The organism is Pseudovibrio exalbescens (assembly GCF_028737195.1).
Taxonomy (GTDB): Bacteria; Pseudomonadota; Alphaproteobacteria; order Rhizobiales; family Stappiaceae; genus Pseudovibrio; species Pseudovibrio zosterae.
In genome coordinates this window covers 1-57,671 of record NZ_JAQZAJ010000009.1, presented here as the reverse complement: position 1 = coordinate 57,671, position 57,671 = coordinate 1, and the positions used below count along the sequence as shown (strand labels likewise).

Sequence of the window (57,671 nt, the reverse complement as noted above, 5' to 3'; positions counted from 1 at the left end):
CGTTTTCGAAGATTGCCTGCGCCTGATGGGTCTGCGACGCGGCATTTTCCAGGATAAGCTCTTCGCCAGACTGATCGGCATTTTGCGCGATCAAAACCGTGACAACCGTAATAAGAGCGACGAAACCTACAATGAACACAGCGTTCGCTGCAGAGAAAATTCTGAGGCTGAGAGACATACACATCACCTGAATGGGTTGCTTGGCGCAATCTGCGCTTCAGGCGCTATATCCGCTTCAAATGTTAAGTGAAGATGAACTCTATTAAAGAAGGAAGTAGAGAAGAAAATATATCATCTCTGTTTGGCAATGAAGAATAGAAATAATCGATTTTTCCGCTGAAGCTTGCGCGAGGCTTGCCAAATATTCAAGTATACTGGTCTTTTATATTTCACGCTGGTGTGATTTGCGACTCGATTTGCTTTATTAGCTGGCTTCTTAGGTCTGTTGTTTTTAAATGCAGTGTAGCGGTGCGCGTGAAAAGGGCTGGCTTCCAGCGGAAAACCAGCCCTCAGGTGTGTTTGATCTGTGCAACTGCCCTCAGGCGCTGCGGACGTTGTGCAGGAAGCTGGCGATGTTGTCCTGAAGGTTGTCTGCCTGTGCCATGAGGGCTTCCGAGGCTGACAGAACCTGCGCGGCTGTTGCGCTCGTTTCACTGGCAGATGCCGTGACGCCGGACATATTTTCCGCTACGTCGCGGGTGCCGGTGGCTGCCTGCTGCACGTTTTCGCTGATCTCCGTTGTGGCCGCGCCTTGTTGCTCCACTGCTGCAGCAATGGACTGAGTGATGTTGTTGACATCGCCCATCGTCTTGGCAATGGCACCAATGGCTTCAACGGCCTCCTTGGAGGAGTTTTGGATGCCCACGATCTGGCTGGAGATCTCTTCCGTTGCCTTGGAGGTCTGGTTTGCCAGTTCTTTTACCTCTGCGGCCACGACAGCAAAGCCCTTACCTGCTTCGCCAGCGCGGGCGGCCTCAATGGTGGCATTGAGCGCAAGCAGGTTGGTTTGTTCTGCGATGGCCTGAATGAGCGTGAGCACTTCGCCAATGCGCTGTGCGGCTGCATCGAGGCTTTCGACCTTGCCGTTTGTGGTTTGCGTTGTTGTGGTGGCGCTTGCGACCACGCCTTGGGTGTGGCCAACCTGACGGCTGATCTCTTCGATTGACGCGGCGAGTTCCTCGGCAGCCGAGGCGACCGTTTGCACGTTTGTGGAGGCTTCTTCAGAAGAAGCGGCGGCCGTGGTGGAGCGGGAGGTGGTGCTTTCCGCAATGCCGGTCAGCACCTTTGCGGTTTCCTTGAGCTCCAACGAGTTGGTGGAGACGTTGTTCAAGCTCTCCTTGACGCTGGCGTCAAAGTCAGCAATCAGCTGGTCAATTCGCTTCTGGCGTTCCAGACGCGCGATCTGCTCTTGTTCAGAGTCGCTCTGAAGCTGCTCACGTTCAATTGCGTTCTTGACGAAGACTTCCAGTGCTGAAGCCATCTGGCCGATTTCATCGCTGCGGTCTGTGTATTCAACCGGTGTTGCGGTGTCACCCTCTGTGAGGCCGTGCATGCGCTCTGTTGTGCGAATGATTGGCTTGGCGATGTTGGAGCCGACCAGCCACATGACAACCGTTCCGATGGCGATGGCCAGAAGGGCAACGATGATGGCAGTGTTGCGCGTGGTGTTGGCACGGGCGAGGAGCTCTGTGTTGTCAACGGTGAGCACGGCGTACCAGACTTGCTCTGTGCCGGGCAGCGTGAACGGGCTGACGCCGGTGCGCTGATCACCGGTTTCAAAAACTGTTGTTGCGCTTTGGGCCTGCTTGGTAAGGTCCAGCACTTCGGGGGTGGCCTCCTGGCCGATGAGGGATGTGTTGCTGTTGGCCACCCAGACGCCGTTGTCTGCGATGATGCCCACGTACCCGGTCTGGAACTTTTTGGTGGCCGTGATCTGGTCGGTGATTTCGTTCAAGGTGATGTCGACGATGGCGGCGCCGATCACATTTCTGGCGCTGTCAAACATGGGGTTGATCGCGGAAATCATCAGGACCGTTTCGCCGTTGAGTTCATACTCATATGGGGCGGTCATGACGGTCTTCTTGGCGCGGACCGCTGGATAATACCAAACCTCTGGCGCGTCGGTGAGCATGCCCACAAGGCTGCTGTCCACGCCGCCATTGGCACGGAACATGTAAGCCTCGAACTGTCCGTTGGCGTTGGACAGGCCGGTGTTCTTGTGGTCGGCATCGCGGCCGATCACGTCAGGCTCCAGAATGGTGGAGAAGGCGAGCAGCTTGTCGTTTGTGCTGAGGAAGTGGCGCGCCATCGCGGCGATGTCATCTCGCGACGGGTTGAGGTTGGCAATGGCACCTTCATAGGCATCGGCCATGGTCGCTGCGGCGTGCTCGTAAACGCCGATGCTGGCTTGAGCGATGTTGCCCTGAAGTTTTGCGTTCTCAAGCATGAGATCTTCGCCGTCGTGCTCAGCCATGCTGGACATCAAAACGGTGACTATGCTGATGAGAGCAACAAAACCAATTACGAGAATGAGGTTCGAATACGTGAAAATTTTCAGCTTGAGAGACATTGAACCGCGCCACTGTTTGTTACTGGTCGATGCTTCAGCGTCAGGCAGCAGTGCTTAACTCATCCTTAATCGATGAAGCCAGTTGGGCCTTGAGGTGACGCTTATGGAAGGGCGGAGCGTGGCGTGGACCAGTGGGGCGGCGGGGCCACTTGGTGTGTTGGCGTCAGGAACGGGCGGTGAGGGGTGTGGCTTGATTATTCGCATTTGCTAATAAAAGACCAAGCGGTGATAAGGGGTTGGCTTCGTGCGAGGATCGTTGAAGCGCGCTTGCTGTCGTTTTGAGAAGGGCTCTCTGAATTTTACTTCAGGCGAGTAAATAATTTTCAAGCCGCGTTTTGATGGTTGTATTAAACTTTGGTGACTACTTTAGTTTTTTGGGGATGTGCGGCTGCTGAAGACGCCGGGTAGCGGCTTTTTTTGCTTGCAACCGTTGAGTCGCGCACGTGTAACGCCGTTTATAATCTGGCCGTTACTGTGCAAGGGAGGGGCACCGGCAAGCAAAAAGGCCCGACGAACCGCGTCCGCCGGGCCTGAATTTTCTGCGCTTAAAGAGTTTAGTTCAGCTTGGAGACTTCGCCCATGTCAAAGAACAGGCTTTCACCGGAAGCATCGTCAACGCCGTCATTGTCGGTGGAGATGAGGATGCGGCCATCTGCGGTGATCGCCAGACCTTCGACCTTGTCTGGGGTCCAGCCGTTGGTGGCTGACATCTGAGGCAGGAGGTCCAGAACGACCTTCTTTTCCAGAACCGGAAGCTCTTCGCCGTGGGCCGCAGGGGTCACGCCATCCAGAGACACAACGGTTACCTGCTTGATCGCAGCGTCGGTGCCGCCCTTGTTGTCGCGCTCTACAACAGCCAGCTTGTTGTCGCCGAGGTAGGTGACTTCAGAAAGGCCAACCCAGCCGCCAGCAGGGCTCTTTGGTGCGTCCAGCGGGTAGTGAACGAAACCCCAGCTCTTGTCTGCAGGATTGTAGATGCCGAGCTTGGTCATGCCCTTCGGGTCGTCGTTCCACTCGCGCTGAACAGCAACCACAACAACTGGCGTGCCGTTGATTTCAGCTTCAGTCACGCCTTCGAGGGAGAACCGCTTTGCCTGCTCGATGAGCGTTTCTGGCAGAGTGATTTCCTGCTCAATGGCACCGTCAGCCGTTACCTGAAGCAGGTAGTGCTGCAGTTCTTTGCCCGGGTGACCTTCAGACGCAAGCCAGAAGCCGCCATCCTTGCGGATTGCGATGCCTTCTAGGTCGTACTTCTCAGCGGAGCCGCCGGTCAGGTCGACGTGGGAAACGATCTTTGCAGGCATTTCGGAAACGTCGAGGGTGAAGATGCGCGCTGCGTCGTAGAAGCTGTCGCTTACAGCGTAGATCTTGGAGGCGTCAGTTGGGTCGCCAGCCATGCCGGAGATCGCACCCCAGCCGATTGGTGCGCCGGTCTTTGGATCGGTTTCGGAGATCAGCTGCGGGTACTCAGCAGCGTCTGCGCCGAACTTGTAGATGCCAACGTGAGCGCGAACGCCTTCTTCAGCTTCGTCCTTTTCGTTTGCAACAACAAACAGGCCGTTCTCTGAGAGGGCAAGCAGGCCTTCAGGCGCGATGTGTGTCGGCAGGAACTGGACGAATTCTGGCTCGCCGCCAGTGTCCTTGTAGACTGCAACGAAGTTGCCGCGCTCGGAGTTCACAAAGATGAGGGTGTCGTCACCGAACGTGCCAACTGCAACACCTTCAGGCTCGGTGCCCTTCTTGTGTGCGCGCTTGGATGGGTAGTGGCCATGGGACATGCCCAGGTGTTCCATCTGTGCGCCGCTGTCGAACAGGACTTCGCCGTCCTTGTTCCAGATTGTGAAGCCGCGAGAGCCGCCTTCGTAGTCACCTTCGTTTGCGGTCACGAAGCGGTCGGCATCGATCCATGCAACAGCGTCTGGCTCGCGCGGTACATCGGTGATTGAGCCGGATGCATCGCTCATGCGTGCTTTCTTGACCGGGATCGCATCAGCAGAAGAGGTGCCTGCGGAGAAGTGCGTGACGACTTCACCGGATGCCAGATCAACGATGGCCAGATGGTTGTTTTCCTGCAGCGTGACAACAGCGAGATTGTCATCGTTGATGGAAACGAATTCTGGCTCTGGATCGGTTGGGGCAACGTCGGCAAGGCCGGTCATTTCAACAGTGCGAGCTGTCTCACAGTTGGTTGGCATGCCGTCGGCGTCCAGATCGAAGATGGTGAGGTGGCCAGCTGGAAGCTGTGGGATCACACCGTCGTTAAGGTCTTCGTCGCGCTCGTTCTCAATGGCGATGGCAACGAACTTGCCGTCTTTGGAAAGAGCAACGGAGTCTGGCTGACCAGAAGCATCACACTTGGCAACAACTTCTTTGGTCTCCAGATCTACAACCGCCAGATAACCGGAAGGGGCGGTGTAGCTTTCCGAGGTGTTGACGCCAGCAAGGGCATACTTGGCGGCAACGGAAACGGAAGTAGGCTCACCACCCAAATCGGCACGGCCTGCGGGTACAGGATTGGCCGGGTCGGTGATGTCGAGGAATACGAGTGCGTCACCCGGGCTGTCTGTGAAGACGAGGGTGCGGCCATCTTTGGAGGCGCTGATGATTTCGGCAACGGTTTCAGTTGCTGGGTCAACGCCTTCAGCGAGGGTCTTGAAGACCGGGTAAGTCGCGATGCGCTCGAAGAATTTTCCGTCTGCTGCGTTTGCGGCTGAAGCCGTTGCAGCGATGATTGCCAAGCTGATACCGCCGATCAAACGACGCTTGAACTCTCGCATGGAAGCCCCCTGTTTGTTTGGATAAAGGTTACTGCGTAAGTCTCAGCAACCTATGGTCGTCATACTGCTTTGCAATGACGGATTTTTGAAGTTTCCATGACGCTCGCAATCCGCAGAAATTAGGGAAAAATCGAGAGTTTTAGCAATATTTGAGTTGCATATGTCTACAATTTACGGGCACGTACTGGTTGTTATTACGCAATGGGAAGAGGGGTGTTGTTAGCCCTCTAACAGGTTATCGAGCCTCACTGATCTCGGAGGATCGCGGGACGCGGTCCCCAGCAACTTGAGTGGGTTGTGCCCAAAGCGCGACAAACAGCGCTCTGCCACGCAATGAAATTGCTGATATTTTCTCGCTCAACTATCAGGACTGCTCAATGTCTTCTCGCGGATATTGTGTATAGTGAGCCACATGCACCGCCGTGGTGGTGTGGGAGGAAAACAAAGAGTGCCCGAGGGGACAAGATGAAATTACTGAAGGGATTGGCGTTGGGTGCCGCTGTGCTGGCTCTCACCGTTACAGCGCAGGCGCAGACACGCGTTACCTACAAGTCGGCCAAGACCGGCACGTCCTACTATCAGATGGCGGTTCAGGCGGCGGAGGCCATCAAGGCCGCTTCCGGCGGCGAGATCATCGTGACCGTTGAGGAAAGCCAAGGGTCTGTTCAGAACGTGATGGAGGCTTCGGTGCGCCCGGGCAACTACATGTTCACCACACCGCCCGCCCTTGTGCCTCTGGCTCAAGCGGGCAAGGCCATGTTTGAAGGCCGGGCAAACCCGCGTTTTGACGAAATTCGCGCGCTGTTCCCGATCCCGTCGCTTACCATGCATTTCGTTACGCGCGCAGACGCCAATGTCGCGGGCTTCGAAGACCTGAAGGGCAAGAAAATCCTCATTGGCAAAGGCTCTTTTGGCGCGCGTGAAGGCGCGAAGTATCTTGAGCTGTTCGGCGTGAAAGATGGTGTTGAACTGGCTAATGTTGAACTGTCCAACGCTGTTTCTGCACTCAAGAACGGCCAGATCGACGGCTTTGTGACTGCAGGCTCCTATCCGGCGCCAAACGTCATTGAGGCGGCGGCAAGTGTTGATGTTGAGGTGCTGAGCCTTTCTGAAGACGAGATCGCTCAGACCAAGCGAACCAAGATCGTGATTCCTGCAGGAACGTACACCGGACAGGACGCAGATATTACCACCACCTCTCTTCCTGTGATTGCCTACACCACGACACAGATGGATGATGACACCGCTTATGCGGTTACCAAGGCTTTCTGGGAGGAAAAGGCAAAGCTGGCGGAGAGTGCGGCCTGGTGGGCTGGCGTGGATGCGGCCATGCTGGCGCATAATCAGACCAAGCTGCATCCGGGCGCGCTGCGCTACTATGATGAAGCTGGCATTGCGGTGCCGGATAGCCTGCGTTAAGTGACGCAACACAACGAATGCACAAGGCCCGGACGCTTGGTTCGGGCCTTCAGTTTTTAGGGGCAATTGGTGACTGGACTTTCCCGTGCACTTTGGGTGGCGCTGGGCGGCGCGACCATCGTCTTCCATATCGGGCTGATCTTCTACGGGTTGGTGCCGAACCTTGTCAGTCGTCCGCTGCATATGGCGCTGGCTTTGCCATGGGTTTTGATCTTCGTAGCCAAGAACCGGTTTGAAAAGATAACCGGATGGATGCTGTGTGCGGCCGGGCTTTTCGCCAGTCTCTGGATCGCGCTGAACCAGCAGATGCTTGGCGACCAGTATGGCTATCTGATGGGCGACTTTCAGCTTGGCATTGCCATTGTGCTTCTGGTCGTGGTGCTGGAAATGGCGCGCCGTTCCATTGGTTGGCCGCTGCCCTTGGTGGCGCTGCTCTCCATCCTCTACGGCGTGTTTGGCGAGCATATCCCCGGCGAATTTGGCTATGCAGGCATTCCGCTGCAGAGCTATCTGGGCACACTGACCATTGCCGAGGGCGGGCTGTGGGGCAGCCTGACGGGCATCTCCGTAAGCGTGGTGGCCATTTTTGTGATTTTTGGCGCGGTGCTGAATGCGGGTGAAGCCGGGCAGGGCTTCATGAATGTGGCCGCCGCCGCTGCGGGCCGTTTGCGTGGTGGCGCGGCCAAGGTTTCGGTTGTCTCCTCAGCGCTGTTTGGGTCTGTCTCCGGCTCGGCCTCTGCCAATGTGGCCTCGACCGGCGCAATCACCCTGCCTGCCATGACGCGGCTTGGCTATCCGCGCGCGCTTGCTGGCGCTGTGGAGGCGGTGGCATCTTCCGGCGGGCAGATCACGCCGCCGCTGATGGGGGCGGGGGCCTTTGTGATGGTGGAGCTGACCGGTGTGCCTTACACAGGCATCATGGCGGCGGCGATCCTGCCTGCATTTCTTTACTTTCTTGCTGTGTGGGTTGGCATCAACGCCTTCTCGCGGCGCTACGAGCTCAAGGGCTTGAGCGCTGATGAGCGTCCGGTCATGCGCACGGTGGTGATCACCTCTGCCTTCTTCCTTGTGCCGTTTGCGGTGCTGCTGTTTGCCATGTTCGCGTTGAAGTTCACACCGCAGTATGCCGCTTGCATTTCCATTCTGGTGGCCTTTGCGTTGCTGTTCATCGACAAGGCCTTGAGTTTCGACCGCGAGCGGACGATGGCGCGGTTGGAGCAGGCGTTGATGAACACCGGCCAGCAGGTCTCGACCATTGCGGCAATCATCATCTGCGCTTCGATCATCATCGGAACGCTCGGCATCACCGGATTGGGGGTGAAAATCACCTCGTTGATCCTGTCGGGCTCTGGCGGCATGCTTTGGCCCGCCCTGCTTCTGACCGCACTGGCCTGCCTTGTGCTTGGCATGGAGGTGCCCACAACTGCTGCCTATGTGATCTGCATCTCCGTGGCCGGTCCGGCCCTGACCGAGATCGGGCTGGAGCCGTTACAGGCTCATATGTTCGTGTTCTGGTTTGCGCTGCTTTCCACCATCACGCCGCCGGTTTGCGGGGCGGTGTTCATCTCCGCTGGCATGGTGGGGGAGAACTGGCTGAAGGTTGCAGTGTTTGCCATGGCGCTGGGCATTGGGCTTTATCTGGTCCCGCTGGGGATGATTGCGAACCCAGCGTTGATTGAGCTTGCGAGTGCGCCGGTTACGGCCCTTTTGGCTGCGGCGAAAATCGGTGTCGGTCTCTCCTTGATTTCCTTTGGTTTGATTGCGCCTTCCAAGCCATACTTGCGTTTACTCTACGGGGTCGCGGGGGGCATTCTCATATTTATCTAAGACGAAAGTTCAGTTTCGCATTGGGTTAGCGGGCGAGTCCGAAAGGATTCGCCCGTTTTTTGTGTATATCAGCTAATTTCTTTGGTTTTTCACAGGCATTCGACCGCCGCGGAGGTGGCGTCGCACCTGCGGAAACTTTCGTTTTTATTTCGAAATTACGCGAAATAGTCCCAAGTGATGAAAAATGAAATTTGATTATAAGCATGATCCCTTATAAGTTGGTTTACTAAGCCGGGGGTTGGGAGCTCAGACCCCGGGCCCAGCATCGCAAGATCTGTCCAGTCTTCGGATAGGAGGTCGGGTGGGGATCCGCTGAGGTGCTGAACATCGAAAAAGAACGCCACGACGGCAGAGTCAGCTGTGAATGGCTGGCGGCCTTGGGAGGGCCAACATGCTGGAATTGAAAGGCGTCGGCAAAGTTGTCGGCGGGGTGGACCATATTAAGGACGTGTCCATGACCCTTGAACCTGGGTCATTGAACGTGCTCCTTGGGCCCACACTCTCAGGTAAAACAACCCTGATGCGTCTGATGGCCGGGCTGGACAAGCCGACCTCAGGACAAGTTATCGTAAATGGCAAGGATGTGACCGGGCACTCCGTGCGCAAGCGCGACGTGGCCATGGTCTATCAGCAGTTCATCAACTACCCCGCGCTGACCGTTTATGAAAACATCGCTTCGCCTCTTCGGATTGCGGGCTTGCCGAAAGCAGAGCTGGACCGCAAGGTTCGGGAGGCGGCAGATCTTCTCAAACTCACTCCTTATCTTGAGCGTACGCCGCTGAACCTGTCAGGTGGTCAGCAGCAGCGCACGGCACTGGCACGAGCGCTGGTGAAGGGCGCGCATCTGGTGCTCATGGATGAGCCGCTTGCGAACCTGGACTACAAGCTGCGTGAAGAGCTGCGCGCGGAGTTGCCCAAGATTTTCGCCGAGAGCGGCGCTGTTTTCGTTTATGCAACCACCGAGCCGTCCGAGGCCTTGTTGCTGGGCGGCAAGACCGCAACGCTTCACCATGGTGAAGTCAGCCAGTTCGGCCCGACACTGGAGGTCTACAAGCGGCCTAATACGCTGGTGACAGCGCAGACCTTCTCTGATCCGCCGATGAACACGCTCAGCATCGTCAAGAAGGGCGATGTGCTGGAGTTGCCAAATGGGGACCAGATCCCGGTGGCCGAGAACGAAAAGATTCTCGCCGATGGCCCTTACATTGCGGGCTTCCGCCCACACCACCTGCACCTTTCCAAACGCACCGACCACCATTTTGCGTTGAAGGGCGTTGTGCAGGTCTCCGAGATTACGGGCTCTGAGAGTTTCATCCACGTGGACTGCGTGGGCGAGACCTGGGTCGCCCTTGCCCATGGCATCCGCAACATTGAAGTGGACGATGAGATCGAGGTGTTCCTTGATCCGCGCAACTTCCTTGTTTTCGAAACCAATGGCCGTCTTGCGACGCTCGACATGCCGGTGGAGGCGTAAGGACCCATGGCTAACATAGAACTCAATCATATTCGCCACGCCTACATGCCGAACCCGCAGTCGAAGAAGGACTATGCGCTGAAAGAAGTGCACCACACCTTCGAAGATGGCGGGGCTTATGCGCTGCTCGGGCCGTCTGGTTGTGGCAAGACAACGCTGCTGAACATCATCTCCGGTTTGCTGCGGCCTTCGGAAGGGGATCTGCTGTTTGATGGCGTTTCCGTTCGCGACCTGCCAACCGAAGCGCGCAACATTGCGCAGGTGTTTCAGTTCCCGGTCGTCTACGACACCATGAGCGTTTACGACAATCTGGCGTTCCCGCTGCGCAACCGAGGCGTTGAGGAACGGGTGGTTGACGAGACAGTACGCCATATTCTCAATATCATCGATCTGGAAAGCAAAGCCCACCGCAAGGCCCAGGGTCTGACCGCAGATGAGAAGCAGAAGATCTCTCTGGGTCGTGGTCTGGTGCGGGCGGACGTGAACGCGATCCTGTTCGACGAGCCGCTTACGGTGATTGACCCGCATATGAAGTGGGTGCTGCGCTCGCAGCTCAAGCACCTGCACAAGCAGTTCGGCTACACCATGGTCTATGTGACCCATGACCAGACCGAAGCCCTGACCTTCGCTGACAAGGTGGTGGTCATGTATGAGGGCGAGGTGGTGCAGATCGGGACGCCGAATGAGCTGTTCCAGCGCCCGCAACACACCTTCGTCGGCTACTTCATCGGATCGCCGGGTATGAACGTGGTGCCGTGCACGCTGGAAGGTGACGGCGCGCGCATCGGGGAACATGTACTGCCGCTGAACGGCATCGGCCGGTTCGGCAGCGGTGCGTCGCTTGAGGTGGGCGTGCGCCCCGAGTTCGTGAGCCTGAGGCCGTCAGGTGAAGGCCTGCCCATTCAGGTGCAAGGTGTGGAGGATGTAGGGCGTTACCGCATCGTCCGCGCCAAGCTGGATGATCACGACTTCCACGCCATTGTGATGGAGGGCGAGGAAATTCCTGAGAGCCCGAGTGCCGTGATCAGTGCCGATAACATCAACCTTTATGCCGATAGCTGGCTTGTTGGACGGGAGGGCTGATCTGATGGAAAAGACAGTCAACAACAAAGCCTGGTTCATGGTTCTGCCGGTTCTTGTGCTGGTGGCTTTCTCCGCTGTCATTCCGCTGATGACCGTGGTGAACTACTCCGTGCAGGACACCTTTGGGAATAACCAGTTTTTCTGGGCGGGAACCGAATGGTTCGTGGATCTGCTCGCTTCTGAGCGTTTTACCGACGCCCTTGTTCGCAACCTTATCTTCTCATTCTCCATCCTCGCCATTCAGATCCCGTTGGGTATCTTCATTGCGCTGTGCATGCCGCGCAAAGGCTGGGGCGTGCCGGTCTGTCTGGTTCTGATGGCGTTGCCGCTGCTGGTGCCGTGGAACGTGGTGGGCACCATCTGGCAGGTGTTCGGACGTGCGGACATCGGCCTGCTGGGCTATGTGCTCAACAACATCGGGATCGAGTACAACTATACGCAGGATCCGGTGGCCGCGTGGGCAACCGTGATCATCATGGATGTGTGGCACTGGACAAGTCTTGTGGTGCTGCTGTGCTATGCCGGTCTGGTGTCCATTCCGGAAGCCTACTATCAGGCGGCGCGCATTGATGGCGCGTCCAAGTGGGCGATCTTCCGCTTCATTCAGCTGCCGAAGATGCACCGCGTTCTGCTGATTGCCGTTCTGTTACGGTTCATGGACAGCTTCATGATCTACACCGAGCCGTTCGTTGTGACGGGCGGCGGGCCGGGCAACTCGACCACGTTCCTCTCGATCGATCTGGTGAAAATGGCTCTTGGTCAGTTCGACCTTGGTCCGGCAGCGGCCATGTCCTTGGTCTACTTCCTGATCATTCTGGTCTTCTCGTGGGTGTTCTACACCGTGATGACCAATGTTGGCGCCGAAAAACCAGAGACAAAGGGGGAGTGATCGGACATGACTGTTGTAAGTGAACCAACTCAAACCGCTCGCTCCACAGGCGCTCTGCCAAAGGGCCGTGTGATCGGGCAAAGCAAGCTGCATCTCGACAAGGCCAAGCGGCCGTTGTCCGAGCGTCTCACCTTTCTGGTGCCAACGCTTTACATCGTGTTCCTGATGCTGCCGATCTACTGGCTCTTCAACATGAGCCTGAAGACCAATCAGGAGATCCTCTCCGGGTTCTCCTTGTGGCCGGCAAACCCGACCCTTGCCAACTACATGGTGATCTTCACCGATCCGAGCTGGTATTCGGGCTACATCAACTCCATCACCTATGTGGTGCTGAACACGGTGATCTCGGTTTCAGTAGCGCTGCCTGCCGCCTATGCGTTCTCGCGTTACAAGTTCCTCGGTGACAAGCACCTGTTCTTCTGGCTGCTGACCAACCGCATGGCCCCGCCAGCAGTGTTCGCGCTGCCGTTCTTCCAGCTCTATTCCTCCTTCGGTCTGATCGACACGCACATTGCAGTGGCACTTGCGCACTGTCTGTTCAACGTGCCGCTGGCCGTCTGGATCCTGGAGGGCTTCATGTCCGGTGTGCCGAAGGAGATTGACGAGACCGCCTATATCGACGGCTATTCGTTTCCGAAGTTCTTCGTGAAGATCTTCATGCCGCTGATTGCGAGCGGTATCGGCGTGGCGGCGTTCTTCTGCTTCATGTTCTCGTGGGTAGAGCTGCTGATCGCCAGAACCTTGACCACCACGGATGCCAAGCCCATTGCCGCCACCATGACCCGAACCGTCTCGGCCTCCGGTCTGGATTGGGGCGTGCTGGCCGCGGCTGGTGTCTTGACCATCATACCGGGTGCGCTCGTCATCTGGTTCGTACGTAACTACATCGCCAAGGGCTTTGCCCTGGGCCGCGTGTAAGCTGAAGGAGGACGACCCATGGATCTTTCGTGGATGGCGTGGACGATGCCAACGGCCATTTTCTTCAGTGTCATTGCTCTGCTCATCTTGAGCATGGGCATTTGGGAATATTTCGTTCCGGGGGGGAGCCCACGTGTGGGCATTCTCCGGTTCGAAACCACTCGGGGTGACCGCCTCTTCATCTCCCTGCTGGGCAGTGCATTCATCTGCCTGTTCTGGCTGGGGTTTGTCGGGCCGAACCTTTGGTGGGCCCTGGCTGTATGCGTAGCGTATGCGCTTTGTGTGTTTCGCTGGGTGTGATGCCAGTTTTCGGCAAGGCCGGGAGAGCCGCGCCGAGTTTGAGTAGTGTTAAACGGGAGGACTAATATGCGACGTCATTTGATGGCCACTGCGGCTCTCAGCGTATTGCTGGCAACATCCGGCAGTGCATGGGCTGACATGGAAGCAGCCAAGCGCTGGATCGACAGCGAATTCCAGCCTTCGACGCTCTCCAAGGAAGAGCAGATGAAGGAAATGGAATGGTTCATTCAGGCTGCTGAGCCGTTCAAGGGTATGGAAATCAAGGTGGTTTCTGAAACCATCACCACCCACGAATACGAAGCCAAGACGCTCGCCAAGGCATTCACCGAAATCACTGGCATCAAGGTTACGCACGACTTGATCGGTGAAGGTGATGTGGTTGAGAAACTCCAGACGCAGATGCAGTCTGGTGAAAACATCTATGATGCATACGTTAACGACTCCGATCTGATCGGTACCCACGCACGCTATCAGCAGGTGCGCAACCTGACCGACTGGATGGCGAACGAAGGTGCAGACGTGACCCTGCCGACCCTCGATATCGAGGACTTCATTGGTCGCTCCTTCACCACCGGTCCTGATGGCAAGCTCTACCAGCTGCCAACTCAGCAGTTCGCGAACCTTTACTGGTTCCGCTATGACTGGTTCACAAACCCTGAGATCAAAGCGCAGTTCAAGGAAAAGTACGGCTACGATCTGGGTGTGCCGGTCAACTGGTCTGCTTATGAAGACATCGCTGAGTTCTTCACCAACGACGTGAAGGAAATCAACGGCGAAAAAGTCTACGGCCACATGGACTACGGTAAGAAAGACCCATCCTTGGGTTGGCGCTTTACCGATGCATGGCTGTCCATGGCTGGTGCAGGTGACAAGGGCATTCCAAACGGTCTGCCAGTTGATGAATGGGGCATTCGTGTAGACGGATGTGCGCCGGTTGGTTCTACCGTTGAGCGCGGTGGTGCGACCGACGGCCCAGCCGCTGTTTACTCCATCACCAAGTACATTGACTGGTTGAAGCAGTATGCTCCAGCAGAAGCTGCCGGCATGGTGTTCTCTGAAGCTGGCCCGGTTCCTGCACAGGGTAACGTTGCTCAGCAGATCTTCTGGTACACCGCCTTCACCGCCGACATGGTGAAGGACGGCCTGCCAGTGGTGAACGAAGACGGCACGCCAAAGTGGCGTATGGCTCCTTCACCAAAGGGTGCTTACTGGGAAGAGGGCATGAAGCTCGGTTATCAGGACGCTGGTTCCTGGACCTTGATGAAGTCCACGCCGGAAGACCGTGCAAAGGCTGCATGGCTTTACGCGCAGTTCACCGTGGCCAAGACTACTTCTCTGAAGAAGTCTCACGTTGGTCTGACCTTCATTCGTGACAGTGACGTACGCCACGAGTCCTTCAGTGACCGCGCACCGAAGCTGGGTGGTCTGGTTGAGTTCTACCGCTCTCCAGCACGTGTTCAGTGGACGCCAACCGGCACCAACGTTCCTGACTATCCAAAGCTGGCTCAGCTGTGGTGGCAGAACATTGGCGATGCGTCTTCTGGCGCAAAGACCCCGCAGGAAGCCATGACCGCACTGGCTGAAGCTCAGGACAAGGTTCTGTCCCGTCTGGAGCGTGCAGGTGTTCAGGGCGAATGTGGTCCAAAGCTCAACGAACCTCAGGATCGTGACTACTGGCTGTCTCAGCCGGGTGCGCCAAAGGCAAAGCTTGAAAACGAAAAGCCAACGCCAATCACCGTTGACTACGACGAGCTGATCAAGAGCTGGGCGGACGCAAACAAGTAATCGTCCAACGCAGGATGAAAGGAAAGGGTCGGCGGTTTCGCCGGCCCTTTTTGCGTGCCGCAACGCCTCTGTTTCCCGACGGATATGTGAAAGTGCTCATTGTTGATTATACGTTTAATCATTAGTTTTTCAGGGAGTTTTCTAGAAAGTGCTCTGCCGCGTCATCAAGGATAGCTGAATGACCCAAACCCGTTTGACACCTGAAATCCTGACGGCGCTTACCCGCATTGCCATGCCCCGTGGATTTGCAAGCCTGCCACCTGAGAACGTCGTTCAGGTGAACCTATGTGATCTGCCGGTCCATTCTTGCCAAACGCTTGTCATTGGCTCTGGTGCGGCGGGTTTGCGCGCGGCCTGTGAGGCCAAACGACGGGGCCGCGAGGTGTTGGTGGCCACGGGCGGCATGTATATGGGCACCTCTGCCTGTTCGGGTTCTGACAAACAGACCCTTCACACCGCATCCACCGGCCGTAATGGCGACAACTTTGAGGTTCTTGCGCGAGATCTGGCCGCTGGCGGCTGCATGGATGAAGATGTGGCCTATGTGGAGGCGGTGGGCTCCATTGGTGCCATGGCCGGGTTGCAGTACATTGGCCTTGATCTGCCGGAAGATCGTCTGGGTGCGGTGCTGCGCTATCAAACGGATCATGATGAGTATGGCCGCGCGACCAGTTGCGGGCCTCGCACTTCGCGCTTGATGGTGAAGGTGCTGCTGGAAGAGGCACAGCGTCTTGGCATTCCGTTCATGACTGGGGCTGCAGCGGTCAAGATACTCACCACGGGTGAGGGGGAGGGACGGTGCGTTTCCGGTCTGGTGGTGGCCAACAAAAGCACTGAGCACAATCCGTATGGTCTGGCTGTAATTGCTTGCGAGGATCTGATCATCGCTACAGGGGGGCCGGGGGAGATGTACCGCGACAGCGTTTACCCGAAGAAGTGTTTTGGAGCTTTGGGGTTGGCGCTTGAGGCCGGGCTTGAACTGAGCAATCTGACGGAAAGCCAGTTCGGCATCGGCACGCCACGTGAGACGTTTCCCTGGAACCTGTCGGGCACCTATGTGCAAGTAATGCCCTACGTGTTCTCAAGGGATGCGGCCGGAAACGAGTTCAACTTTCTGGCTGACTATTATCGCAGTACACGGGAGCTGGTTTCCAACGTGTTTCGCAAGGGCTATCAGTGGCCGTTCCACGCCTCCCGCATGCTGGAGTTCGGCTCCAGTCTGGTGGACATTGCGGTTCATTTGGAAATCAGAAAAGGGCGAGAGGTGTTCCTCGACTTCCTGCGCAATCCGCTTCCTGGCAAGGATGGGGCGCATTTCAATCTGGATGACCTGGAGCCCGATGTGCGGGCCTATCTTGAGAACAACGGTGCGCTGGATGCCTTGCCGATCGATCGGCTTGTGCGCATGAACCCGCTGGCCATCGAGCTCTATCGCATGAATGGCATCGACATCACCAAAGAGCCGCTGCGCATGGCGGTGAACAATCAACACATGAACGGGGGAATTGAAATCGACCTGTGGGGGCGGACCAACCTTGCCGGGTGCTACGCGGTTGGCGAAGCGGCGAGCACGCACGGCGTGACGCGACCGGGCGGGTCGGCGCTGATTTCGGGGCAGGTGTTTGCAACCCGCGTTGCCAAGCACATCGCACATGAAGCACGGCAACGCCGAGAGGGCGCAGAGCGGAGCTGGGCAGCGTCGCTGGCAGAGCTGGTCCAAGAGCTGGAAACCGTGACCAATGGGTGTGATGGTTTGGCGCTCGATGGGGTTAAACATGACATTCAAAAACGCATGTCTGAGGCGGCGGGTTTCGTGTGTGCCGAGGCCGATGTGACGTCAGCGTTGGAAGACGCTTTGGCCCTCGTTGATGCCTTTGAGGCTGGGGCCGTTGCATTGCGGGAAGCGAAGCGGGCCGGTGACTACTTCATGTGGAAGCAAATGGCGCTTTCCTCCGCAGCCGTTTTGCAGGCTCTGAACCATTACCTCAAAGCAGGCGGAGGCAGTCGCGGGGCGCGTGTCATTCTCGACGACGGTTCTACCGGGTTGCCGGAAACCGTTCATGGTCCGCTCGAGGCTTTTCGGTTCAGGCCCGAAAGGGAGAAAGACAAGGCCAAGAAGATCATCGTGCGGCAGACGGCGGACGGCATTGCGTGTTGCGAACGTCCCCTCAAAGGGCGGGATCGGTCGCCCGTGTATTTTGAGAGAGGCTGGGGCGAGTTTCTCAGCGAGCAGATCTTCCAAACCGAGGGCTGAAAAGGCTAGCCCGCCTTGGCGATGTACTGAAGCGATGAGTTGGTGCCCACCTGAAAAGCACTCGACTCACGCTCGATTAGCACCGGCGGACGTCGGTTGATGAGCGGCCCTTGATGCGTTCTCTCAAGTTGAGCTAGAAGCGCTCTGGCCACTTCAGTGCCGATGGTCTTGGGGAACATCTCAATGGTCGTGAGCGGCGGGTTCCATACTTCCGCCTCAGGCAGATTGTCAAACCCCACCAGCGCGATGTCCTTACCCACTTTGCGGCGCAGGCTTTTCAAGCCAGCGGTTGCGCCCATGGCCAGAATGTCGTTGTGGCAGAAGATGGCGGTGATTTCCGGGTTGGCGGAGAGCAGCTCGATGGCTGCAAGGCGTCCGTTTTCACGTCCCGGCGGAGTGCGGAGCTTGTGGATCTGGGCATCAGCGCAGTTCGCGTAGTGAATGGTGTCCTCAAAGCCGGAAAGGCGTTGCTCGCCGGTGGTGGTGCCCTCCGTGCCTCCGATCACCCCAAAGATTCTGTGGCCCTTGGACAGCAGGTGTTGAGCTGCAAGGTGGGCGCCGTGACGGTCATCGGCTCCGAAAAAATCGCAATTGAGCCCTTCAATTTCACGCACAAAGGTGACGAATGGCAGGTTGCGGGAGACGATGGTGTCCATGCACTCCGGTGTTGAGCCTGCCACTGGGCTTAAGGCAATGCCTGCGACGCCATGGGAAATGACTTCCTCGATCATAGCTGCCTGCCGATCAAGGCTTTCACCAATATTGGCCATGATGGGCAGATAGCCATGCTTTGAAAGCTCGGCTTCAAATGTTGCGGAGAACTCGCCATAGAACGGGTTGGCAATGTTTTGAATGAGAACACCAATGAGCTTTGACCTGCCGGTGCGCAGGCGGGCGGCGGTGTAGTCCTTGACAAAGCCGAGCTCGCTCATGGCCTTGCGCACTTTGAAGCGGGTTTCCTCGGTCATGCGACCGGTCTCGTTGATGACGTTTGAAACAGTTGCAGAAGAGACACCAGCTTGTTTTGCTATGTCGGCGATGGTTATCCGGGATGACTGACTGCGTTTCATTGTGTCGTTCCGTTCTGGCGTCCGAGGCAGGGTGATGGGCGAGCGCTGTTGTCTATAAACGCTATAATTGTAGCGGGGTCACAAGCGGTTTTCCTTCTAGCCATGCGGCTATATTCTGGATAACTACCTCTCCCATGTGTCGCCGCGCCTCTAGTGTTGCGCTGGAGATATGGGGGGTAAGGATGACGTTTTTCGCGGAAACAAGCGGTTCCGGCACGTTGGGTTCTTGCTCGAACACGTCGAGGCAAGCGCCGCCTACTGCGCCATTTTGTAGCGCCTTGATGAGGTCTTCTTGATTGACGATGGAGCCTCTGGCCACGTTGATCAGCAGGCCGTCGGGGCCAAGCCTGGACAGGACATTCAGATTGACCATGCCTCTGGTGGCAGCACCTCCTGCTGCGGAAATGACTAGCACGCGGCTTTTCTCGGCCAGCTCTTCCAGGGTTGCGCAAAACCCTGCCGGGTGGTCCGCATCCGGTTTCAGATCGCAGTAAAGGATGTTGCAGTCGAACGCCTCCAAGATCCGGACAATCTTCTTGCCAATGCGGCCATAACCGAAAATGCCCACGGTCTTGCCGCGTATGTCGAACCCTGTGCCCAGCTTCCCATTGGCCCAATTGCCGGCGCGCACGAAGTGATCGCCCTCCACAAGTCGGCGGCTGCCAGCCAGAATCAGGGCGATTGCCATGTCTGCTACCGCACTGGTGAGGCTGTCCGGCGTTGTTGTTATGGCAATTGAGCGTCTGCGGGCTTCGTTCAGGTCAATCGCGTCGTAGCCGACGCCGTAAACGGAGATCAGCTTGAGATTGGGAAGGGAAGCCATGAGTGCTGGAGGAACGCCCAAGTCGCCCTTGGTGGCGACCACCGTTACGTCCCTGGCAAGTTCTGCGGGCAATACCTGAGGGTTACCGAGGTCCCAGTATCTTATGACTGGGGCGACAGCTTCCAAATCTGAATTGATGCACTCAGGGGTGTAAAGGCTGAGTTGCAAAATGTGGCTCATTATGTCTCCGGTCGCAGTGGCGCAAGGCGCCGGTCATTCCCAGATGAACCGCCGAGCTACCAAAATTCCCTCTTCTCTCCCAATTCTGGTAGGCACGCCAGTCTGCACATCTGCCGAAAAGGCAGAGGCAGTATGACTTTAAAGCTCCCGAACTCTCAAGCGAAGATCACCTGAGACAGCGCACTTCCTGCGTTAGCCAAGCAATGTGAACATTGCGCCGACGATGCCGGCCATGCTGACGCCAATGACTGCGGCGCGTAGCACGATGCCACAGCAGTTGAGTGCGGTGTTGAATGTATGAGTAAGCATCGAATCCTCCCTCACAAAAGAGGCCCCAAGAGGCGCTCGATGCAGGTATTGTGAAATATCTGTCACATAACTGCCAGTAGTAGTGCTACGTATTTTGCGTGTTCTACGATTATTCAGGGTGAGTATTAGACTCTGGATTGCGCGAATTTACGTCGCACCCATGGCATTTATCAAAGACGAACGACTCAGCATCGGTAATAGTGTGCCAAGGTTGTTATATAACATCCAATTAAATTACAGGGGTGCTTCAGCAAGGAGGCTGATGTGGGCCGTCCCGCCAACTTAAGTAATACTGTGTACGCTGGCATAAAGAGCAGCATTGAGTCTGGGGAGTTTCCGCAGGGCTTGAAGCTGCCAACAGAACATGCGCTCTGCGAACGTTTTGGCGTCTCCCGGCCTGTCATCCGGGCGGTGATGGACCGTCTGCGTCAAGAGGGGGTCATTGAAACGGTCAGAGGTTCTGGCAGTTTTGTGATTGATGGCGTTGAGCCAGCCCCAACCAAGCAAGAGGGCTCGATGGTTGCCTATCAGGTCTCTGATATTGGCGACATCATGGAGTGTCAGGAAACGCGACTCGTGTTTGAGGCGGAGATGGCAGCGCTTGCGGCCGAACGCTGGAACGAGGGCGACATGAAGCGCATGGAAACGGCGCTGAACGAGATCATCAAGGAACACAATCGCGGCGGTGATATTGTCAACGCGGATTATCTGTTCCATCGCAGCATCATTCAGGCTGCCAAGAACGCCTACGCGTTGCTGGTGTTCGACAGCATGAAAGAGCAGATCCTGCTGGGCATGAGCATGAGCCGCGGCATTTACAACGTGCTGCCGGAATACGCGACCCGCCATGGTCTGCAAGAGCATGTAGACATGCTGGATGCGATCCGGGATCGAGACCCGGGCGAGGCGCGGAACATCATGCGCCATCATATCGGGTTCTTCGGTGAAAAGGTCCACCACACCAGAGTGTGAAAAACGAAAAGCCCCGCGGTGAGCGAGGCTTTTCTTTTTATCGGATGGGGGATCCGATCGTTACAGCACGCCGCGTTCTTTCATGAAGGCTTCTACGTCCTTCTTGAATGGAATTGGCGCTACAGCTCCAAATCCAAGCGTGGTCAGGGCTGCTGCTGCATTTGCATATTTCAATGAATCTTCAAGCGACTTGCCCGCAACAATCTGGCTGAAGAACGCGCCAGAGAAACAGTCGCCAGCGCCTGTTGCATCCTTGGCGTCGACAGGGTTGCCCGCAACCCGATTGCGCTGGCTGCCCGTGGCGTACATGGCGCCCTGCTTGCCAAGCTTCAGGATGACGGTCTTTGCGCCAAGGTTGAGATAAAAGTCGCAGATTTGGTCCGGATCGTTGAGGCCGGTCAGCAGTTCGGCTTCATCCACGCTTGGCATGATGAAGTCCACGTGACGCGCAGCCTCATGGATCACGCCGCGTGCGCGGTCCAGACCCCAGAGTTTCAGACGCAGGTTGGTGTCGAAAGAGGTAAGGGTGCCACCCGCCTTGGCAATTTCGATGGCCTTGAACACCGAATCGCAAGAGCTGACACTGATCGCGCAGGTGATTGCGGATGTATGCAGAAGCTTTGCGGCCTTGATGGCGTCTTCCGGAAGCTGATCCGGGCTGACCAGAGAGGCAGCGGAGCCTTTGCGGGCAAAGGTGAAGTGGTGGCCGCGTTCATCATAGGAGATAAAGTAGATGCCTGTTGGTGCTTGCGGGTTGCGCACAACCAGATCGGTATTCACGCCTTCCCTGGTCCACAGATCAACGAACTTGTCGCCAAATACGTCAGCGCCAAGGTGGGCCAGCACTGCAACGGATGCGCCCTGACGGGAAGCGCTGCAGGCGAAGTTGGACGTGTCACCACCAAAGCCGCTGAGGTAGTCAGGGCCATCTCCGCTTTCTTTTACCTGGCTGAACTCGAAGAGTGGTTCGCCAAAGCTGATGATCTCTGCGGTCATAGGGATCCTCTTAGTCTTCCCGGTTTTCTCAGCGGGGCCGCTGAGGCTCGTGCCATTCTCTCAAAAAACGTCGAGGGCTCAACACGCTTGCCTGAAAAAGAAGCGGTGGGCACCGAAAAAGCCTCGTTGCGGCGTATCTGCGGCGCTGATCGCTGTCGTTCTGGGCTTGTGTTTGCCTTGTTTCTCGATCTATATAACTTGTATATAAGATACACAAGAAATTATTGATAGCCGGAGCATTCCTGATGCCGAAGCCAAGTGCAGGCAAAACCAAACGCAAGCCGCGCGCCCAGAACGCGCCGCCCACCGGGCCCGGGCGTTATGCGGGGCGTTCGGGAACGTCTATCGCCGATATCATCCATGATGCTCTCCGCGCGGCAATCCTGACAACGGAACTGGTGCCCGGTACCTTGATCAGCGAGACCGAACTTGCCGAAAAGCATGGGGTAAGCCGTACGCCGGTCCGAGAAGCGGTGCTCAGGCTTTCAGAGGAAAAGCTCGTGGAGGTTGCGCCCAAGTCCGGAACTTTTGTGGCGCGGATACCGCTTTCCGCCTTGCCTGAAGCGCTGTTGGTGCGGCAGGCCTTGGAAGAGGTCACCGTGAAAGCTGCCATCAAGTTCGGTCAGCCCAGCGATTTCCTTGCATTGGAAGCGTTGATCGAGAAGCAGCAGGAAGCCATTGATCGCGGCGACCGTCAGGCGCTTCATGATGCGGATGATGCGTTTCATGCCGGCATTGCGGCGGCTGGTGGCTATTCCGGCATCTGGGAGCTGATCACGCAGGTCAAGGTTCACGTGGATCGGTATCGCCGCCTTGCCATGCTGGATATGGAGCGCCTTGGCTCTGTGATTGAGGAACACCGCACGCTGTTGCAGGCCATGCGGGCCGGGGATGTGGGGGCGGCTGTGGGTGCGATGGCGCTACATCTGGACAAGCTGCGTACCGACATGAGCCATTTCAAAAGCGTGAAGCCGGAATTCTTCATCCATGATGTGGATCTTCTGGAGCAGTTTCAGCGCGCGCCCTGGTCTGCTTGAAGCAGTGTCTGGACCTGTTCTCAGGCCGTGATCTGCCGACCATTTCAGCGCAGGATTCGTTCGTTCCGCTCCAGTTAAGCCCTATGAACTTCATATGAAGGTTGGAACTATTACAAAGATTTTCACAGAAAATCTTCCCTGCCTAAAATCGCAAAATCAGTATTTGTACTAAAAAATCTTGAGGCGACCTCAGCTTGCCTCAAGAACACTCAGGCGCCCAATGATTAGGTATATCTATCTGAAAATAAAATTAAATTTGACTTATAAGGCGCTTTGGGGTGCGAAGAACAGCGTAAGTAACGGTGCTTGGAAAGCGATATGCCTTCCATCGGGCCAGTTTTTGATTGGGCTGGTTGTTTGCGTTTTACAGTTCAGTGCTGTAGCACTTCGAGCCCGGTAGTTGAAAATCAGTCTTCTCATCAGTTGCGTTCAAAGAACGGTCAGTAAATGCAGAGCCCGCTTCTCTCCCATGCCAAGCATCCCGTAGGAACGCTTCCGCATGGTCCATTGAATACCATCTGCGATGTGCCAGGCGTTCGCGTCGGCCACCACACGCTCTCCCAAGGCATGATACAAACGGGTGTTACAGCGCTGACCATCGGCGATGAAAACCCTTTCTATCTCAAAACCCGCGCCGCCGTTCATGTGTTCAATGGTTTTGGCAAAAGCGCCGGGCTTGTCCAAGTGGAAGAATTGGGCCAGCTGGAGACCCCCGTTGTCTTGACCAACACGTTGAGCGTTGGTGCGGCCAGCGAAGGGGTCGTACGCTACATGTTGGAGCGCACGCCGGAGATCGGCCGAGAGGCTGGCACAGTCAACCCGCTGGTGTTTGAGTGCAACGACGGTTACCTGAACAACATTCGCGCTCTGGCCGTGCGGCCTGAACATGTGGAGTTGGCGCTGGGCGCTGCCTCGCAAAACTTCGAGCAGGGCTCGGTCGGTGCAGGCCGGGGCATGTCTGCCTTCGGCCTCAAGGGTGGGATCGGCAGCGCTTCGCGCCAGATCACCGTTGGCGGCAGGCTTTATGTTGTTGGGGCATTGGTGCTGACCAACATGGGGCGGATGCCGGACTTCATCATGAATGGTTTGGACCTGGGGTTCCAGCTTGAGCACGCCGTTGACGACGATGTGCATGGCGCGGAAAAGGGGTCGATCATCATGATCGTGGGCACCAACCTGCCGCTTTCCGAGCGTCAGTTGAAGCGTGTGGCCAAGCGCACCGGCGTGGCACTGGCCAGAACCGGCTCTTACATGGGGCATGGCAGCGGCGATATTGCCATGGCGTTCACCACCGCCGATCCGATTCCGAACAAGCCTCGCAAGCAGTTTCAGAGTATTCAGCAGCTCGATGAGGGCCGTATGGACCGGGTGTTCCGGGCGACCGTGGATGCCACGGAAGCGGCCATTTTGAACTCAATGCTGGCAGCAGAAACGGTGATCGGGCGCGAAAACCACGTGCGCCGCGGGCTTTTGGAAGTGCTCGAAGACCTGAGCATCTGATTGATTTCTTCAGGTTTCCAACTCGCCTGTGAACCGATCAATAAAAACGCGCGACTTCTGGCGGCTCTATCGTTTATTACCGAAGGTCTGATCTAGGCAATGCAGGGGTAAAGGTATGGAGTGGTCACCGCAACAGGACCAGGCACTGACTGAAGCCGCCAACTGGCTCCGTGGGGGCGGCAAGCAGGTGTTCAGGCTGTTCGGGTTTGCTGGAACCGGCAAGACCACCCTTGCGCGCCACTTGGCGGAGGGCATCGACGGTGATGTGGCTTTCGGTGCCTTTACCGGTAAAGCGGCACACGTTCTGCGCCAAAAAGGCTGCTGGGACGCCTCTACCATTCACTCTCTGATTTACCGTCCTCGCGGCACCAAAAAGGACGAGGAAGAGGAGGATGAGGGACCTCAGTTCGCGATCAACCGTGACAGTCCTGCTGCCAAGGTGGACCTCATCATCATTGATGAATGCTCCATGGTTGACGAGGAACTTGGCCGCGACCTGCTTTCTTTTGGCAAGAAGGTGCTGGTGCTGGGCGATCCGGCGCAGCTGCCCCCGGTAAAGGGCGGCGGTTTCTTCACCGACGCCGAGCCGGACATGATGCTGACTGAAGTGCACCGTCAGGCGAAGGATAACCCGATTGTGCGTATGTCCATGACCATTCGCGACGGCGGTGAGCTGGAATTTGGTGAGTATGGCGAGAGCGCCATTATCACCCGCCGGGACATCAACAAGGACATCATTCTATCCTCGGATCAGGTGCTGGTGGGCACCAACAAAACCCGCCGCCTTTACAACAACCGCATTCGCGACTTGATGGGCTTTACCACCCAGATGCCTGCAGTGGGCGACAAGTTGGTTTGCCTGCGCAACGACAAGCAGAAGGGCCTTCTGAACGGCGGCCTTTGGAATGTGAAGCGGCTGCGCCCGCCAAGGGGCAACACCATCCGCTTTGATGTGGTTTCGGAAGACGATCTTGCCAAAACCGCCGTGCAGGTGAAGGTGCTACCAGCGATGTTCGAGGAGGGCGGTGACCAGCTTCCCTATGCCATCCGCCGCCGCGCCGACGAGTTTGACTTTGGTTACGCACTGACCGTGCACAAATCTCAGGGTTCGCAATGGGATAAGGTGGTGTTGTTTGACGAGAGCTGGGCATTCCGTGAGCACCAGCAGCGCTGGCTCTACACCGCCGTAACCCGTGCCGCCAAGCAGATTACTGTGGTTCGCTGACCCTCTGCCATCTTCTTTGCCCGAAATTGGGCTCTTTCATGCACTTAAGTTCTGCGTCAGCGCGATTGGCGCGCTGACAGCTTTAATGGGAATAAGATGTCCGACACGACCGTTTCTTCCTCTTCCACTCCAACGAAAGCAAGCGCACTGGCGCCAGAGATAGCGCTGCGCATTTCAAGAAAAATCGCTGATGAGATCGGCTGTCAGGCCGGGCAGGTCAGCGCTGCAGTTCAGCTCTTGGATGAAGGCGCGACGGTGCCGTTCGTGGCGCGCTATCGTAAGGAAGCGACCGGCGGTCTGGATGATACGCAGCTGCGCACGCTGGAAGAGCGCTTGATTTACATGCGCGAGATGGAAGATCGCCGCAAGGCCATCGTGAAGTCCATCGATGAGCAGGGCAAGCTGACCGACGAACTGGCAAAACAGATCGCCGCCGCAGACAGCAAGGCCACGCTGGAAGATCTTTACCTGCCCTACAAGAAAAAGCGCCGTACCAAAGCGCAGATTGCCCGTGAGGCGGGCCTTGAGCCTCTGGCAGACCTGTTGCTCTCCGATCCGTCCAAGGTGCCGGAAGCGGAGGCTGGATCGTTCATTGATGCGGAAAAGGGCTTTGCCGATACCAAGGCGGTGCTTGATGGGGCGCGCCAGATCCTCATGGAGCGGTTTTCAGAGAACGCTCAGCTGGTGGGGCGTTTGCGGTCGTATGTTGCCAAGGGCGGTGTTGTTCAGTCCAAGGTGGTTGAGGGCAAGGAGCAGGAAGGCGCGAAGTTCGCGGACTATTTCGACTATTCGGAGAACTGGTCGCGGATTCCAAGCCACCGAGCGCTGGCGCTGTTCAGGGGGCGCAATGAGGGCATTCTCTCCGTTGATCTGACAATCGACGCCGATGACGTGTCCAAGGTGAAGCCGGTTGAGCAGATGATTGCCGATGCGGTGGGCATTGAAGATCGCGGGCGTCCTGCTGACAAGTGGCTCTCAGATGTGGTGCGCTGGACCTGGAAGGTGAAGATCGGCCTTCATGTGGAACTCGACCTCATGAGCGACCTGAAGGACCGCGCCGAGGAAGAGGCCATCAACGTGTTCGCCCGAAATCTGAAGGACCTGTTGTTGGCAGCGCCTGCAGGCAGCCGCACCACACTGGGTCTCGATCCGGGCATTCGTACCGGTGTGAAGGTGGCCGTGGTAGACGCCACCGGCAAGCTGGTGGATACGGCAACCATCTATCCGTTCCAGCCGCGCAACGACGTGATGGGCTCCCTTGCTGTGCTCAAGGCGCTTGTTGCCAAGCATAACGTGAGCCTGATTGCCATCGGCAATGGGACAGCAAGCCGCGAAACCGACCGTTTGGCCGCTGATCTTCTGAAGGAAATTCCGGCAGAGGTGCGCCCGATCAAGGTGATCGTGAACGAAGCGGGCGCTTCTGTTTATTCCGCTTCTGCGCTGGCAGCCAAGGAAATGCCGGATGTGGATGTGTCCCTGCGTGGGGCGGCCTCCATCGCCCGCCGCCTTCAGGATCCGCTGGCTGAGCTTGTGAAGATCGAGCCCAAGTCCATCGGCGTTGGTCAGTACCAGCACGATGTGAACCAGACCAAGCTGGCCCGCGCGCTGGACGGGGTGGTGGAAGATGCGGTGAACGCGGTGGGCGTTGATCTCAATACTGCGTCCGCACCGTTGCTATCCCGCATTTCCGGTCTCAGCGAAAGCCTTGCAAAGGCGGTGGTCGAGCAGCGCAATGCAATCGGCCGTTTCAAGAACCGCAAGGAACTGCTGAAAGTCGCGCGCCTTGGTCCGAAGGCTTTTGAGCAATGTGCGGGCTTCTTGCGCATTGCCGACGGCGACAATCCGCTGGATGCTTCTTCAGTGCACCCGGAAGCCTATCCGGTGGCGCAAAAAATCGTGAAGGCTTGTGGCCGCGATCTGCGCCAGATCATGGGCTCCAATGTTCTGTCCAATCTGGACCCCAAGGAGTTCATTGACGACAAATTTGGCCTGCCGACGGTCAAGGACATCTTCTCCGAGCTGGAAAAGCCGGGCCGTGACCCGCGTCCGGAGTTCAAGACGGCGAGCCTGCAGGATGGTGTTGAGACCATCTCCGACCTGCGTCCGGGCATGATGCTGGAAGGCACGGTGACCAACGTGACCAATTTCGGGGCCTTTGTTGACATTGGTGTTCACCAAGACGGCCTTGTGCATGTGTCTCAACTGGCAGATCGGTTCGTTGATGACCCGCATCAGGTGGTCAAGGCTGGCGACATTGTGAAGGTGCGCGTTGTTGAGGTGGATGTGGCCCGCAAACGCATCGGCCTGACCATGAAAAAGGACAGCAGCGAAGCCCGTGAGCAGGTGCGCGAACGTCAGTCTCGTGACAACAACCAACGCGGTGGTGGGCGCGGCAATGGCCCACGCGGTGGCGGTCCACGCGGCGGTAACGCTCCGCGAGGTGGCAAGCCTCAGGGCGGCAATGACAGCGGAGCCAACAACGCAATGGCCGCTGCCTTGGCAGCCGCTTTCAACAAAGGCAAAAAGTAAGCCGCATGCATGAGAAGGCGCTTTCGAGCGCCTTTTTTGCTCACAGTTCAAGGAGGGGCGTTTTGGAGACGCAGATCTATGTGGATGCCGATTCTTGCCCGGTGAAGGCTGAGGTCTACCGTGTGGCGGAGCGCTTCGGCCTCAAGGTGTTTGTGGTCGCCAATGCGTTCATGAATGTGCCGCGCGATCCGGATATCCGCCTTGTGGTGGTGAGTGAGGGACCGGATGAGGCCGACAACTGGATTGCGGAACGTGCAGGCGCGCGCGACCTGGTGGTCACGCAGGACATCCCGCTGGCTTCACGCTGTGTGAAGGTCGGCGCTGCGGTTTTGTCGCCCAAGGGCAAGGAGTTTGATGAAAATTCCATCGGCATGGCACTGGCCACGCGGGATCTGAAAGAGGACTTGCGCTCGTTTGGCGAAATGACGGGCGGTCCGCCGCCCTTTTCTCAAAAGGACAAGTCCAACTTCCTTCAGGCCATGGATCGGGTATTGGTTCGCATCCTGAAGGGCTGATGCAAGAAAGGCGGGAACTGGTCCCGCCTTTTTGTTTATTCGCTTCTTTCGGACTTGTGGTGCCGCGGTGGGCGTCCGTCACGACGATCGCGACCGCCCTTGCGATGTCCACCGCCACCTTCGCGGAACTCACCGCCGCTACGGCCACGCTTGTGGGCTGGGCGACGGCCACGCTCCGGATTTCCATCAATCCGGGTAATGGTGATGGACTGCTCACCGGTGCCGTGAACCTTGATGGTTTCCATGAACTTTTCGGCCAGATGCGGCGCAAGTTCAAAGCGGCTGTCGGCGTCGAAGATGCGGATTGAACCGATGTCGCGCTTGGTGATGTGGCCCGCACGGCAGATCATTGGCAGCAGCCAACGAGGTTCTGCGTTGTGCTTGCGGCCCACGTTCAAGCGGAACCAGACACCGTTTTCGATGTTGTTGCGCGGACGGCGTTCACCTTCCTGATCTGGAGAGCTTTGAAGCAGCTCTTCAGGGGCCGGCAGACCCTGCTTCACGGAGCGCAGGTAGGCGGCGGCAATCGCTTCTGGCGAATACTTCTCCAACAGCGCTTCCACCAATGGCTGATCGTCCTCGGCCATAGGCTCGGCGAGATCAGCACCGTTCAGAATGCGCTCACGATCCTTGTCATGGATTTCAGAAGCCGATGGGGCTGGACCCCATTCTGCCTTGATCTTTGCAAAGCTCAGCAGGCGGGAGGCAATGCGGCGACGGGTGTGCGGTACGATCAGCGTACAGACACCCTTGCGGCCTGCACGACCTGTACGGCCAGAGCGGTGCAACAAGGTTTCTGCGTTGTTTGGCAGGTCGGCGTGAATCACCAGATCCAGATTTGGCAGGTCAATGCCGCGGGCGGCAACGTCGGTTGCCACACACACGCGGGCACGGCCGTTGCGCATGGACTGGAGGGCCTGGTTGCGCTCGTTCTGGGTGAGCTCACCGGAGAGCGACACAACAGCAAAACCACGGTTGCCCAAACGTGCTGACAGGTGCTTCACCATCTCGCGTGTTGCGCAGAAGATGATGGCATTCTGTGCTTCGTAGAAGCGCAGGGCATTGATGATGGCGTTGTCGCGGTCGTTCGGGGCGACCTGAAGCGCACGGTATTCAATGTCTGTGTGCTGCTCGCGCTCGGTAACCGTTGAGATGCGCACGGCATCCTTTTGGTATTCCTTGGCAAGGTTGGCAATCGGCTTTGGTACCGTGGCAGAGAACATCAAGGTGCGGCGGTCTTGAGGCGCCGCGCCCAGAATGAATTCCAGATCTTCACGGAAACCCAGATCCAGCATTTCATCCGCTTCGTCCAGCACAACAGTGCGCAGGGCGGACATGTCCAGATAACCGCGTTCGATGTGATCGCGCAGGCGACCTGGTGTGCCGACGACAATGTGCGCGCCCTGGGTCAGGGAACGGCGCTCTTTGCGCATGTCCATGCCGCCAACACAAGTGGCGAACTGGGCACCGGCATCGCCGTAAAGCCATTGCAGCTCGTTGTTGACCTGCAGCGCCAGCTCACGGGTTGGTGCAACAACCAGAGCGATAGGTTCAGCGGAGCGTGGCAGTTTTTCTTCATCGCCCAGAACTTCTGGCGCAATAGCAAGGCCGAAAGCGACCGTCTTGCCGGAGCCGGTCTGAGCGGAAACCAGCAGATCCTGGCCATTTGCATCGGCTTCAAGAACGGCGGATTGTACGGGCGTCAGTTTGGTGTAGCCGCGCTTTTCCAGTGCGGTGGAAAGCGTTGGGGCAACCCCTTCAAAATTCGTCATTTAAAGTTCTTTCGAGGAAAGAGTGCAACCCGCCTCGCCAGACGAGTATCTTATGGAGCTATCTGTCCATACCCGGAGGGTCTTGTACTCAAATAAGAGGGCGAGGTCAACGCAAGAGGCCTGAAGTATTACAGCGATGTTGTGTAACAGGCGGCTCAAGAAGGACATCCATGTCATAGGGTAACACCGTATATCCAGTTGATTTACCCGGCCATGGTCGGGGTGTGGTTGCTAGTAAACTCCAAGGGAGCCTTTATGGAAACTATGAGTAAACCTTCACTCGCTGCTCGGATTTTCGCAGGCAAGGTGGTTGGGCTCATCGTCGGACTTGTCATCTTTTTTGTGACACCGATGGTTTGGCCCGACGCCGATCTCAAGTTACGCATTGGCATGTTGCTTTGGTACGTATCACTTGGGGCGTTTGTTGGGCTGATCGGCGTTTTTGATCGGCATCCGATCACTGGCATGCCGCTGCCATGGTGGTTGATGGCGCCGGGATTGGGTGCCTGGATGAATTTCGTAATCGTTCTGTTCACTTATGATCGTTTCAAGGAGTTGACCATCGCCAACTTCGGTGATGTGGGCATCTATGCCTCTCCGTACTGGTTTGTTCCGGAGGGCGCTCTGTTCGGGCTGTTGGCCGGTTTCGCCGCCAAGCTTGCAGGCGGTGTAGGCTCGAGAACGGTTCGTTTGGAACGTTCTTGAGCTGAATTCGGTTGCAACGGGCGTCGTGCTTACTTAAGTGCTTGGCAGAGTAACCGATCGATTGGATAGCGCGTTAATGGAAGAGCTTCTCGGCCTGTTCACCAACATGAACCGTTGGTGGGGTGTTGTATTTCTTGTTGTCTTTCTGGTCTCAGGCCGCATGTTTCGCAACACCTGGCGCGCTCAGAAAGAAGGCTGGCCGGTAAAATGCGGTATCTACGGCACCATCGCAGTGGCAATGTTTTGCCTCATGGTGTTCGGAAGCTTCGATTTCTCGAGCTAAAGAAAAAGCGACGGTGTCCGTCGCTTGCTTCTCTATAGCTGCTTTTTATCGGCGTTACTAGGCGTGATTGCGCCTCAAGCTGCCTTTGATTTGCATGGCTGCAATTTCTCACGCAATGGGCTGTTGGGGTCGACCTTGCGGTTGCAGATCACACAGTGGTCGGCACCTTCAATGGCGTTAAGGCCGCCACAGCTGCCCTGAATTGGCTTGTTGCGGAACACGGCGCCAATTGCCATGCCTGCCATGATGATGAGCAGGGCGCCAAAGACTACTCCGAACAAAGCGAGGAACGTGGTCATTTCTGCGTTATCCTTGTGGTTGGTCTTGTCGAGCTTCGAGCTTCTGGAAAGCGTTTGACGCTTTCTCGATAAATCCATCTCCAGAGCGGACGATCATGTAAACCGGCAGGTTCTCACGTTCAGCCAACTCCATTCCTTTCTCCGGGCCCATGGCGTAAATGGCAGTGGCAAGGCCATCTGCCAAAGCAGCGCTTTCAGCCAGCACGGTCACCGAGGCAAGCGTGTGGTTGATGGGCCGTCCTGTAACGGGGTCGATGATATGAGAAAAGCGTTGGCCGTTGACTTCCTTGTAGTTGCGGTAGTCGCCGGAGGTCGCCATTCCCAGATTCTCGACCCGGATTACACGTTGCAGAACACGTTGCGTCGGATCCGGCTTTTCGATGCCAACCACCCAAGGTGTTCCTTTTGAATTCATACCCCTGGCGAACAAGTCGCCGCCAATCTCAACGAGATACTCGTTGAAGCCGTTGGCCTCCAGTGTCTGCGCAATCTTGTCGACGCCAAAGCCTTTGGCAATAGCCGACAGGTTGACCGTTGTGTCCGGATTCACCTTGCGCAGCGCCGGTGGGTTCGTTTCGAACTCCAACATGGTCGTCATGCCGACTGCGTTCAAGGCTTCGTTGATCGCTTCAAGGCTCGGTTCGTCCGGCACGTCCTCTGACGGGCCAAAGCCCCAAAGGTCAATGAGCGGGGCCAGCGTCACGTCAAACCGACCGCCGCTCATTTCGTGCAAGCGCAGGGACGATTGCATGATGTCGCTGAAGTCGGCGGAAACCGGGGTCCACTCGGTGCTGGTGGATTTGTTGAACTCTTCCACCTCTGAGGTCGGAATCCAGTTGGACAGGCTTTGGTTGGTTGCACGCAAGCTGTTGTTGATGGCCTGCTGCAGCTTTGTGCCAACCATCGGGTTGTCGCCTTTGATCACTCGCACGTGATAGGTCGTTCCCATGGTGTTGCCTGAGAACTTGATTTCATCACGGGTGTCCTCATCCGGACTGCATGCGGCGAGCAGCAAGACCAGAGGGACGAGAGCGAAACGGAGCATTGGAGCCTCTAGTTGACACAGTGTTTTGAGGCCTAATCCGCTTTATTGCGTATGCTGTCAAGTCAAATGCAATAGGAAAACGATTGCATTTGGCCCAAGTCACCCGCTTTGGAGGAATGAGCTAGGGTGCTGGAGGGTTTTTGCAGTGAGAATCCACCGTTCTTGGTATTTCTGCGCAAAAGAGACCGTAACGCGGCGGCAGACCTTAGAATCTCTCTTGAAATATCAGGGGCGTGAGAATACTTAGTTCTGGAATCCACGTAAGTCTATTTGTCGCTAATGGGTTTGTGACGCGCGGCAAGGCAGACCCGTGGTGGGGTGTGTGGTGAATAACTGCCAGATCAGGGGGTCTGATCTGCGACTGTACCACCGGGCCGGGCGCATCGATCCCAAGGCGATGCTCGAATTTTCGGGACCTTGACTACGCGGGCAAAAATCTTGCGCGGGTGGATAGCCTGATTTTCGAACCTTCTTGCCCTGAAACCTCTCATAAAGACGTCCTATCGGAGCCTACAAGGGTAAGGGATGAAGATAACAAGAGGATTGGATCTGCCTATCACAGGCGCACCACGACAGGAAATCCATGACGGAGCTCCTGTTCTGCGTGTTGCCTTGAATGGCGGCGACTTTGTTGGGTTGAAGCCCCGCATGCTGGTTGCAGAAGGCGACCACGTGAAAAAGGGACAGCCCCTGTTTATTGACAAGCAGTCACCGGAGATCAACTACGTTGCTCCGGGTGCAGGCACGATTGAGGCAATCAATCGTGGTGAGCGCCGCGTGCTGCAAACCATTGTGATCCGGCTGGATGCCGAGGAGCAATCGGAAACCTTTGCCGCTCACGATGATGATGCGCTTGACGCGCTCACAAGTGATGCCGTCAAGGAACAGCTGGCCAAGTCTGGCCTGTGGACGTCATTCCGCACGCGTCCTTACTCAAAGGTCCCGGTTTACTCCAGCACACCGCGTTCAATCTTCGTTACCGCGATGGATTCCAACCCGTGTGCTGCAGACGCTGGTTTGATTATCAACCGCCGCGCAGAAGACTTTGAAACCGGATTGAAGATCTTGGCAAAGCTCTCTGAAAGCAGCGTCTTCGTGTGCCACTACCCGAAGGACAATCTGCCAGGCAAGGGCCTTGCCAAAGTGCAGCATGAGACTTTTGAGGGCGTGCATCCGGCGGGCAATGCAGGCACCCACATTCACTTCCTTGACCCGGTCAATGAAGCCAAGACGGTGTGGAGCATTGGCTATCAGGATGTGATTGCCATCGGGTCTCTGTTCAAGACCGGCGAGCTGGACAATGAGCGCGTGATTGCGATCGGGGGTCCGCAGGCGGTCAACCCGCGTCTGGTAACCACGCGTATTGGTGCAGACCTGACCGCGGTTCTTGAGGGCGAGATCAAGCAGGACGTGCCTGTTCGTGTTGTTTCCGGTTCAGTTCTGAGCGGCACCAAGGCGGAGGAGCAGTTCGCTTTCCTCGGTCGTTACCACACGCAGGTAACCTTGATGGAAGAGGACACCAAGCAAGACGTGCTTGGCTGGGTTCGCCCGTTCATGTCCAAGTTCTCCAACCAGAACGTCCACCCTTCCGGTTTGTTCCGTGGCAAGCTCAAGTTTCCATTCGGCACCAACCGTAACGGTTCGGTCCGCGCGCTCGTTCCAATCGGATCTTATGAGCGTGTGATGCCGCTGGACATTCTGCCAACGCAGTTGCTGCGTGCCTTGGTAACGCTGGACACCGACCTTGCTCAGAAACTGGGTGCGCTTGAACTGGACGAGGAAGACCTCGCGCTGCTGACGTTCATTTGCCACTCCAAGAACGAGTATGGTGCGGCGCTCCGCGCAAACCTTGAAAAAATCGAGAAAGAGGGCTGACCCGTGGGCTTGCGCAGTGGACTAGATAAGCTTGCGCCGCACTTTGAAAAGGGCGGCAAATACGAGAAGTTCTATGCCATCTACGAGATGGTGGACACGTTCCTCTACACGCCGAAGACCGTCACCAAGGCTGCTCCGCACGCCCGTGACCATCTGGATCTGAAGCGTGTCATGACCTACGTGGTGCTGGCAACTGTGCCATGTATCCTCATGGGCATGTACAACACCGGCTACCAGGCCAACACCGCGCTGGCGGCCATGGGCATTTCCGATGTGCCGGGCTGGCGCGCTGCGATCCTTGCTGGTCTGGGTATCGGCTTCAATCCAGACAGCATCTTTGCAAACGTCATGCATGGATTGCTGTACTTCCTGCCGATCTACGTCGTCACGCTTGCCGTGGGCGGCTTCTTTGAAGTGCTGTTCGCGACCATTCGCGGTCACGAAGTGAACGAGGGTTTCCTTGTTTCTTCCATGCTCTACACCTTGATCCTTCCCGCTTCCACGCCGCTGTGGCAGGTGGGTGTCGGTATCGCCTTTGGTGTGGTCATTGGTAAGGAAGTGTTCGGCGGCACCGGTAAAAACTTCCTCAACCCGGCGCTGACGGGTCGTGCGTTCCTTTACTTCGCCTATCCGGCCTCCATGTCAGGTGACACGGTCTGGACCCCGGTTGACGGCTTTTCTGGCGCGACTGCCCTTGGCATTTCCGCTGCAGAAGGCGTTGCAGGTCTTGCGGACCACGGCATTACCTGGATGAGCTCCTTCCTCGGCACCATTCAGGGGTCGTTCGGTGAAACCTCTGTTCTGGCTGCTGCCATCGGCATGGTCTTCCTGGTTTACACGGGTATTGCCAATTACCGCCTGATCGTGGGCTGTCTGGCGGGCATGATCAGTTTCACGTTGCTTCTGAACGCAGTTGGCTCTGACACCAACCCGATGTTCGCCATGCCTTGGTACTGGCACCTTGTGACCGGCGGCTTCATGTTCGGTCTGGTGTTCATGGTGACCGAGCCTGTGACGGCGGCGATGACCAATCCGGGCCGCTATGTCTACGGCGCGTTGATCGGTGCAATGTGTATCCTCATCCGCGTCGTCAACCCGGCGTTCCCAGAGGGCATGATGCTCGCCATTCTGTTCGGCAACATCTTCGCGCCGCTGATCGACTACTACGTCGTGAAGGCCAACATCACGCGGAGGATCAAACGCCATGCTTAAACAAAATCCTGAAGCTGAAGGAGCACAGAAGATGGGTCTTCTGGCGCGCTTCAAGGCGCTCCCTCTGGATTCGGCTCCGCGCACGATCACCGTGGCTGTGGTGCTGTGTCTGGTCTGTTCCATGATCGTTTCCGCCGCTGCCGTGATGCTGCGTCCTCAGCAGGAGCTGAACCGCGCGCTCGACAAGAAGGTCAACATCTTGATGGTGGCCGGTCTTTATGAGCCGGGCATCGATGTGGCTGAAACCTTCAAGACCATTGAACCACGCCTCGTGGACATGGAAACCGGAACCTTCACGGACATTGCCGACCCGCTCACGTACAACCAGCGTGCGGCGGCGCAAGATCCGGCTCAGAGCATCGCTCTAGAGAACGATCTGGCGTCCATCGGCCGTCAGGCGAAGGTGGCAGCTGTTTACCTGATCCGCGACGATGCCGGTGAAATCGACCGCATCATCCTGCCGGTTCACGGTTATGGTCTGTGGTCCACCATGTACGGTTTCGTGGCGCTCAAGGCAGACGGCAATGAAGTCTACGGCATGCGCTTTTATGAGCATGCGGAAACGCCGGGGCTTGGTGCAGAGGTCGACAATCCACGCTGGCTGGCCCAGTGGCCGGGCAAGAAGATCTATGGCGATGACGGCGAAGTGCGCCTGAGCGTTGCCAAGTCTGCCCCCTCTGCTCCTGACGCCATGGACTACCACATTGACACTCTTTCCGGTGCGACCCTTACCGCACGCGGCGTGGACAATCTGGTCAAGTTCTGGATGGGCGATCAGGGCTTCAAGCCATTCCTAGATAACCTGAAGAACGGAGATGCCTAATGGCTGAGAGCAAAAAGAAAATGTTGCTCGACCCGCTCGTCGACAACAACCCGATTACCCTTCAGGTTCTGGGTATCTGTTCCGCGCTCGCGGTGACGTCTTCCCTGCAGGTGGCATTGGTTATGTCTCTTGCCGTGACGTCTGTTGTGGCGCTGTCAAACTTCTCGATCTCCCTGATCCGTAATCAGATACCTTCTTCCATCCGCATTATCGTGCAGATGGTGATCATCGCGTCCCTCGTGATTCTCGTGGACCAGATCTTGAAGGCGTATCTCTACGAGATCTCCAAGACCCTCTCTGTTTTCGTGGGTCTGATCATCACCAACTGTATCGTGATGGGCCGCGCGGAAGCCTTCGCCATGAAGAACCCGCCAATCCCGTCTTTGATCGATGGTCTGGGCAACGGTCTGGGCTACTCCCTGATCCTGATCCTTGTTGGCTTCGTGCGTGAACTGTTTGGCTCCGGCTCCTTGTTCGGAATTCAGGTTCTGCAGACCGTCAACAACGGTGGCTGGTACGTGCCAAACGGCATGCTGTTGCTGCCTCCGTCCGCGTTCTTCATCATCGGCCTGCTGATCTGGGCATTCCGTACCTGGAAGCCTGCGCAGGTTGAAAAGCGCGAATTCAAGATCATGGAATCGGAAGGGGCACACTGACATGGAAGGTCTTCTGTCTCTTGCCGTTAAGGCCATCTTTGTTGAGAACCTTGCGCTCTCCTTCTTCCTTGGCATGTGTACCTTCCTGGCGGTGTCCAAGAAGGTGGAAACAGCCGTTGGTCTTGGTATTTCTGTTGTTGTAGTGCAGGGCATCACCGTTCCGGTGAACAACCTGCTCTTCAACTACCTGCTCAACGAAGGGGCGCTTTCCTGGGCCGGTCTGAACAACGTTGATCTGCGTTTTCTCGGCCTCATCTGTTACATTGGCGTGATCGCGGCGATGGTTCAGATCCTGGAAATGGTGCTCGATCGCTTCTTCCCTGCGCTCTACAACGCGCTGGGTATCTTCCTGCCGCTCATTACCGTGAACTGCGCGATCCTCGGTGGTTCCTTGTTCATGGTGGAGCGCGACTACTCCTTCCCGGAAGCTGGTGTCTACGGCATTGCCTCCGGTATCGGTTGGGCACTTGCCATCACCGCGCTTGCCGGTGTGCGTGAAAAGCTCAAGTACTCAGACGTTCCGGACGGTCTGCAGGGATTGGGTATCACCTTTATCTCTGTAGGTCTGATGGCCATGGGCTTCATGGCGTTCTCCGGCGTGAAACTGTAATAGGGGGTATCAATGGAAGATTTTGCAGCGGGTATCTCGCTCTTTACGCTTATCGTTCTTGCTCTCGTTACGGTTATTCTGGTGGCGCGCTCCAAGCTGGTGGCCTCTGGTAACGTGAACATCGAGATCAACGGTGAGCGGACCATTTCCGTTCCGGCGGGTGGCAAGCTGCTTGGTGCGCTTGCCGATGAAAAGATCTTTGTGTCTTCAGCCTGTGGTGGCGGTGGCACCTGCGCTCAGTGTCGTGTGCGTGTGACCGATGGTGGTGGCTCCATTCTGCCAACAGAAGAAAGCCACATCACCAAGCGTGAAGCGCGTTGCGGCGACCGCCTGTCCTGTCAGGTGGCTGTTAAGCAGGACATGAAGATTGAAGTTCCCGAGGAAGTGTTCGGCGTCAAGAAGTGGGAGTGTACAGTTCGCTCCAACGACAACGTTGCAACCTTCATCAAGGAACTCGTTCTGGAACTGCCAGCAGGTGAGAACGTCAACTTCCGCGCTGGTGGCTACATTCAGATCGAGTGTCCGCCCTACAAGCACTCCTTCAAGGAGTTCGATGTGGCGGAAGAGTACCGCGAAGACTGGGACAAGTTTAAGCTTTGGGACATCGAAGCCCGCAGCGACGTGCCGGTCATCCGTGCGTATTCCATGGCGAACTACCCAGAGGAAAAGGGCATCATCATGCTCAACGTGCGTATCGCTACGCCGCCTCCGGGATCAAACGGCATCCTTCCGGGCGCCATGTCCTCCTACATCTTCAACCTGAAGCCAGGTGACAAGGTGACCATCTCCGGTCCGTTCGGCGAGTTCTTCGCACGCGACACCGACAAGGAGATGATCTTCGTAGGCGGTGGTGCGGGTATGGCCCCAATGCGCTCCCACATCTTCGACCAGATGGGCCGCATCAAGACCGACCGTAAGGTGACCTTCTGGTATGGTGCCCGCTCCAAGCGTGAAATGTTCTACGTTGAGGACTTTGACAAGCTTCAGGCGGAAAACCCCAACTTCAAGTGGAACGTGGCTCTTTCCGATCCGCTGCCAGATGATGACTGGGACGGCTACACCGGGTTCATTCACAATGTTCTGTTCGAGCAGTACCTGAAGAACCACCCGGCGCCGGAAGACTGCGAGTATTACCTCTGTGGTCCCCCAATCATGAACACCTCCGTGATCAACATGCTGCTTGATCTGGGCGTGGAACGTGAAGACATTATGCTGGATGACTTCGGTGGCTAAGTGCCTGCCATATTGAGATAAATGAAGCCGGTTCCCGCGGGAGCCGGCTTTTTCATGTTTTGCCCGGTGTGGATCACCATACGTAAGAGCGCGACATAGCGTCCTTATGCCTTAAACATCGCACGATTTTCGACTATCTCTAAGGCATCGCATTTTTGAGCGTGCATCCGCGCGCCGTCTAGAGGACCTGAAAGCATATGTTCGACAAGCTGATTGAGCGCCAAATTAGTCTGGCAAAGTCTCGCGGCGAGCTGGAGGATATTGCCGGGTCCGGTAAACCGATCCCCCGCCGCTACGGTTTGCGCCCTGTTTCCACCACCGAGGCCTTGAGCGTTCGCGCCATGCGCAGTGCCAAGGGCGGTGACATTGCTGAGGCCATCAAGGACCTTCAGGGGAAACTGGCGACTGAAACCGATGACGACAAGCGCAAGGAATTGCAGAAGGCCATTTCCGACCTTCAGCTGCGCCAGTCCGTTGAAAAAGAAGCGCGTCTTGGCATGATGCGCGGCTAGGCTTCTGAGCGTTTCATCGCGCCTGCGGGTGAAAAACGCTTGCGATACTCTCCGGGTGACAAACCAATCACCTTTTGAAAGACCTTGCGAAACGCTGCAGGGTCTTGATAACCGACAGACCACGCGATTTCGTCGACCGGCCTGGAGCTGAGTTCCAGTTGGCTTCGCGCCTTTTCTACCCGCACCATCTGCAGATATGTGTTGGGCTTGTGGCCTGTGTCGCGGTGAAAGCGGCGCAAGAAGGTGCGCGCGGTCAAGCCTGCCCGTTCTGCCATTTCTGAAACCGTAAGGCTGTCACTGTAGGCGGTTTGAAGCCAGTGCTGCACCTTCAGGATTGCGCCATCCCCATGCTGCAGTTCCGGCAGGAACGTCTTGTAAAACCGCTGTTCGCGTCCTCCGGGCTCAATAAGCAGCTGATGCGCCAGTTGCAACATGATGCTTGGCCCCATGAAGCGCTCCACAATGCGCAGACCCAAATCGGTCCATGCCATGACGCCGCCTGCCGTAATGATGTCTCCGTCGTCAATGATCAGCTGGTCGGTCTTCAGGTGGACCTCTGGAAAGTTCTCCCCAAACTGTCTGCTCAGCGCCCAATGTGTTGTTGCAGGACGACCATTCAGCCGCCCCGATGCCGCGAGCAGGAACGCTCCGGCACAGGCCGAACTGAGAACGGCGCCTTTATCGTGTTGAGCCGCCATCCAGTGATGGAGGGCGTTGTGTCCGCGATACTTTTCTTGCTGCAAGCTCGGCGGTGCGATGATGGCCGCACATGTTTCGAGTTTTATGAGAGCCGCAGGACACACTTCGGTGTTGCCTTCTATTACGTCGACGACGTGGGGCACCAGCAGTCCTGCACCATGACCGCTCGCAAATGAATTTGCGACTTCGAACATGTCCTTCAGACCGTAAAGTGCGGCCAACTGTGCGCCCGGATAGTTAAGAAGGGCAACATTGCGGGGTGTTCCATGCGAGGTCATTTGTCATTTATAGACCGCTTTTAGTCGAAACCGCCAATGCTAATGGGGAGAGCGACGCCCTAAAGTGCCTCTCATGTCACGGCCACGGACAAGGAGCGAGCTATGACCAACAAGGCCCTTCTAATCATTGACGTACAGAACGACTATTTTCCCGGCGGGGCTTGGGAGCTGGTCGGCATGGAAGCTGCGGCTGCAAACACTGCCAAGCTCATTGAGAAGACCCGTTCAGCGGGTGAAACCGTTGTGCACGTCCAGCATGTCTTTACGGGGGGTGGCGCACCCTTCTTTAACGAAGGCACTAAAGGCGTTGAGATTCACGAGAGCTGCAAGCCGCTGGACGGTGAAGCCTTGGTGCAGAAACCTAAGGCAAACAGCTTTCGCGACACCAACCTAAAAGAAGTGCTGGATGCAGCGGGTGTTGAAGAACTGGTTGTCGTTGGCGCAATGACACAAAACTGCATCGACTCCACGGTTCGAGCGGCAGCGGACTTGGGCTACAAAGTCACCGTGGTGCACGATGCCTGCGCTACCCGCGATCTGGAACTGAATGGCGAAGTGATACCAGCAAAGGCCGTTCAGGCATCCTTCATGGCGGCGCTTGGCTTTTCTTTCGCTTCCGTGTTGGACACCAAGGCGTACCTTGCAGCCTAAGCGCTGCGCCTCACCGCATATGCCATCAGCCGGCGGCTGACCTCAAGAGTGGGGCGCTGTGCATTGATGGCGCGTAGGAACGGCCAGATTGCTGCTGCCATGAACAGGGCTGCGAGAAAGAACGGCGCACCTGGGAAGTAGAGTGTTTCCGGTGAGCCGGTTGCCAGCGTGAACACCTGTGTCATCAGCAAGGTTGAAATCACGCTGGTCAGCCCGGTGATGCTGGTCATGGCTCCTTGCAGCTCGCCCTGCCGGTCTGCTGTCACGGATTGGCTCATGAGGCCCGTAAGCGCGGGCAGGATCATGGCCCCGAGCGCTGCAAGTGGCAACAGCATAACAACCGCCCAAGTGTAAGGCGCAAAGGCAAATCCGAAGAGTGCGAGAATGGAGAAGCCAAAACCGAACAGCGCGGTTTTTTCTTCCCCATGGCGCGGGATGATCCAGCGGATCAAACCGCCTTTGACCCCGGAAAAGCCAAGGCCCACCACGGCAAGGGAAAGACCCACTTGTGTGCTGGTCCAGCGCAACGCCTCGAAGGTGTAGTAGGGCCAGACGGCGGCATAGACGAAGTTCGCCAACTGAAACAGGAAGAGCGCGATAAAGAACCGGCGCAGGTTCTCAAACTGAATGAAGTAGAGCGTGGCTCCAACGGGATTGGCTTTGCGCAGCTCAATGGGGCGACGCTTTTCCGGGCGCAAGGTCTCCGGCATGTAGAACAGGCCATACATGAAGGTGGCGGCGAGCAGCACCGCGGCTGCGTAAAATGGCACACGGGTGCCCAGTTCACCCAGCAGCCCGCCAATGGCCGGACCAAGAACAAACCCCATGCCGATGCAGGCACCAATCATGCCAAAGCGTGTGCTGCGTTTGCTGCGCCCTGAAATGTCTGCCACAGCAGCGTAGGAGGTGGCGTAGGTGGCGCTGGCGATGCCCGCGATCAAACGGCCGATGAACAACAGCCAGATGTGATTGGCAAATGTCATGATCAGGTAGTCGATGACAAGAATCGCCAGTGACACCAGAAGAACGGGACGGCGGCCGAAGCGATCGGAGAGGGCACCAATGGTGGCGCCAAACAGAAACTGCATGATCGCATAAACGGCCGCGATGAAACCGCCCCACATGGCAGCTCCGGCAATGCCCGTGCCTGTAAGTTCAGAAACGAGATGCGGTGTCACAGGAATGATCAGGCCAGCGCCAATGGCATTCAGCAGAGCTGTGCAGCCCACAAAGAACAGGGTGTGGGACTTGGCGCTTATCGAAAAATTCAGAAAAAGTGCACGCATTCTTGCCTCGCTGGCGATCCGCTGGTGTCTACCAGAGCCGCCAGTCAAGTAAAGAAGAATCGGCAGTTTTCCGCGTTGTTCAGAGGGGGTGCTGCCACCTTCATGCTTTTGTTATGTGCGCCAGGGTGGTGTTTTCTTGGCAAAGAACGCGTCAATCCCGGCTTGGGCTTCCTCTGTTTCCCAACGGTCCGCCAGCTTGCCCACGGTGTAGTTGATCTGGCCTTCCGCTGGCATGCGGGCGAGGGCGCAGCACAGCGCCTTGGCATCGGCCACCGCACCGGGGGCACAGCTCAGGTAGCTTTCAGCTTCCTCCTGCACGACGGTGTCCAGCGCATCCGCTCCGGTCACCAGCGAGACCAGGCCGAGGTCTTTTGCCCGCTCGGGCCCAAAGGCCTTTGCACTCATGAACACCTGACGCGCGTTGCCTTCGCCCATGCGGCGCACAACGTAGGGACCAATCGTTGCGGGGATCAGGCCGAGACGGGTTTCTGTGAGCGCGAACTTGGTGCCATGGCTGGCGACAACAAGGTCGCAAATGCTCATCAAACCCACGCCGCCGCCATAGGCCGGGCCATGGACACGAGCGATCATCGGTTTTCCGAGTGCGTCCAGCCGCTTCAGCATGCCTGCAAGGCGTTGCGCTTCCTCAATCTTGCCAGCGCGGTCCTTTTCCGCCTGCGCCTGCATCCAGGTGAGATCGCCGCCAGCGCAAAACGTCTTGCCTTTGGCTGCGAGAATGACAACGCGGGTGCTGTCATCTGCCTCCAGCTCATCTGCGGCGTGCACCAGCTCGTCCATCATCTGCGCGCTCATGGCGTTGTGCTTGTCCGCGCGGGCGAGCCAAAGGGTGGTGATGCCGTTGTCAGCGCGTTCAATTTCCAGAGTTTCAAAGCTCATGCTGCTGCCTCTTTAAGCCCCATGATGAAGGCCGCTGCTTTCTGGCAGGCTGCCATGTCCAACCCGGTATGAAGACCGAGTTCATGCAGGCGTGCCGCAACTTCAATGGTGTTCACGTTGCCTTTGGCACCCGGGGCATAGGGGCAGCCCCCAAGGCCGCCAATGGCCGCATCAAAGGTTCTAAGGCCAAGTTCAAGGCTTGCCTCAATGTTGGAAACGGCCCTGTCGCCGGTGTCATGGTAGTGGCCAGCCAGTCGTTCCGCAGGCACTTCCTGAAGCACAGCCTTGAGCATGGCACGGATGGTTTTTGGTGTTCCTGCGCCAATGGTGTCGCCCAGCGAGATCTCATAGCACCCCATCTCGATCATGCGCTTGGCAACGGAGGCCACCATGGCCGGGTCCGTGTCGCCGTCATAGGGACAGCGGATCACACAGGAGACATAGCCGCGTACAGGAATGCCATCGCTCTTGGCTTGCTCGATGATCGGTGCGAAGCGCTCAAAGCTCTCTGCGACGGAGCAGTTGATGTTGGCCTGCGAGAAGCCTTCGGAGGCCGAGCCGAATACGGCGACTTCATCGGCCTTGGCTTCCCGTGCCCGGTCGTAGCCCTTCAGATTGGGGGTCAAGGCGGTGTACTTTACACCCGGTTTTCGGGTAATTCCTTCAAGCACTTGCGCGGCGTCGGCCATCTGCGGCACCCATTTGGGGGAGACGAAGCTGGTTGCCTCAATCTTTGTAAAGCCACAGCCGGACAACTGGTCAACAAGCGCGATCTTGGCCGGTGTGCTGATCAGGACTTTTTCGTTTTGCAGGCCATCGCGCGGCCCCATCTCGAACAAGGTCACATGGTCACTCATGGGGCCTCCTCCATGGCCATTTGGCGCAGTTCCCGGCGGATGACCTTGCCTGTTGTGGTCATGGGCAGGGCGTCCACGAACTCCACCTCCCGTGGGTATTCGTGGGCGGCCAGCCTCTCCTTCACGAACAGCGCAAGCTCGTCAGCCAGCTCCTTGCTGGGCTCAATGCCTTGGCGCAGCACAACATAGGCCTTCACGATTTCCGTGCGTGTGGCGTCCGGCTTGCCAATAACGCCCACCATGGCGACGGCGTCGTGCTTTAACAGGCAGTCCTCAATCTCACCCGGTCCAATGCGGTAACCGGAGGAGGTGATGACATCATCGTCCCGGCCAACGAAGCGGATCCAGTCTTCCGCGTCCATCACGCCCTGATCGCCTGTCATCAGGAAGCCGTTGATCACCTTCTTTGCGGTGGCCTCCGGGTTGCGCCAGTATTCCAGGAACATAACCGGGTTTGGGGTGCGAATGCCGATGTTTCCCTGCATGCCCCGTGGCAGCTCCACGCCGTTGTCATCAACGATGCGCACATCAAAGCCCGGTACGGCCTTGCCCATGATGCCGGGTCGTGGGTCCATCATCTGGCTGCACGTTGCCACCACGAGATTGCACTCGGTCTGGCCGTAGAACTCGTTGATGGTGATGCCGAAGGTCTTGCGGCCCCAGTCCAGCAGCTCCGCGCCAAGGGCTTCACCGCCGCTGCCAATGGTGCGCACGCTGTAGTTCCAGCGTTCCTGCGGGTTGTCCACGGTCCGCATCATCTTCAGAGCGGTTGGTGGGATGAAGGCATTGCGGATCTTTTGATCCTGCATCAGCTGAAACGCGGCCTCGCCCGTAAACTTTCGGAACCGGCACGCCACCACAGGAACTCCGTGGTGGAGCGATGGCATGATCGCGTCCATGAGACCGCCAATCCATGCCCAGTCCGCAGGTGTCCAGAACCGGTCACCTTCCTGCGGGAACAGGTCATGGGGAAACTCAACTCCCGGCAGATGGCCGAGCAACACCCGGTGGGCATGCAGGGCACCCTTGGGCTGGCCTGTGGTGCCGGAGGTGTAAACGATCATGGCGGGGTCATCCGCCCGCGTCTTTACCGGCTCGAACTCGGTAGAGTGCCCTTGTGTCAGGGCGTGATAATCCTCCGCCCCATGCAACGCGCCATCGATGCACAGCACCACCTTAAGGTGCGGCAGGCGGCTGCGCAGATACTGGAGTTTTTCGGCACCCATGGCGTTGGTGATAATGGCCTTGGCCTCGGAATTGTTGAGGCGGTACTCCAGCGCTTCCTCACCAAACAGGGTGAACAAGGGGATGGAGATGGCCCCCATTTTGTGAATGGCGATGTGACCAAAGGCGGTTTCGGGTGCTTGTGGCAGCAGGATGCCAACCCGATCGCCGCGAGCCACTCCACGGCTGGCAAGCAGGTTGGCAAGCTGATTGGATTTCTCTTTGAGATCTCCAAAGGTGTAATGGCTGACAGCGCCGTCTTCGCGCACAAACACCAGCGCTTCGCGGTTCGGTTCCTTGTCCGCCCACTTGTCGCTGATATCAACCCCGATGTTGAAGAACTCTGGCACCTTCCATTCGAAGGCCGCTCGAAGGCCTTCGTAGGAGCGAATTTGCGGCAACATGATTACGCTTCCTCCTCAAGAGCAATCAGGAGAGCACCATCTTCCACTTGGTCGCCCACCGCCACCATCACTTCTTGCACCACACCATCTCGCGGGGCTTTCAGGCTGTGTTCCATCTTCATGGCTTCGGTCACCACCAGAACGTCGCCTTCGCGGACGGTTTGGCCCGCTTTGCAATGCACAGCGCGTACCTGCCCCGGAACGGGCGAGATGATGGCGCTGCCTGCATCCGCCTGTTCCTCCTCTTCGCTCAAGTGGTCAGGCAGGTGGAATGTCCAGCACTGGCCCTCCATGAAAAGCGTGAGGGTGGTTGGTGTTCTGGCAAAATGGCAGCAGCGCTGCGCCCCGCCGATGCTCACGCGGATCTCGTCACCCTCTCTGCGAAGGATCTTGAAGGACAGGCCGGTGTCGCCCACGGTGGCGGACAAGCTGCCGTCCTGATGCGAGGCGATTGCAACTTCCGTCAAGGCCTCGCGGTAGCGCAGGTGAGCAAACTGGCGGGCAGAGCTCCACAGGCGCCAACCAGCCAGCGTTTCCCATGGGCTTGCGCCATAACCGGCATCGTGGGCAAGGCCCAGATCAATGGCAGCGGCGATGGCATACACCTCCGCTGTGGGTTCCGGGACGCGGGTCAAACTTTCCAGCTCGCGGTCGATGAGCAGGGTATCCATCTCACCGCGCGCAAACCCCTCATGGTTCGCCAGTGCGTGCAGAAAGGTGATGTTGGTGGTTGCGCCAACGGCCCGGCTCTTTTCCAGCGCCTGGCTCAGTTTGCTCAGTGCCTCGCTACGGTTTTCGCCATGCACGATCACCTTCGCGATCATCGGATCATAAAACGGCGTGATGGTATCCCCCTTGCGCACGCCGCTGTCGATGCGGGCAAAGTGCTGGGGCAAGCGCAGCTCGTTCAAGGTGCCGGTGGCAGGCAGGAACCCGGCCTCGGCGTCTTCGGCATAGATTCGTGCTTCAAAAGCGTGGCCGTTGATGCTCAGCTCTTCCTGTCGCTTTGGCAGAGGAGCGCCAGCCGCGACCCGAAGTTGCCAGTGCACCAGATCTTCGCCGGTAATGGCTTCCGTTACCGGGTGTTCCACCTGCAGCCGGGTATTCATCTCCATGAACCAGAACCGGTCGGGCCTTAGCCCCTCCGACCCATCCACGATGAACTCGACTGTGCCCGCACCTTCATAGCCAACGGCAAGAGCGGCTTTCACCGCTGCCTCACCCATGGCGGTGCGCATTTCCTCGCTCATGCCGGGGGCAGGGGCTTCCTCAATCACCTTTTGGTGTCGGCGCTGCAATGAGCAGTCACGCTCAAACAGGTGGACGGCGTTGCCGTGGCTGTCGGCAAACACCTGCACTTCGATGTGCCGGGGAGACTGGATGTACTTTTCGATCAAAACACGAGGGTCGCCAAAGCTGGATTGACCTTCGCGCTGGGCACCTTCCAAGGCGCTGAGAAACTCTTCGGAGGCATCAACCCGGCGCATGCCCTTGCCGCCGCCACCTGCGCGGGCCTTGATGAGCACCGGATAGCCCATTTGGTCGGCTTGAGTTTTCAGGAACGCCGCATCTTGGTTTTCGCCGTGGTAACCGGGCACCACAGGCACGCCGGAATGTTCCATCAGTTGCTTTGCTGCATCCTTGAGGCCCATGGCGCGGATTGCACTGGCAGGTGGGCCAATGAACACAAGGCCCGCTGCTTCAACGGCCTCAACAAACTCCGGGTTTTCCGAAAGAAAACCATAGCCGGGGTGAATTGCTTGCGCGCCCGCTTTCTTGGCCGCCGCCAGAATGGCGTCCTTGTTCAGGTAGCTCTCGTTCACCGGCGCCGGGCCAATCAGGTAGGCCTCATCGGCTTCCTCAACATGCAGCGCGTTGCGGTCTGCTTCCGAGTACACAGCAACCACCTTGATGCCGAGGCTTTTGGCTGTTCTGGCCACACGGACGGCGATCTCACCGCGGTTTGCTATCAGGATTTTCTTGAACATGATTCCCGCGCCCCCTTACATGCGGAAGATGCCGAACGGCGTGTCTTCGATTGGTGCGTTGAGCGATGCCGCCAGCGACAGGGCCAGTACATCTCGGGTCTTGCGCGGGTCGATGATGCCATCGTCCCACAAACGCGCAGAGGCGTAGAGCGGGTGTCCCTGTTCCTCGAACTGGTCAATGATGGGCTGCTTGAAGGTTTCTTCATCTTCTGCCGACCACGTGCCGCCCTTGCGCTCAATGCCTTCGCGGCGCACGGTGGCCAGAACGCCCGCGGCCTGTGGCCCGCCCATCACGGAGATGCGGGAGTTTGGCCACGTCCAAAGGAAGCGGGGAGAATAGGCCCGGCCGCACATGCCATAGTTGCCAGCGCCAAAAGAGCCGCCAATCAGCACGGTGAACTTGGGCACCTTGGCGCAGGCTACAGCCGTCACCAACTTGGCACCGTCTTTGGCAATGCCGCCGCTTTCGTACTTCTGGCCCACCATGAAGCCGGTGATGTTTTGCAGGAACACAAGCGGGATCTTGCGTTGGCAGCACAGCTCCACAAAGTGCGCGCCCTTGAGAGAGCTTTCAGAGAAAAGAATGCCGTTATTGGCGATGATGCCAACGGGCATGCCATGAATGTGGGCAAAGCCTGTCACCAGCGTGGTGCCATAGCGGGCCTTGAACTCGTCGAACCGGGAGCCATCGACCAGGCGGGCGATCACCTCGCGCACGTCAAACGGCGTTTTCAGATCTGCGGGCACAATGCCAAGGATTTCCGATGGATCGTAGAGCGGGTCTTCCGGCTCCTGCAGGCGAAGCTGGTTCGGCCGCATGGCATTGAGATTGGACACTGCTTGCCGCGCCAATGCCAGTGCATGCGCGTCATCCCGCGCCAGATAGTCAGCCACGCCGGAAAGGCGGGTGTGTACGTCGCCGCCGCCCAAATCTTCCGCGCTCACCACTTCACCTGTCGCCGCTTTGACCAGTGGCGGACCGGCGAGAAAAATGGTGCCTTGTTCTTTCACGATGATGGTTACATCGCTCATGGCTGGCACATACGCGCCGCCGGCGGTACACGACCCCATCACCACGGCGATCTGCGGAATGCCTTTTGCAGACATGTTGGCCTGATTGAAGAAGATCCGGCCGAAATGGTCCCGGTCTGGAAACACTTCATCCTGCTGGGGCAGGTTGGCACCTCCTGAGTCCACCAGATAAATGCAGGGCAGGTTGTTCTGCTCGGCAATTTCCTGGGCGCGCAGGTGTTTTTTCACCGACATTGGGTAGTATGTGCCGCCCTTTACGGTGGCGTCATTTGCAACAATCATGCAATCGACGCCGTTTACGCGGCCAACGCCAGTGATCACCCCGGCGGAGGGCGCTGCGCCCTCATACATGCCGTGGGCGGCAAACTGGCCGACCTCCAAAAACGGTGATCCGGGATCGATCAGCCGTGCCACCCGTTCGCGGGGGAGGATTTTCCCACGGGCCACATGGCGTTCTCTCGGGCCTTCGCCGCCACCAGCCAAAGCGGTGCGGCTGGCAGCGCGAATGGTTTCCATCACTGCCAGATGGGCCGCCTCGTTACTCTGAAAACTCTCGGAGCGCGGAGAAATCTTGGAGGTCAGCACAGACATCAGGCGGTTTCCTTGAACAGCTCGCGGCCAATCAACATGCGGCGCACTTCAGAAGTGCCTGCACCAATCTCATAGAGCTTGGCATCGCGCAGGATGCGGCTCGTGGGATATTCGTTGATGTAGCCGTTGCCACCCAGAGTCTGGATTGCCTCAAGGGCGAGCTGTGTTGCTTTTTCGGCAGAGTAGAGAATGCAGCCGGCGGCGTCCTTGCGGGTGGTTTCGCCCCGGTCACAGGCTGCGGCCACGGCGTACACATAGGCACGGCAGGCATTCATGGTGGTGTACATGTCGGCGATCTTGCCCTGCATCAACTGGAACTCGCCAATGGCTTTGCCAAACTGCTTGCGCTCGTGGATGTACGGCACCACCACGTCCATGGCCGCCGCCATCAAACCCAGTGGCCCGCCGGAAAGAACCACGCGCTCATAATCGAGGCCGGACATGAGCACCTTCACGCCGCCGCCTTCTTCGCCCAGAATGTTCTCAAAGGGCACTTCGCAGTCTTCAAATACCAGTTCACAGGTGTTGGAGCCGCGCATGCCCATCTTGTCCAGCTTCTGTGCCGTGCTGAAACCCGCCATGCCCTTTTCAATGAGGAAAGCCGTAATGCCGCGTGGGCCAGCTTCCGGGTCTGTCTTGGCGTAGACCACGAGCGTTTCTGCATCGGGGCCGTTGGTGATCCACATCTTGTTGCCGTTCAGCACGAAGCGGTCGTTCCGCTTTTCAGCGCGCAGCTTCATGGAAACAACGTCAGACCCGGCACCGGGTTCGGACATGGCAAGCGCGCCCACATGTTCGCCCGAGCACAGTTTGGGCAGGTATTTGGTTTTCTGCTCATGCGTGCCGTGCCGGTTGATCTGGTTCACACACAGGTTTGAGTGCGCGCCGTAAGAAAGACCGATGGAACCGGAAGCGCGGGAAATCTCTTCCATGGCGACAACATGTGCCAGATAGCCCATGCCGCTGCCGCCGTAGTCTGGATCCGCGGTCACACCCAGCAGACCAAGCTCGCCCAGTTGGGGCCACAGGTCCGCGGCAAAGGTGTTGGTTTCGTCAATCTCGGCAGCACGTGGGGCCAGTTTTTCCTGAGACCACTTGTGCACCATGTCGCGCAGGGCGTCGATTTCTTCACCGAGCCCGAAGTTCATCACTGCTGAAAACATCAGATATCCTCCTCATCAGATGTTTCGCCGGGCACTCCCACATGCCAGCATCATCTGTGCAGACCGCTTTAATTAAACGAACGTACGTTTGATTAATAGCAGCTGCCTTGGTATTATTCAATCACACATTAGACGAAAACACGTAGGCGGCAACGAGAAGGCATCAGCGTGGCACGCACAAAGGGCTCTGTCGGAGCAACAACACAAAAAGCAATCCTGGATGCGGCCAAAACCCTCATCGTCAAGCATGGGTTTGAAGCCATGACCCTGCGCCAGCTCGCAGCGGAAGTTGGCGTTCAGCCAGCCTCCGTCTATCGCTACATCGACAGCAAGGATGCGCTTCTTGCCGCCCTTATGAGCACACACATGGATGCGCTGATTTGTGCGTGGGAGGCGTTGGAGGACAAGGGCGAAACCCCGGATGAGCAGCTCGAGGCGTTTGTGGCCTTTCACATTCGCTATCATGTGGAACGGCGGGAGGATGTGTTCATCGCCAATATGGAGCTGCGCTCGCTCGGGGAGGCGGCACGGGCCGATGTTGTTGCCAAACGCCGTGCTTATGAGCTGAACCTTTGGCGCATTCTGGAAGAGGGCGTGAAGACGGGGGACTTCCCGGAAACCGATCTTGAAGTGGCGACCTATGCCATTCTTGCCATGCTGACAGGCGTTTGTTTTTGGTACCGGCCGGATGGTCGCCTCTCTATTGAGCAGATCATCGCCGTTCACCAAGGTCTTGTCATGCGCGGCGTTGTCAGCGGTGCCTTGCAGACGGCTTGACCCTCCAGATGCACCACAGGCGCTTAGCCGGAAAAGTCTCTACCCGTTCGGTCTGGATCATGGCCTTTGTAGGGAGCGGTTTAGCGTGACCCTGCGCAATATTGTGATCTTCTCATCGGATAAATGAAGATAAAATTTCACGTACTGCGTTGACAGAGGTGGCATTGTGCCGCCATCGTCATATCCCTGATATTTTAAGTGAATGACCGCCTTGTAAAAAAGACCGACGCAGAATCGGCGAGCAAGGCAATCCGGGCGGGGCAGGACATGAGATTATTTTCGTATCGGAACAGACCGGTGCATCTGGGGCCGTATCCATTGGAACGGCTGAAGCGGGCTGAGGGGCAGGTGGATCTCGGTCGCGTGCCGCCCATGACGCCCCTTGTCTATTCCGATCCTGAAAACCCGGAGATCTTGTCCAACGCCATGGCCTCGTTCAGCGCTGTGCTGGATGCCATTCGCGACGGGTCGCACAATGGGGTCATCTCCGAAATCCCGTCGGACCCGCAGGAGAGGGCCAACCACCTCAAGGCGGCTGGGTACTACTTCGATGCCTCCATGGTGGGTGTGGCGCGCCTCACGCCGGAGCACTTTTTGAGTGAGCCTCTGCGCAACCCTGATCTTGATAAGCTTTCCAAAGACCTGCAGGGCTTTCAGCCCAAGTCGCTTGCTTCCGGCATTGATGTGGTGATGGCAGATGTGCGCGACAGCGCTGCTGCCGTGCCCGGTCCTGTGCCGCATCATGAGTATGCCCTCGTGTTTTTGATGGAGCATCCCCGGGAGCCAGAGCTCACTGAACCGGGCGGCGAATGGATTGCCGGTGCAACGGCGCAGCGCAGTGCCATTCGTGTGGCCGAAACCGCTGTTGTGCTTGCAAACTACATCCGGCTACTGGGCTTTGAGGCCCGCGCCCACACCCCCACCAGCTCGGATGTTGACCTGAACCGCCTTGCTGTTTCCTGCGGCCTGGCAGAAGTGGTGCCCGGCGGCGACCGCAGCCTGCTCTCCAACCCCTATGTGGGCTCTGGCTTCACCTTGGCTGCCATCACCACCACTCTGGCCCTTGCGCCTGACCGTCCGCTTGCTCCCCGTTCACTGTTGGATCAATGGAGCTCTCACGGTCCGGCGTGGCAGCTTGGCATGGGCACTTACAAGTCCGCCTTTAATGCAAGGCCCTATGAAAAGCGCCGGTACCACATGGGCGCTTATCCGTTTGAAAAGATCAAACGACGGGATGAGCCCACCACCTTCATTGATGAACCGCGTGTACCCCGCGTTCCCAAACGCACCGACATGTTTGCCCGTGCCCTGTTTGGCGACATGGGCAAACCCATGCAGGAAGCTGCGAAGAACGGCGGTTATCTTGCCAAGAACCCGATGGGTTACTGTGCCCGCCGTGCTCTCGGCGCGCTCATTTTGCTGCAGGATGGGGAAACCGCCCCGGAAATCGCCGAGACCGCGCGGGATTGGGACCGAAACGCGGCCAACGTGAAGGCCGCGCTGTACTTCCTCGGCGCGGATGCAGTGGGCCTGTCCCGGTGTCCGGACTATGCATACTACTCACATGATGCCCGTGGTGAGGAGATCACGCCGTACCACAAGAACGCCATTTCCATTCTGGTGGATCAGGGGCATGAAACCATGGAGGGCGCTTCCGGGGATGACTGGATTTCCGGTGCCCAGTCCATGCGGGCGTATCTGCGCACTTCCATCATTGGCGGCATCGTTGCGGAACAAATCCGCCGCATGGGCTATTCTGCCCGCTGTCACTCCGTGGTGGATGGGGAGGTGCTGCAGCCGCCGCTTCTGCTTCTCTCCGGTCTTGGGGAGGTGAGCCGCATTGGCGAGGTGATCCTGAACCCATATCTGGGGCCGCGTCTCAAGTCCGGCGTTGTCACCACAGACATGCCTTTCACCTATGATAAGCCCATTGATTTTGGCCTGCAGACATTTTGCGAGAACTGCAACAAATGCGCCCGTGAGTGCCCTTCGGGGGCCATCACCGCTGGGCCGAAACGCATGTTTAATGGCTATGAGATCTGGAAGTCGGACTCGGAAAAATGCGCTCGTTACCGAGTGTCCCAGCCCGCGGGGTCGTTGTGTGGACGTTGCATGAAGACCTGCCCGTGGAACCTTGAGGGCATCTTTTCGGAGAGCCCGTTCCGCTGGACCGCCATGAATGTCCCTTCCGCTGCCAGGCTTCTGTCCAAGGTGGATGACTGGCTTGGCAATGGGTCCATCAATCCCGTCAAGAAATGGTGGTGGGATTTGGTCTGCGGGCCTGAGGGCAACTATGTACAGGCGGCGCAGACAAATGCACGCGGCCTGCAAACAGAACTGAACTTGCGCTACGAAGACCAAACCCTCGCTGTCTATCCCGCAAACCTTGCGCCGCACCCGTGGCCGTTCCCGTTCATGATGGACCGAGAAGCGGGCATCAAGGCTTATCAGGAGATGATTTCCGCCAAGGAATACAAGGCCCGTCTTGCCCGCGGCGAGACCCAGAACCTTGCACCCACCTATCAGGTCTCTGGCAGCACAGCGCCGGTGCTGGCGGTTACGGTGTCCAATGTGGAGTTTATGGTCGATGATGTGGTGCGCTATGAGCTGTCCCTCGCAGATGGCCAGCCGCTGCCGCCGTTCGATGCGGGCGCGCATATTGATGTGGTGGTCGCCCCGGAGTTTTTGCGTCAGTACAGTCTGGCAGGGGACCCGGCCGATAGAAGCAAGTATGTCATTGGTGTTCTGAGAGAGGACGAGGGACGCGGCGGGTCAAAGCTCATGCACCGCATCTTCAGCCCAGGCCGAAAGGTTTTCATATCCAAGCCCATCAATCATTTTCCCTTGCATGAAGAGGCCAGCCTCACCTTGCTTTTCGGCGGCGGCATTGGGGTGACGCCCATGATTGCCATGGCGCATCGGCTGCATGCGTTGGGCAAATCCTTCGAGTTGCACTATTCCATGCGGACGCGCACAGGGGCTGGTTTCATTGAGGAGCTTCAGAAGGTGCCGTGGGCGAAAAGCGTCAGCCTGCACGTGTCTTCAGAAGGCACACGGGCTGACCTTGATGCCCTCATCAATCGCTATCAGGACGGGGCGCATCTTTACACCTGCGGGCCAGACGCCTACATGGCCTCGGTTCTGGAAGCTGCGGCGCGTTGGAACTGGCCGGATGAGGCTGTGCACCGGGAATATTTTTCCGTGCCGGATCAAGGGGCCTACGAAAACCATCCCTTCCTCATTCGCCTCAAGAACAGTGGGCAGCAATTTGAAGTACCAGCAGATCGGTCCGCAGCCGACGTGTTGAACGAAAACGGCATCGCCATTCCCACCAAGTGTTCCGATGGGATCTGTGGTGTTTGCGCGGCCACCTATTCGGAAGGGGAGGTCGAGCACCGTGACTTTGTGCTCAGCCAGAAGGAGCGTGAGGGCAAGGTGGTGTTGTGCTGCTCGCGCGCGGCGGCAGAAAACGGCGTCTTGGAGCTGGAGCTGTAGCGCTGCCAGTTCCTAGTGGCAGCGGGCGACCCACTCTTTGGTCCGTTCATTGAAATCTGTGCAATGGCGCAGCAACTGTTCAAAGCCGTGGCCAAGAGAGAACAGCCGTTTCACGGTGGCGCTCGGGAAGGTGCGGGTGCCACCTTCGTTGCGCAGGTCATCAAAGGCTTCGTTGAAATTGTCTATGGCCAGTTCCACAGGGGCGATGCTTGGGGCTGGGGCGTTCCCTTCTATGGCGAGCCCGCTTTCGTGGAAGAACTCCTCCGTGACCGCCGCAATCCGGTTCAGCGCTGGGCCTAGCCGCATGGCGATGGATGTGGGCAGCGGCTCGTGGGTGGCTTGCTGAATGATCACCAGATCGTGGCGCAGTCGCATGATGGTTCGAAACACTGGTGCCGGATCGTAATCGATGGCCCGGTAAAGTTTGCGCTCTTGCATGGCTTCTGCTGCAATGCCGGTGAACTTGTCGAGGTGCTGTTGCAGCGCGGTTTCCATCGGCTCACTCTGGCTGGCGCTGCGGGTGCCAAGACAGGATGCCACATAGATGGACATGAGTTCTCCCATCAGCTGCAAGGCATTGTTGGTGGCATTGCCCATCTGCTGGCGGGAGCGCACGGGCAGCACAATCAACGAGGTGATGAGGCCGACGAGGCAGCCTATGCCGATTTCGAACAAGCGAATTGCGGCAGATTCAACCGGGTCTACCGTGGTTCCGGTTGGGGCCATCAACACAATGATTGCTGTGATCGGTGCAACCCTCAGGCCGGGACGCATGGCAGTGAGAAAGGCAAGCGGGCCGATCGCCATCACCAACGCCTCACCGAGGCTAATGGCATCCGTGTGTGGCACAAACGCGCCAATGGCTCCGCCCCAGATTGCGCCGGCTACAGTGCCGATAAACCGATCACCGGAGGCTTTGATGGAGCCGCCCACGCTGCCTTGCGTTACGATCAGCGCAGTGAGAACCGCCCATTGCGGCTGGGGGATGCCGATCAGCCGCGTCACCACGTAGGTTGCAACCACAGACATGAGAAGGCGCGCTGCCAGAAAAAGCTGGCTGCGATGGCGAATGATCCAGTTTTGTTTTGGCTGTTCGGCGATCATATGGGGGCCGTTTGGCTGCCGGGCACGGTTTGGTGGCGGTTGGCCCGTGATTTATGTTGGCGGTTTTCAAGCTCACCCCTTTCGCAGGGGCTTCTATTCATAGACGGAGGCGCTTGGTTTTTGAATCTCTAAAACAGCAGAGCAGACCTGCCTGTCCTGCCTTCGTCCATCTGAGGAGTGGTGGCTAACCGCCCACCTTTCAGGGGGGCAACCCCGAGTGATATCGGAGCGCCGCCCGACCCATTTCACTTGCTGGCCTATGCCTGGCTCACCGCAAGCTTACAGCTCGTCCGCTCCGCTTGTTCAGCGGGGCTTTTGCTCTATCTGCCCCCTTTGCCGTCTCTGTAAGGCCCGTGATCACATCCTTTCCCGCCTGTCATCCCGGGCTTGACCCGGGATCCAGTTGAGCGGTTCGGCGAGAGAGGGCGTTGGGTGGCCGGGGTTTGAAGGAGCGCTTCTGTGTTTACGTGCGTTGATGCTTAAAATCCGTGTTTTGTTCAAAGCAACGCAAATTGAACGCATGGGTTATCCCCGCGGGTTCTGGTGTTTAGCGTGCGGCAATATCGCGGTCAGTTGCGGTCGTGGTAGCGGGATATCTTTTGTTCGGGCAGCGGCTCTTCTTCCTCTCCTCTGTATCAGTGCATTGTTCTGCGGCGAGAGGAGGAGAGGGGGATAAGTTTTTCGCGCTTGGCTCAGGCGAGCCTTCTATGGGTTTGGCTTGAAAGGGGGACAAGTAGATGCGTGCTGCAGCTGCTTCCGCATGGAAGAAAGCCTGTCGTCCTGCGCACGGTGACGGTGGTGGGGGTGATCGGATACCTGTTTGTCTTGGCCTTCGCCTACTCGCCACCCTTGAGCGGACCTCCCCGCGACTTCACGTCGTCTCTAACATAGGTCGTCGCGGTCACCCTACCTCTGCCTCGCTTTCCCGTTGGCCCTCCCACTTCCGTCTTTCTCGGCTGCCATCCCGGGCTTGACCCGGGATCCAGATGTGCGGCTCGGCGGGAGAGTGCGGTGGTTGGTTGCAGGCTGATCGCTGGCGGGCCGAGCGTTTGCTGACTTTACTCATGTTCGGACCTGCACCGTTTGGGATGTGTTGCCTGTCCGCTCTACTGAGTGGTCTATTGGATGTCATGTGCGATTGTTTTAAATGACGCTGTGTTCAGCTCATGGGAGCCACTGCTCTTGGTCAGCTTTGCCTCTTCCTATTCTGCTTCCGCCTCCGCCCCGTCTCTCGTTTGTCATCCCGGCACCGCAGGTTCGTTTTTTTGCGCTGGATACCGGATCTGTGTCTCGCTGCGCTCGCCCTGTCCGGCATGACGGTTGTTAGTTGGCTCGCTCCGCATCACTATTCCGATGGTCCTCCGTCCGCTTCATCTCTTAGCTGTCATCCTCCCGCCACCGCTCCATCTTTCGGCGATCATCCCGGGCTGGACCCGGGATCCAGATGGGCGTTTCGGCTGATGCGGCGTTTGTTGGTCGGCGTTTGCAGGAGCGCTTCTGTGTTTGCGTGCGTTGATGCTTAAAATCCGTGTTTCGTTCAAAGCAACGCAAATTGAACGCATGGGTTATCCTCGCGGGTTCTGGTGTTTTGCGTGCGGCACACTCGCGGAGAGTTGCGGTCGTGGCAGGGGGATATCTTTTGTCCGGTCAGCGGCTCATCGTCCTCTCCTTTGCATAACTGCATTTTCTGCGGCGAGAGGAGGAGAGGGGGATAAGTTCTTCGCGCTTGGCTGAGGCTAGCCTTCCATG

The 57,671-nt window shown here is 57.5% G+C and carries 44 protein-coding genes and 1 pseudogene (1 of these 45 running past the window's edge); 27 read left to right on the top strand and 18 right to left on the bottom strand.

The window, feature by feature from the left end; genetic code table 11:
* The 3 genes from PUV47_RS19220 to PUV47_RS19920 all read right to left on the bottom strand — a co-directional run.
* Positions 1 to 178, bottom strand: the 5' end (the start) of a protein-coding gene (locus PUV47_RS19220) for a methyl-accepting chemotaxis protein (RefSeq protein ID WP_274220225.1). It extends 1,853 nt beyond the left edge of the window; 178 of the gene's 2,031 nt are visible here — the first part of the coding sequence; the start codon lies at positions 176 to 178; its stop codon lies beyond the left edge, outside the window.
* A 360-nt stretch (positions 179 to 538) separates the two neighbouring features.
* On the bottom strand, positions 539 to 2,569 hold the full coding sequence (locus PUV47_RS19215; protein WP_274220224.1) for a methyl-accepting chemotaxis protein: 2,031 nt from the start codon (positions 2,567 to 2,569) through the stop codon (positions 539 to 541).
* 554 nt (positions 2,570 to 3,123) lie between these two features.
* Positions 3,124 to 3,966: an esterase-like activity of phytase family protein gene (locus PUV47_RS19920; RefSeq protein ID WP_425313800.1), complete on the bottom strand. Its 843-nt coding sequence runs from the start codon at positions 3,964 to 3,966 to the stop codon at positions 3,124 to 3,126.
* A 1,845-nt stretch (positions 3,967 to 5,811) separates the two neighbouring features.
* On the opposite strand from PUV47_RS19920, the gene PUV47_RS19205 reads away from it, so the two are divergent.
* From PUV47_RS19205 to PUV47_RS19165, 9 genes and pseudogenes are all read left to right on the top strand, one after another.
* On the top strand, positions 5,812 to 6,765 hold the full coding sequence (locus tag PUV47_RS19205; RefSeq protein WP_274220222.1) for a TAXI family TRAP transporter solute-binding subunit: 954 nt from the start codon (positions 5,812 to 5,814) through the stop codon (positions 6,763 to 6,765).
* A gap of 69 nt (positions 6,766 to 6,834) precedes the next feature.
* Positions 6,835 to 8,592, top strand: a complete 1,758-nt coding sequence (locus tag PUV47_RS19200) for a TRAP transporter permease (protein ID WP_274220221.1) — start codon at positions 6,835 to 6,837, stop codon at positions 8,590 to 8,592.
* Positions 8,593 to 8,983: 391 nt separating this feature from the next.
* The gene (locus tag PUV47_RS19195; protein ID WP_274220220.1) at positions 8,984 to 10,066 is read left to right on the top strand and encodes an ABC transporter ATP-binding protein; all 1,083 of its coding nucleotides are present in this window, start codon (positions 8,984 to 8,986) and stop codon (positions 10,064 to 10,066) included.
* Between the two features lie 6 nt (positions 10,067 to 10,072).
* Positions 10,073 to 11,149, top strand: coding sequence for an ABC transporter ATP-binding protein (locus PUV47_RS19190; RefSeq protein ID WP_274220219.1), 1,077 nt, complete (start codon positions 10,073 to 10,075; stop codon positions 11,147 to 11,149).
* Between the two features lie 4 nt (positions 11,150 to 11,153).
* A complete protein-coding gene (locus tag PUV47_RS19185; protein WP_274220218.1) occupies positions 11,154 to 12,038 on the top strand; it encodes a carbohydrate ABC transporter permease in 885 nt (294 codons plus the stop codon).
* A 132-nt stretch (positions 12,039 to 12,170) separates the two neighbouring features.
* Positions 12,171 to 12,956, top strand: a pseudogene (locus tag PUV47_RS19180) (carbohydrate ABC transporter permease); the annotation flags it as partial.
* 18 nt (positions 12,957 to 12,974) lie between these two features.
* Positions 12,975 to 13,256: a DUF2160 domain-containing protein gene (locus PUV47_RS19175; protein WP_274220216.1), complete on the top strand. Its 282-nt coding sequence runs from the start codon at positions 12,975 to 12,977 to the stop codon at positions 13,254 to 13,256.
* A 66-nt stretch (positions 13,257 to 13,322) separates the two neighbouring features.
* On the top strand, positions 13,323 to 15,041 hold the full coding sequence (locus tag PUV47_RS19170; RefSeq protein ID WP_274220215.1) for an ABC transporter substrate-binding protein: 1,719 nt from the start codon (positions 13,323 to 13,325) through the stop codon (positions 15,039 to 15,041).
* A gap of 178 nt (positions 15,042 to 15,219) precedes the next feature.
* On the top strand, positions 15,220 to 17,295 hold the full coding sequence (locus tag PUV47_RS19165; RefSeq protein ID WP_274220214.1) for an FAD-binding protein: 2,076 nt from the start codon (positions 15,220 to 15,222) through the stop codon (positions 17,293 to 17,295).
* A gap of 5 nt (positions 17,296 to 17,300) precedes the next feature.
* Here the strand turns inward: PUV47_RS19165 and PUV47_RS19160 are convergent, their stop codons facing one another.
* The gene (locus tag PUV47_RS19160) at positions 17,301 to 18,365 is read right to left on the bottom strand and encodes a LacI family DNA-binding transcriptional regulator (protein WP_274220213.1); all 1,065 of its coding nucleotides are present in this window, start codon (positions 18,363 to 18,365) and stop codon (positions 17,301 to 17,303) included.
* 61 nt (positions 18,366 to 18,426) lie between these two features.
* A complete protein-coding gene (locus PUV47_RS19155; RefSeq protein ID WP_274220212.1) occupies positions 18,427 to 19,368 on the bottom strand; it encodes a 2-hydroxyacid dehydrogenase in 942 nt (313 codons plus the stop codon).
* A gap of 573 nt (positions 19,369 to 19,941) precedes the next feature.
* On the opposite strand from PUV47_RS19155, the gene PUV47_RS19150 reads away from it, so the two are divergent.
* Positions 19,942 to 20,649: a FadR/GntR family transcriptional regulator gene (locus tag PUV47_RS19150; protein WP_274220211.1), complete on the top strand. Its 708-nt coding sequence runs from the start codon at positions 19,942 to 19,944 to the stop codon at positions 20,647 to 20,649.
* A 60-nt stretch (positions 20,650 to 20,709) separates the two neighbouring features.
* Here PUV47_RS19150 and PUV47_RS19145 read toward each other — a convergent pair whose 3' ends face one another.
* Positions 20,710 to 21,645, bottom strand: a complete 936-nt coding sequence (locus tag PUV47_RS19145; RefSeq protein ID WP_274220210.1) for a sugar kinase — start codon at positions 21,643 to 21,645, stop codon at positions 20,710 to 20,712.
* 245 nt (positions 21,646 to 21,890) lie between these two features.
* Between PUV47_RS19145 and PUV47_RS19140 the strand changes: the two genes are divergently transcribed.
* The 5 genes from PUV47_RS19140 to PUV47_RS19120 all read left to right on the top strand — a co-directional run bounded on the left by PUV47_RS19140 (position 21,891) and on the right by PUV47_RS19120 (position 28,451).
* Entirely contained in the window at positions 21,891 to 22,682 is a 792-nt protein-coding gene (locus PUV47_RS19140) for a GntR family transcriptional regulator (protein ID WP_274220209.1), read from the top strand.
* 447 nt (positions 22,683 to 23,129) lie between these two features.
* Positions 23,130 to 24,182 carry a P1 family peptidase gene (locus PUV47_RS19135; protein WP_274220208.1) on the top strand — a complete coding sequence of 351 codons (1,053 nt, stop codon included), beginning with the start codon at positions 23,130 to 23,132 and terminating at the stop codon, positions 24,180 to 24,182.
* A 115-nt stretch (positions 24,183 to 24,297) separates the two neighbouring features.
* A complete protein-coding gene (locus PUV47_RS19130; RefSeq protein ID WP_274220207.1) occupies positions 24,298 to 25,407 on the top strand; it encodes an ATP-dependent DNA helicase in 1,110 nt (369 codons plus the stop codon).
* Between the two features lie 96 nt (positions 25,408 to 25,503).
* Positions 25,504 to 27,936 carry a Tex family protein gene (locus tag PUV47_RS19125; RefSeq protein ID WP_274220206.1) on the top strand — a complete coding sequence of 811 codons (2,433 nt, stop codon included), beginning with the start codon at positions 25,504 to 25,506 and terminating at the stop codon, positions 27,934 to 27,936.
* Positions 27,937 to 27,998: 62 nt separating this feature from the next.
* Complete coding sequence (locus tag PUV47_RS19120; RefSeq protein WP_274220205.1) at positions 27,999 to 28,451, top strand: YaiI/YqxD family protein; 453 nt, start codon at positions 27,999 to 28,001, stop codon at positions 28,449 to 28,451.
* Positions 28,452 to 28,486: 35 nt separating this feature from the next.
* Here PUV47_RS19120 and PUV47_RS19115 read toward each other — a convergent pair whose 3' ends face one another.
* Positions 28,487 to 30,223 carry a DEAD/DEAH box helicase gene (locus tag PUV47_RS19115; protein WP_274220204.1) on the bottom strand — a complete coding sequence of 579 codons (1,737 nt, stop codon included), beginning with the start codon at positions 30,221 to 30,223 and terminating at the stop codon, positions 28,487 to 28,489.
* A gap of 255 nt (positions 30,224 to 30,478) precedes the next feature.
* On the opposite strand from PUV47_RS19115, the gene PUV47_RS19110 reads away from it, so the two are divergent.
* Positions 30,479 to 30,928 (top strand): hypothetical protein, encoded by a 450-nt coding sequence (locus PUV47_RS19110; RefSeq protein WP_274220203.1) that lies wholly within the window; start codon positions 30,479 to 30,481, stop codon positions 30,926 to 30,928.
* Positions 30,929 to 31,004: 76 nt separating this feature from the next.
* Positions 31,005 to 31,211: a hypothetical protein gene (locus PUV47_RS19105; protein ID WP_274220202.1), complete on the top strand. Its 207-nt coding sequence runs from the start codon at positions 31,005 to 31,007 to the stop codon at positions 31,209 to 31,211.
* A 74-nt stretch (positions 31,212 to 31,285) separates the two neighbouring features.
* On the opposite strand, the gene nqrM is transcribed toward PUV47_RS19105, so the two are convergent.
* Both nqrM and PUV47_RS19095 read right to left on the bottom strand, forming a co-directional pair.
* Positions 31,286 to 31,510: a (Na+)-NQR maturation NqrM gene (nqrM, locus tag PUV47_RS19100; protein WP_274220201.1), complete on the bottom strand. Its 225-nt coding sequence runs from the start codon at positions 31,508 to 31,510 to the stop codon at positions 31,286 to 31,288.
* Positions 31,511 to 31,517: 7 nt separating this feature from the next.
* Positions 31,518 to 32,555 carry an FAD:protein FMN transferase gene (locus PUV47_RS19095; RefSeq protein WP_274220200.1) on the bottom strand — a complete coding sequence of 346 codons (1,038 nt, stop codon included), beginning with the start codon at positions 32,553 to 32,555 and terminating at the stop codon, positions 31,518 to 31,520.
* A gap of 525 nt (positions 32,556 to 33,080) precedes the next feature.
* Here PUV47_RS19095 and PUV47_RS19090 point away from each other — a divergent pair.
* The 7 genes from PUV47_RS19090 to PUV47_RS19060 all read left to right on the top strand — a co-directional run bounded on the left by PUV47_RS19090 (position 33,081) and on the right by PUV47_RS19060 (position 39,476).
* Positions 33,081 to 34,430: a Na(+)-translocating NADH-quinone reductase subunit A gene (locus PUV47_RS19090; protein WP_274220199.1), complete on the top strand. Its 1,350-nt coding sequence runs from the start codon at positions 33,081 to 33,083 to the stop codon at positions 34,428 to 34,430.
* A 3-nt stretch (positions 34,431 to 34,433) separates the two neighbouring features.
* Complete coding sequence (locus tag PUV47_RS19085; protein ID WP_274220198.1) at positions 34,434 to 35,642, top strand: NADH:ubiquinone reductase (Na(+)-transporting) subunit B; 1,209 nt, start codon at positions 34,434 to 34,436, stop codon at positions 35,640 to 35,642.
* Positions 35,635 to 36,465 (top strand): Na(+)-translocating NADH-quinone reductase subunit C, encoded by an 831-nt coding sequence (locus tag PUV47_RS19080; protein ID WP_274220197.1) that lies wholly within the window; start codon positions 35,635 to 35,637, stop codon positions 36,463 to 36,465. Before PUV47_RS19085 ends, PUV47_RS19080 begins: the two co-directional genes overlap by 8 nt.
* On the top strand, positions 36,465 to 37,121 hold the full coding sequence (locus PUV47_RS19075; RefSeq protein ID WP_274220196.1) for an NADH:ubiquinone reductase (Na(+)-transporting) subunit D: 657 nt from the start codon (positions 36,465 to 36,467) through the stop codon (positions 37,119 to 37,121). The genes PUV47_RS19080 and PUV47_RS19075 overlap by 1 nt, the downstream gene beginning before the upstream one ends.
* Before the next feature lies 1 nt (position 37,122).
* On the top strand, positions 37,123 to 37,731 hold the full coding sequence (nqrE, locus tag PUV47_RS19070; protein ID WP_274220195.1) for an NADH:ubiquinone reductase (Na(+)-transporting) subunit E: 609 nt from the start codon (positions 37,123 to 37,125) through the stop codon (positions 37,729 to 37,731).
* A gap of 12 nt (positions 37,732 to 37,743) precedes the next feature.
* Positions 37,744 to 38,964: an NADH:ubiquinone reductase (Na(+)-transporting) subunit F gene (gene nqrF, locus PUV47_RS19065; protein ID WP_274220194.1), complete on the top strand. Its 1,221-nt coding sequence runs from the start codon at positions 37,744 to 37,746 to the stop codon at positions 38,962 to 38,964.
* A gap of 197 nt (positions 38,965 to 39,161) precedes the next feature.
* Positions 39,162 to 39,476 (top strand): DnaJ family domain-containing protein, encoded by a 315-nt coding sequence (locus tag PUV47_RS19060; RefSeq protein ID WP_274220193.1) that lies wholly within the window; start codon positions 39,162 to 39,164, stop codon positions 39,474 to 39,476.
* On the opposite strand, the gene PUV47_RS19055 is transcribed toward PUV47_RS19060, so the two are convergent.
* A complete protein-coding gene (locus PUV47_RS19055) occupies positions 39,473 to 40,453 on the bottom strand; it encodes a GlxA family transcriptional regulator (protein WP_274220192.1) in 981 nt (326 codons plus the stop codon). The two genes, PUV47_RS19060 and PUV47_RS19055, sit on opposite strands and share 4 nt — an antisense overlap.
* Positions 40,454 to 40,555: 102 nt before the next feature.
* Between PUV47_RS19055 and PUV47_RS19050 the strand changes: the two genes are divergently transcribed.
* Positions 40,556 to 41,104, top strand: a complete 549-nt coding sequence (locus PUV47_RS19050) for a cysteine hydrolase family protein (RefSeq protein WP_274220191.1) — start codon at positions 40,556 to 40,558, stop codon at positions 41,102 to 41,104.
* Here PUV47_RS19050 and PUV47_RS19045 read toward each other — a convergent pair.
* From PUV47_RS19045 to PUV47_RS19015, 7 genes are all read right to left on the bottom strand, one after another.
* Complete coding sequence (locus PUV47_RS19045) at positions 41,101 to 42,390, bottom strand: TCR/Tet family MFS transporter (RefSeq protein WP_274220190.1); 1,290 nt, start codon at positions 42,388 to 42,390, stop codon at positions 41,101 to 41,103. The two genes, PUV47_RS19050 and PUV47_RS19045, sit on opposite strands and share 4 nt — an antisense overlap.
* Before the next feature lie 111 nt (positions 42,391 to 42,501).
* Positions 42,502 to 43,287 carry a crotonase/enoyl-CoA hydratase family protein gene (locus PUV47_RS19040; RefSeq protein WP_274220189.1) on the bottom strand — a complete coding sequence of 262 codons (786 nt, stop codon included), beginning with the start codon at positions 43,285 to 43,287 and terminating at the stop codon, positions 42,502 to 42,504.
* Positions 43,284 to 44,144 carry a hydroxymethylglutaryl-CoA lyase gene (locus tag PUV47_RS19035; protein WP_274220188.1) on the bottom strand — a complete coding sequence of 287 codons (861 nt, stop codon included), beginning with the start codon at positions 44,142 to 44,144 and terminating at the stop codon, positions 43,284 to 43,286. The genes PUV47_RS19040 and PUV47_RS19035 overlap by 4 nt, the downstream gene beginning before the upstream one ends.
* Entirely contained in the window at positions 44,141 to 45,772 is a 1,632-nt protein-coding gene (locus PUV47_RS19030; RefSeq protein WP_274220187.1) for an acyl-CoA synthetase, read from the bottom strand. Before PUV47_RS19030 ends, PUV47_RS19035 begins: the two co-directional genes overlap by 4 nt.
* A gap of 2 nt (positions 45,773 to 45,774) precedes the next feature.
* The gene (locus PUV47_RS19025) at positions 45,775 to 47,760 is read right to left on the bottom strand and encodes an acetyl/propionyl/methylcrotonyl-CoA carboxylase subunit alpha (RefSeq protein ID WP_274220186.1); all 1,986 of its coding nucleotides are present in this window, start codon (positions 47,758 to 47,760) and stop codon (positions 45,775 to 45,777) included.
* Positions 47,761 to 47,775: 15 nt separating this feature from the next.
* Positions 47,776 to 49,383 carry a carboxyl transferase domain-containing protein gene (locus PUV47_RS19020; RefSeq protein ID WP_274220185.1) on the bottom strand — a complete coding sequence of 536 codons (1,608 nt, stop codon included), beginning with the start codon at positions 49,381 to 49,383 and terminating at the stop codon, positions 47,776 to 47,778.
* Positions 49,383 to 50,546, bottom strand: a complete 1,164-nt coding sequence (locus tag PUV47_RS19015) for an isovaleryl-CoA dehydrogenase (RefSeq protein WP_102868890.1) — start codon at positions 50,544 to 50,546, stop codon at positions 49,383 to 49,385. The genes PUV47_RS19020 and PUV47_RS19015 overlap by 1 nt, the downstream gene beginning before the upstream one ends.
* A gap of 168 nt (positions 50,547 to 50,714) precedes the next feature.
* Here PUV47_RS19015 and PUV47_RS19010 point away from each other — a divergent pair, with 168 nt between their 5' ends.
* A complete protein-coding gene (locus PUV47_RS19010; RefSeq protein ID WP_274220184.1) occupies positions 50,715 to 51,323 on the top strand; it encodes a TetR/AcrR family transcriptional regulator in 609 nt (202 codons plus the stop codon).
* Positions 51,324 to 51,590: 267 nt separating this feature from the next.
* A complete protein-coding gene (locus PUV47_RS19005; protein WP_274220183.1) occupies positions 51,591 to 54,818 on the top strand; it encodes a 2Fe-2S iron-sulfur cluster-binding protein in 3,228 nt (1,075 codons plus the stop codon).
* Positions 54,819 to 54,830: 12 nt separating this feature from the next.
* Here PUV47_RS19005 and PUV47_RS19000 read toward each other — a convergent pair whose 3' ends face one another.
* Positions 54,831 to 55,922 (bottom strand): FUSC family protein, encoded by a 1,092-nt coding sequence (locus PUV47_RS19000; RefSeq protein ID WP_274220182.1) that lies wholly within the window; start codon positions 55,920 to 55,922, stop codon positions 54,831 to 54,833.
* Positions 55,923 to 57,671: the final 1,749 nt, after the last annotated feature.

Excerpts from the sequence above, each read along its gene's own strand:
- PUV47_RS19215 (WP_274220224.1), bottom strand. The coding sequence starts at position 2,569 with ATGTCTCTCAAGCTGAAAATTTTCACGTATTCGAACCTCATTCTCGTA.
- PUV47_RS19920 (WP_425313800.1), bottom strand. The coding sequence starts at position 3,966 with ATGGCTGGCGACCCAACTGACGCCTCCAAGATCTACGCTGTAAGCGAC.
- PUV47_RS19205 (WP_274220222.1), top strand. The coding sequence starts at position 5,812 with ATGAAATTACTGAAGGGATTGGCGTTGGGTGCCGCTGTGCTGGCTCTC.
- PUV47_RS19195 (WP_274220220.1), top strand. The coding sequence starts at position 8,984 with ATGCTGGAATTGAAAGGCGTCGGCAAAGTTGTCGGCGGGGTGGACCAT.
- PUV47_RS19190 (WP_274220219.1), top strand. The coding sequence starts at position 10,073 with ATGGCTAACATAGAACTCAATCATATTCGCCACGCCTACATGCCGAAC.
- PUV47_RS19185 (WP_274220218.1), top strand. The coding sequence starts at position 11,154 with ATGGAAAAGACAGTCAACAACAAAGCCTGGTTCATGGTTCTGCCGGTT.
- PUV47_RS19175 (WP_274220216.1), top strand. The coding sequence starts at position 12,975 with ATGGATCTTTCGTGGATGGCGTGGACGATGCCAACGGCCATTTTCTTC.
- PUV47_RS19170 (WP_274220215.1), top strand. The coding sequence starts at position 13,323 with ATGCGACGTCATTTGATGGCCACTGCGGCTCTCAGCGTATTGCTGGCA.
- PUV47_RS19165 (WP_274220214.1), top strand. The coding sequence starts at position 15,220 with ATGACCCAAACCCGTTTGACACCTGAAATCCTGACGGCGCTTACCCGC.
- PUV47_RS19160 (WP_274220213.1), bottom strand. The coding sequence starts at position 18,365 with ATGAAACGCAGTCAGTCATCCCGGATAACCATCGCCGACATAGCAAAA.
- PUV47_RS19155 (WP_274220212.1), bottom strand. The coding sequence starts at position 19,368 with ATGAGCCACATTTTGCAACTCAGCCTTTACACCCCTGAGTGCATCAAT.
- PUV47_RS19145 (WP_274220210.1), bottom strand. The coding sequence starts at position 21,645 with ATGACCGCAGAGATCATCAGCTTTGGCGAACCACTCTTCGAGTTCAGC.
- PUV47_RS19140 (WP_274220209.1), top strand. The coding sequence starts at position 21,891 with ATGCCGAAGCCAAGTGCAGGCAAAACCAAACGCAAGCCGCGCGCCCAG.
- PUV47_RS19135 (WP_274220208.1), top strand. The coding sequence starts at position 23,130 with ATGCAGAGCCCGCTTCTCTCCCATGCCAAGCATCCCGTAGGAACGCTT.
- PUV47_RS19130 (WP_274220207.1), top strand. The coding sequence starts at position 24,298 with ATGGAGTGGTCACCGCAACAGGACCAGGCACTGACTGAAGCCGCCAAC.
- PUV47_RS19125 (WP_274220206.1), top strand. The coding sequence starts at position 25,504 with ATGTCCGACACGACCGTTTCTTCCTCTTCCACTCCAACGAAAGCAAGC.
- PUV47_RS19115 (WP_274220204.1), bottom strand. The coding sequence starts at position 30,223 with ATGACGAATTTTGAAGGGGTTGCCCCAACGCTTTCCACCGCACTGGAA.
- PUV47_RS19110 (WP_274220203.1), top strand. The coding sequence starts at position 30,479 with ATGGAAACTATGAGTAAACCTTCACTCGCTGCTCGGATTTTCGCAGGC.
- PUV47_RS19105 (WP_274220202.1), top strand. The coding sequence starts at position 31,005 with ATGGAAGAGCTTCTCGGCCTGTTCACCAACATGAACCGTTGGTGGGGT.
- nqrM (WP_274220201.1), bottom strand. The coding sequence starts at position 31,510 with ATGACCACGTTCCTCGCTTTGTTCGGAGTAGTCTTTGGCGCCCTGCTC.
- PUV47_RS19095 (WP_274220200.1), bottom strand. The coding sequence starts at position 32,555 with ATGCTCCGTTTCGCTCTCGTCCCTCTGGTCTTGCTGCTCGCCGCATGC.
- PUV47_RS19090 (WP_274220199.1), top strand. The coding sequence starts at position 33,081 with ATGAAGATAACAAGAGGATTGGATCTGCCTATCACAGGCGCACCACGA.
- PUV47_RS19080 (WP_274220197.1), top strand. The coding sequence starts at position 35,635 with ATGCTTAAACAAAATCCTGAAGCTGAAGGAGCACAGAAGATGGGTCTT.
- PUV47_RS19075 (WP_274220196.1), top strand. The coding sequence starts at position 36,465 with ATGGCTGAGAGCAAAAAGAAAATGTTGCTCGACCCGCTCGTCGACAAC.
- nqrE (WP_274220195.1), top strand. The coding sequence starts at position 37,123 with ATGGAAGGTCTTCTGTCTCTTGCCGTTAAGGCCATCTTTGTTGAGAAC.
- nqrF (WP_274220194.1), top strand. The coding sequence starts at position 37,744 with ATGGAAGATTTTGCAGCGGGTATCTCGCTCTTTACGCTTATCGTTCTT.
- PUV47_RS19060 (WP_274220193.1), top strand. The coding sequence starts at position 39,162 with ATGTTCGACAAGCTGATTGAGCGCCAAATTAGTCTGGCAAAGTCTCGC.
- PUV47_RS19055 (WP_274220192.1), bottom strand. The coding sequence starts at position 40,453 with ATGACCTCGCATGGAACACCCCGCAATGTTGCCCTTCTTAACTATCCG.
- PUV47_RS19050 (WP_274220191.1), top strand. The coding sequence starts at position 40,556 with ATGACCAACAAGGCCCTTCTAATCATTGACGTACAGAACGACTATTTT.
- PUV47_RS19045 (WP_274220190.1), bottom strand. The coding sequence starts at position 42,390 with ATGCGTGCACTTTTTCTGAATTTTTCGATAAGCGCCAAGTCCCACACC.
- PUV47_RS19040 (WP_274220189.1), bottom strand. The coding sequence starts at position 43,287 with ATGAGCTTTGAAACTCTGGAAATTGAACGCGCTGACAACGGCATCACC.
- PUV47_RS19035 (WP_274220188.1), bottom strand. The coding sequence starts at position 44,144 with ATGAGTGACCATGTGACCTTGTTCGAGATGGGGCCGCGCGATGGCCTG.
- PUV47_RS19030 (WP_274220187.1), bottom strand. The coding sequence starts at position 45,772 with ATGTTGCCGCAAATTCGCTCCTACGAAGGCCTTCGAGCGGCCTTCGAA.
- PUV47_RS19025 (WP_274220186.1), bottom strand. The coding sequence starts at position 47,760 with ATGTTCAAGAAAATCCTGATAGCAAACCGCGGTGAGATCGCCGTCCGT.
- PUV47_RS19020 (WP_274220185.1), bottom strand. The coding sequence starts at position 49,383 with ATGTCTGTGCTGACCTCCAAGATTTCTCCGCGCTCCGAGAGTTTTCAG.
- PUV47_RS19015 (WP_102868890.1), bottom strand. The coding sequence starts at position 50,546 with ATGTTTTCAGCAGTGATGAACTTCGGGCTCGGTGAAGAAATCGACGCC.
- PUV47_RS19005 (WP_274220183.1), top strand. The coding sequence starts at position 51,591 with ATGAGATTATTTTCGTATCGGAACAGACCGGTGCATCTGGGGCCGTAT.
- PUV47_RS19000 (WP_274220182.1), bottom strand. The coding sequence starts at position 55,922 with ATGATCGCCGAACAGCCAAAACAAAACTGGATCATTCGCCATCGCAGC.